47 protein-coding genes and 1 pseudogene (1 of these 48 running past the window's edge) are annotated in these 57,671 nt (G+C 65.0%); 32 read left to right on the forward strand and 16 right to left on the reverse strand.

Annotated elements, in window-relative coordinates; genetic code table 11:
* Positions 1-424 precede the first annotated feature (424 nt).
* The 5 genes and pseudogenes from QTH90_RS29180 to QTH90_RS31585 all read left to right on the forward strand — a co-directional run bounded on the left by QTH90_RS29180 (position 425) and on the right by QTH90_RS31585 (position 3,596).
* A complete protein-coding gene (locus QTH90_RS29180) occupies positions 425-1,399 on the forward strand; it encodes a Bug family tripartite tricarboxylate transporter substrate binding protein (RefSeq protein WP_286668071.1) in 975 nt (324 codons plus the stop codon).
* 306 nt (positions 1,400-1,705) lie between these two features.
* A complete protein-coding gene (locus QTH90_RS29185) occupies positions 1,706-1,855 on the forward strand; it encodes a hypothetical protein (RefSeq protein WP_286668072.1) in 150 nt (49 codons plus the stop codon).
* Positions 1,856-2,105: 250 nt separating this feature from the next.
* Positions 2,106-2,339 (forward strand): annotated as a pseudogene (locus tag QTH90_RS29190) (aldehyde dehydrogenase family protein); the annotation flags it as partial.
* A gap of 182 nt (positions 2,340-2,521) precedes the next feature.
* Complete coding sequence (locus tag QTH90_RS29195) at positions 2,522-2,872, forward strand: hypothetical protein (RefSeq protein WP_286668073.1); 351 nt, start codon at positions 2,522-2,524, stop codon at positions 2,870-2,872.
* A gap of 469 nt (positions 2,873-3,341) precedes the next feature.
* The gene (locus QTH90_RS31585) at positions 3,342-3,596 is read left to right on the forward strand and encodes a GNAT family N-acetyltransferase (RefSeq protein ID WP_353506648.1); all 255 of its coding nucleotides are present in this window, start codon (positions 3,342-3,344) and stop codon (positions 3,594-3,596) included.
* Between the two features lie 19 nt (positions 3,597-3,615).
* Here the strand turns inward: QTH90_RS31585 and QTH90_RS29205 are convergent, their stop codons facing one another.
* Positions 3,616-4,584, reverse strand: a complete 969-nt coding sequence (locus QTH90_RS29205; RefSeq protein ID WP_286668074.1) for an MFS transporter — start codon at positions 4,582-4,584, stop codon at positions 3,616-3,618.
* Positions 4,585-4,639: 55 nt separating this feature from the next.
* On the opposite strand from QTH90_RS29205, the gene QTH90_RS29210 reads away from it, so the two are divergent.
* The 11 genes from QTH90_RS29210 (at position 4,640) to QTH90_RS29260 (ending at position 15,061) form a co-directional block, all read left to right on the forward strand.
* Positions 4,640-5,542 carry a DUF1214 domain-containing protein gene (locus QTH90_RS29210; protein WP_286668075.1) on the forward strand — a complete coding sequence of 301 codons (903 nt, stop codon included), beginning with the start codon at positions 4,640-4,642 and terminating at the stop codon, positions 5,540-5,542.
* A gap of 241 nt (positions 5,543-5,783) precedes the next feature.
* Positions 5,784-6,917: an ABC transporter substrate-binding protein gene (locus tag QTH90_RS29215; protein ID WP_286668076.1), complete on the forward strand. Its 1,134-nt coding sequence runs from the start codon at positions 5,784-5,786 to the stop codon at positions 6,915-6,917.
* A 30-nt stretch (positions 6,918-6,947) separates the two neighbouring features.
* The gene (locus tag QTH90_RS29220; RefSeq protein ID WP_286668077.1) at positions 6,948-7,820 is read left to right on the forward strand and encodes a branched-chain amino acid ABC transporter permease; all 873 of its coding nucleotides are present in this window, start codon (positions 6,948-6,950) and stop codon (positions 7,818-7,820) included.
* Positions 7,817-8,809: a branched-chain amino acid ABC transporter permease gene (locus QTH90_RS29225; protein WP_286668078.1), complete on the forward strand. Its 993-nt coding sequence runs from the start codon at positions 7,817-7,819 to the stop codon at positions 8,807-8,809. The genes QTH90_RS29220 and QTH90_RS29225 overlap by 4 nt, the downstream gene beginning before the upstream one ends.
* Positions 8,806-9,606 (forward strand): ABC transporter ATP-binding protein, encoded by an 801-nt coding sequence (locus tag QTH90_RS29230; protein ID WP_286668079.1) that lies wholly within the window; start codon positions 8,806-8,808, stop codon positions 9,604-9,606. Before QTH90_RS29225 ends, QTH90_RS29230 begins: the two co-directional genes overlap by 4 nt.
* Positions 9,603-10,370 carry an ABC transporter ATP-binding protein gene (locus QTH90_RS29235; protein WP_286668080.1) on the forward strand — a complete coding sequence of 256 codons (768 nt, stop codon included), beginning with the start codon at positions 9,603-9,605 and terminating at the stop codon, positions 10,368-10,370. Before QTH90_RS29230 ends, QTH90_RS29235 begins: the two co-directional genes overlap by 4 nt.
* Before the next feature lie 116 nt (positions 10,371-10,486).
* Positions 10,487-11,722 carry an FAD-dependent monooxygenase gene (locus tag QTH90_RS29240; protein WP_286668081.1) on the forward strand — a complete coding sequence of 412 codons (1,236 nt, stop codon included), beginning with the start codon at positions 10,487-10,489 and terminating at the stop codon, positions 11,720-11,722.
* Positions 11,723-11,735: 13 nt separating this feature from the next.
* A complete protein-coding gene (locus QTH90_RS29245) occupies positions 11,736-12,515 on the forward strand; it encodes a maleate cis-trans isomerase family protein (RefSeq protein WP_286668082.1) in 780 nt (259 codons plus the stop codon).
* Entirely contained in the window at positions 12,512-13,339 is an 828-nt protein-coding gene (locus tag QTH90_RS29250; RefSeq protein WP_286668083.1) for an alpha/beta fold hydrolase, read from the forward strand. The genes QTH90_RS29245 and QTH90_RS29250 overlap by 4 nt, the downstream gene beginning before the upstream one ends.
* Positions 13,340-13,362: 23 nt before the next feature.
* Positions 13,363-14,445, forward strand: a complete 1,083-nt coding sequence (locus tag QTH90_RS29255; RefSeq protein WP_286668084.1) for a 2,5-dihydroxypyridine 5,6-dioxygenase NicX family protein — start codon at positions 13,363-13,365, stop codon at positions 14,443-14,445.
* On the forward strand, positions 14,438-15,061 hold the full coding sequence (locus QTH90_RS29260; protein WP_286668085.1) for an isochorismatase family protein: 624 nt from the start codon (positions 14,438-14,440) through the stop codon (positions 15,059-15,061). Before QTH90_RS29255 ends, QTH90_RS29260 begins: the two co-directional genes overlap by 8 nt.
* A gap of 19 nt (positions 15,062-15,080) precedes the next feature.
* Here QTH90_RS29260 and QTH90_RS29265 read toward each other — a convergent pair whose 3' ends face one another.
* Positions 15,081-15,770, reverse strand: coding sequence for a TetR/AcrR family transcriptional regulator (locus QTH90_RS29265; RefSeq protein ID WP_286668086.1), 690 nt, complete (start codon positions 15,768-15,770; stop codon positions 15,081-15,083).
* A gap of 192 nt (positions 15,771-15,962) precedes the next feature.
* Here QTH90_RS29265 and QTH90_RS29270 point away from each other — a divergent pair, with 192 nt between their 5' ends.
* Positions 15,963-16,574 carry a YdeI/OmpD-associated family protein gene (locus QTH90_RS29270; protein WP_286668087.1) on the forward strand — a complete coding sequence of 204 codons (612 nt, stop codon included), beginning with the start codon at positions 15,963-15,965 and terminating at the stop codon, positions 16,572-16,574.
* Positions 16,575-16,914: 340 nt separating this feature from the next.
* Positions 16,915-17,439: an SMP-30/gluconolactonase/LRE family protein gene (locus QTH90_RS29275; RefSeq protein ID WP_286668088.1), complete on the forward strand. Its 525-nt coding sequence runs from the start codon at positions 16,915-16,917 to the stop codon at positions 17,437-17,439.
* A 92-nt stretch (positions 17,440-17,531) separates the two neighbouring features.
* On the opposite strand, the gene QTH90_RS29280 is transcribed toward QTH90_RS29275, so the two are convergent.
* From QTH90_RS29280 to QTH90_RS29290, 3 genes are all read right to left on the reverse strand, one after another.
* Positions 17,532-18,323 carry a hydroxyacylglutathione hydrolase gene (locus QTH90_RS29280; protein WP_286668089.1) on the reverse strand — a complete coding sequence of 264 codons (792 nt, stop codon included), beginning with the start codon at positions 18,321-18,323 and terminating at the stop codon, positions 17,532-17,534.
* 72 nt (positions 18,324-18,395) lie between these two features.
* Positions 18,396-18,881 (reverse strand): VOC family protein, encoded by a 486-nt coding sequence (locus tag QTH90_RS29285; RefSeq protein WP_286668090.1) that lies wholly within the window; start codon positions 18,879-18,881, stop codon positions 18,396-18,398.
* 503 nt (positions 18,882-19,384) lie between these two features.
* The gene (locus tag QTH90_RS29290; protein ID WP_286668091.1) at positions 19,385-20,437 is read right to left on the reverse strand and encodes a YeiH family protein; all 1,053 of its coding nucleotides are present in this window, start codon (positions 20,435-20,437) and stop codon (positions 19,385-19,387) included.
* Positions 20,438-20,506: 69 nt separating this feature from the next.
* On the opposite strand from QTH90_RS29290, the gene QTH90_RS29295 reads away from it, so the two are divergent.
* Positions 20,507-21,409, forward strand: a complete 903-nt coding sequence (locus QTH90_RS29295) for a LysR substrate-binding domain-containing protein (protein WP_286668092.1) — start codon at positions 20,507-20,509, stop codon at positions 21,407-21,409.
* Here the strand turns inward: QTH90_RS29295 and QTH90_RS29300 are convergent.
* Complete coding sequence (locus tag QTH90_RS29300; RefSeq protein WP_286668093.1) at positions 21,406-22,296, reverse strand: LysR family transcriptional regulator; 891 nt, start codon at positions 22,294-22,296, stop codon at positions 21,406-21,408. The genes QTH90_RS29295 and QTH90_RS29300 overlap by 4 nt on opposite strands.
* A gap of 95 nt (positions 22,297-22,391) precedes the next feature.
* On the opposite strand from QTH90_RS29300, the gene QTH90_RS29305 reads away from it, so the two are divergent.
* From QTH90_RS29305 to metC, 8 genes are all read left to right on the forward strand, one after another.
* Positions 22,392-24,056, forward strand: a complete 1,665-nt coding sequence (locus QTH90_RS29305; protein WP_286668094.1) for a rhodanese-like domain-containing protein — start codon at positions 22,392-22,394, stop codon at positions 24,054-24,056.
* Positions 24,057-24,069: 13 nt separating this feature from the next.
* Positions 24,070-24,690, forward strand: coding sequence for a glutathione S-transferase family protein (locus QTH90_RS29310; RefSeq protein WP_286668095.1), 621 nt, complete (start codon positions 24,070-24,072; stop codon positions 24,688-24,690).
* A 46-nt stretch (positions 24,691-24,736) separates the two neighbouring features.
* Positions 24,737-25,366, forward strand: coding sequence for a cysteine dioxygenase family protein (locus QTH90_RS29315; protein WP_286668096.1), 630 nt, complete (start codon positions 24,737-24,739; stop codon positions 25,364-25,366).
* A gap of 34 nt (positions 25,367-25,400) precedes the next feature.
* Complete coding sequence (locus tag QTH90_RS29320; protein WP_286668097.1) at positions 25,401-26,234, forward strand: ABC transporter substrate-binding protein; 834 nt, start codon at positions 25,401-25,403, stop codon at positions 26,232-26,234.
* Positions 26,235-26,337: 103 nt separating this feature from the next.
* Entirely contained in the window at positions 26,338-27,033 is a 696-nt protein-coding gene (locus QTH90_RS29325) for an amino acid ABC transporter permease (protein ID WP_286668098.1), read from the forward strand.
* On the forward strand, positions 27,026-27,769 hold the full coding sequence (locus tag QTH90_RS29330; RefSeq protein WP_286668099.1) for an amino acid ABC transporter permease: 744 nt from the start codon (positions 27,026-27,028) through the stop codon (positions 27,767-27,769). The genes QTH90_RS29325 and QTH90_RS29330 overlap by 8 nt, the downstream gene beginning before the upstream one ends.
* Positions 27,766-28,494, forward strand: a complete 729-nt coding sequence (locus tag QTH90_RS29335; protein ID WP_286668100.1) for an amino acid ABC transporter ATP-binding protein — start codon at positions 27,766-27,768, stop codon at positions 28,492-28,494. The genes QTH90_RS29330 and QTH90_RS29335 overlap by 4 nt, the downstream gene beginning before the upstream one ends.
* A gap of 34 nt (positions 28,495-28,528) precedes the next feature.
* A complete protein-coding gene (gene metC, locus QTH90_RS29340) occupies positions 28,529-29,710 on the forward strand; it encodes a cystathionine beta-lyase (protein ID WP_286668151.1) in 1,182 nt (393 codons plus the stop codon).
* Positions 29,711-29,861: 151 nt separating this feature from the next.
* Here the strand turns inward: metC and QTH90_RS29345 are convergent, their stop codons facing one another.
* Entirely contained in the window at positions 29,862-30,356 is a 495-nt protein-coding gene (locus tag QTH90_RS29345; RefSeq protein WP_286668101.1) for a methyltransferase family protein, read from the reverse strand.
* A 58-nt stretch (positions 30,357-30,414) separates the two neighbouring features.
* Positions 30,415-31,182: a bestrophin-like domain gene (locus tag QTH90_RS29350; protein ID WP_286668102.1), complete on the reverse strand. Its 768-nt coding sequence runs from the start codon at positions 31,180-31,182 to the stop codon at positions 30,415-30,417.
* 346 nt (positions 31,183-31,528) lie between these two features.
* Between QTH90_RS29350 and QTH90_RS29355 the strand changes: the two genes are divergently transcribed.
* Positions 31,529-34,096 (forward strand): DUF6351 family protein, encoded by a 2,568-nt coding sequence (locus tag QTH90_RS29355; protein ID WP_286668103.1) that lies wholly within the window; start codon positions 31,529-31,531, stop codon positions 34,094-34,096.
* 135 nt (positions 34,097-34,231) lie between these two features.
* On the opposite strand, the gene QTH90_RS29360 is transcribed toward QTH90_RS29355, so the two are convergent.
* The 4 genes from QTH90_RS29360 to QTH90_RS29375 form a co-directional block, all read right to left on the reverse strand.
* A complete protein-coding gene (locus tag QTH90_RS29360) occupies positions 34,232-35,512 on the reverse strand; it encodes a porin (protein WP_286668104.1) in 1,281 nt (426 codons plus the stop codon).
* A 148-nt stretch (positions 35,513-35,660) separates the two neighbouring features.
* Positions 35,661-36,905: a complex I 51 kDa subunit family protein gene (locus QTH90_RS29365; protein ID WP_286668105.1), complete on the reverse strand. Its 1,245-nt coding sequence runs from the start codon at positions 36,903-36,905 to the stop codon at positions 35,661-35,663.
* A 20-nt stretch (positions 36,906-36,925) separates the two neighbouring features.
* On the reverse strand, positions 36,926-38,575 hold the full coding sequence (locus tag QTH90_RS29370) for an FAD-binding protein (protein WP_286668106.1): 1,650 nt from the start codon (positions 38,573-38,575) through the stop codon (positions 36,926-36,928).
* Positions 38,576-38,595: 20 nt separating this feature from the next.
* Positions 38,596-39,234, reverse strand: a complete 639-nt coding sequence (locus QTH90_RS29375) for a 2Fe-2S iron-sulfur cluster-binding protein (RefSeq protein WP_286668107.1) — start codon at positions 39,232-39,234, stop codon at positions 38,596-38,598.
* Between the two features lie 88 nt (positions 39,235-39,322).
* Between QTH90_RS29375 and QTH90_RS29380 the strand changes: the two genes are divergently transcribed.
* Positions 39,323-40,768 (forward strand): anion permease, encoded by a 1,446-nt coding sequence (locus QTH90_RS29380; RefSeq protein WP_286668152.1) that lies wholly within the window; start codon positions 39,323-39,325, stop codon positions 40,766-40,768.
* Between the two features lie 107 nt (positions 40,769-40,875).
* Here the strand turns inward: QTH90_RS29380 and QTH90_RS29385 are convergent, their stop codons facing one another.
* Positions 40,876-42,381 carry a DASS family sodium-coupled anion symporter gene (locus tag QTH90_RS29385; RefSeq protein WP_286668108.1) on the reverse strand — a complete coding sequence of 502 codons (1,506 nt, stop codon included), beginning with the start codon at positions 42,379-42,381 and terminating at the stop codon, positions 40,876-40,878.
* Positions 42,382-42,556: 175 nt separating this feature from the next.
* Entirely contained in the window at positions 42,557-44,113 is a 1,557-nt protein-coding gene (locus QTH90_RS29390; RefSeq protein WP_286668109.1) for a long-chain-fatty-acid--CoA ligase, read from the reverse strand.
* A 263-nt stretch (positions 44,114-44,376) separates the two neighbouring features.
* Here QTH90_RS29390 and QTH90_RS29395 point away from each other — a divergent pair, with 263 nt between their 5' ends.
* From QTH90_RS29395 to QTH90_RS29405, 3 genes are all read left to right on the forward strand, one after another.
* Complete coding sequence (locus QTH90_RS29395; protein WP_286668110.1) at positions 44,377-45,312, forward strand: polyphosphate kinase 2 family protein; 936 nt, start codon at positions 44,377-44,379, stop codon at positions 45,310-45,312.
* Positions 45,313-45,384: 72 nt separating this feature from the next.
* The gene (locus QTH90_RS29400) at positions 45,385-48,138 is read left to right on the forward strand and encodes an HAD-IC family P-type ATPase (RefSeq protein ID WP_286668111.1); all 2,754 of its coding nucleotides are present in this window, start codon (positions 45,385-45,387) and stop codon (positions 48,136-48,138) included.
* A 23-nt stretch (positions 48,139-48,161) separates the two neighbouring features.
* A complete protein-coding gene (locus QTH90_RS29405) occupies positions 48,162-49,748 on the forward strand; it encodes a Na/Pi cotransporter family protein (protein WP_286668112.1) in 1,587 nt (528 codons plus the stop codon).
* 316 nt (positions 49,749-50,064) lie between these two features.
* On the opposite strand, the gene QTH90_RS29410 is transcribed toward QTH90_RS29405, so the two are convergent.
* Together QTH90_RS29410 and lipP1 are read right to left on the reverse strand one after the other, a co-directional pair.
* On the reverse strand, positions 50,065-56,385 hold the full coding sequence (locus QTH90_RS29410) for an autotransporter outer membrane beta-barrel domain-containing protein (RefSeq protein WP_286668113.1): 6,321 nt from the start codon (positions 56,383-56,385) through the stop codon (positions 50,065-50,067).
* Between the two features lie 634 nt (positions 56,386-57,019).
* Positions 57,020-57,671, reverse strand: partial view of a LipP1 family hormone-sensitive lipase gene (lipP1, locus tag QTH90_RS29415; RefSeq protein WP_286668114.1) — the 3' portion only. The gene runs 287 nt beyond the window's last position; only the last 652 of its 939 coding nucleotides appear in the window; the start codon falls outside the window, past its right edge — the gene reads right to left on this strand; the stop codon is at positions 57,020-57,022.

Consider the following 57,671-nt stretch of genomic DNA (forward strand, 5'->3'; position numbering starts at 1 on the left):
CCTCAGCGCCGATGATAGTGCGGGTTCCCGTGTGAAAGTAGGTCATCGTCAGGCTCTTACAGCCCAGAAAAGCCCAGCCCCACAAAGGCTGGGCTTTTTTGCGTTCTGCGCCACTTTGGCTCAAAGAGTAAAGAGCACGCAATCGCTGTTGCCTATCTGGGCTGCCTGTGTGTTATCACCCCGCTTGCCAGCAAAACTCGCCCGAGCGGCCCGAACTGGTGCAGGGGAGATCCGCTCGACGACCTCGCACAGGCGCTCACGCGGATCCGACGCAGACTCGCGCCGCTCCCACGCCGACGAGTTATACGTTTTGCCGGCTAACCATTTCACTAATCCGTCTTTGCCTGTGAGGTTGCATTGCCGCAGAATGCGCCCGCCACCCGCCGCGGGTCTTCGCCCAGCGCTTTCGATCACCAAGGTTCCGATGCACGTTTCCACCTTTTTCCACCTTGGCGTGGCGCTCCTGTTCGGTACGACGCATGCCGCTTGGGCGCAGACGCCGACCTGGCCGGCCCACCCTGTCCACATGCTCGTGGCAAACACCGCAGGCAGTTCGCCCGATGTCCTGGCACGCTTCCTTGCACCGCGCCTGTCCGACGTCTGGAAGCAGCCGGTCGTGGTCGACAACCGGGCCGGCGCCGGCGGCATCGTGGCCGCGGAGGCGCTGGCCAAGGCACCCGCCGAAGGCTACACGCTGCTCGTGGGTGCCGATGGCCCGACCACGATCCTGCCGAACTTGCTGCCCAGCCTCCCCTATGACGCGCGCACCGACCTCGTTCCGGTCGTGTCGCTCGGAGCGATCGACTTCGTCCTCGTGGCCAACCCCCGGACCGGCTTCAGGACGCTGCGCGATTTCACCAGCGCCGCGAAGGCCAAGCCGGGCCACTACAACTACGCGTCCGCCGGCAATGGAAGCCCGCAGCAGCTCGGCATGGAACTGCTCAAGCAGCGCGCGGGCATCCATGTCACGCACATTCCTTACCGCGGGGGCCCGCTGGGTATGCAGGATGTGATCGCCGGCCAAGTCGACCTGATGTTCATTGCCGTCGGTCCGGCGCTGCCGCACATCCGCAGCGGCCGCCTGACTGCCCTGGCGGTTGGGGGCGAGGGGCGCCACGCGTTGCTGCCCGACGTGCCGACCGTGGCGGAAAGCTATGCGGGCTTCAAGTCGGGCACTTGGTTCGGCTTGTTCGCGCCTGCAAAGACGCCGCAGGCCGTCGTTGATACGATCGGCGCGGCAGTGGCGCCGATTCTCCGCACGCCGGCGGTGCGCGCCGAACTCGCCGCGCAGGGCATCGAGAGCACCGGCGACCTGCAACCCAAATTCGCTCGCCAGGTGGCAGCCGAGTATGAGCGCTATGCGCAGATCGTCAACGCCAGCGGTATCAAGGCGGACTGAGTGTGAAGCCTCACAACTAGGCTAGTGCGTCGTCCACCTCGACCCCGGGACCGGCCGTCGATACGACGGCTCCCCGGCGCCGGGACGAAGTGCAACTTCGCCTGCCACGGTTGCGCGTCGCCCCACGCGACCTCACCGTGAGCTGCGTGTGTTCACGAGCTCGCGAATCGAACCTGCCCGGATGTCAGTCGCTGGGCATTCCAACTCGCCAGCCTCTTGTTCGACAGGAGGAGGGGGCAAGCGGTGTGGCTGCAAAAGCGGCACCCGAAGGACGTCGTCGCGCAGTTGCAGCCTTAGCTGGCCAAGGTGCTGAATTCGCCCGAGCTGCGCGAGAAGCTCGCCACGCTCGGTTGCGAACCCTCAGCGGGCACTCCCGAGCAATTTGCCGCAAGGATCAGGAGCAACCTGCCGCGCTGGGCCAGCGTCGTCAAGGAAGCCGGGGTCGGCGTGGACTGAACAGGACCGCCCGAGGGACCGGGCTTCGTGCGCGCTTTGAGCGATCCAGGCGGCTGATTCAATTTGCATCATCTGCTCCGTTTCGACACAGCGTGCGCACGATGACTGTCACGCGATGTCGGCGCACACCGGCTGTAAATCCTTTTGGTGACAAGCACTTGCGCGTGCTGGCACGCGGAGGCACGGATTGGCCCACCGATTGCGAACCAGTCCATGCGATTCCTTCCTCAACTTCAACGGAGATGAATTCATGGACATGGCTGAAATGCGCAACCTCGGCGTTGCGAACCCCTTCAAGAAGCAGTACGGAAACTACATCGGCGGCCAGTGGGTCGCGCCGATCGACGGGCAGTACTTCGACAACCTGACGCCGGTCACGGGCCAGGCCTTCACGAGCATCCCGCGCTCCAACGCGAAAGACATCGAGGCCGCCCTCGATGCCGCGCACAAGGCCAGGGCCGCATGGGGCCGCACTTCGACCACCGGCCTAACTTTGACGGCGGCGCGCGCAAGTTGTTGATTCGATGAGAAATCGGCCCCCGCTAGTTGCTTGAGAGCCGATCTGGAGTCACCGGCTTGGACAGGGGAAAGGGCAGGGCGCTCGCTCACCACGTCGAAGCGCGTGCGCACTCTCCAGACAGTAGACCAGAACGAGCGGACGGCCGGTTGCGCAAAACCCGCCATTCACCATCACCTCCCAGCGACGATGCGCCGCGTGACCCCTCCGTCTCGCTCGTTGGCGATGTTCGCCGGATTACGAACCTAGGTGTGCTCGAGGTGCGTCGTCGTCTGTTGGAGGGCGAGCCATTGTTTGACCAAGAGCTTTTCGGAAACCGAGCCGAAGACGTTTTCGCGAAGGCGCGGGCACTCCTATCGGCCATCGAGGACGGCGGGCATCAACCACTTCTCGCCGAGGCTGGCAGACCCATCACGCCGCAGACCCTGCGGAACATCTTCCAAGCGTCCGAGGACGAGGGCGAGGAGCTTCGTCGGCTCGACGACTTGGGACATGCGTAGGCGACAGCAGAATGCGGCCAAGACCGGACCTTCGCTGCAGGCGCCCAGTTCGTGGACACCTACCCTGGGCGAGAGCTTGCCGGCCTGCTGTATTCGGTAGGTCCGGGCGTGTGTGCATCGCGCCGCCTCCACAGCTTTGGTGAGTCGGCGCCGTTCAGCAAACCGAGGAGGATCAGCGGTCAAAATGCTACCAAGGGCCGACTGACGACCGCCCCAGTTGCTAGGCTGACTGCGACTCGGAAGGCGTTATCGTCGGTCACCGAGAGGCCGTCATGAACCTTGTCTATGGAAAAGCTGTTCCCGAAGACACGCCCGCCTGCTTTACTTTGCGAGGCTTGACACGGGAAAACGCCTTTTCTCCGGAACAGCTGAGTGCAATCGGTGTGACGCCTCAAAGCTGGGAGGCGGACGTCCGCGAGGGTCTGTTGTTCGGATTCGTTGGCCTCGTCGACAAAGAGCTCGTCGGCTACTGCTTTGGGATTCGGGGAACTGGCGAAATCGGCGTGTTGGCATTGCTACCGGCATCGAAGGCCTCGGCATCGGCAAGGCTCTTCTCGGTCTGGTTGTTGATGAGTTCAGAGCCACGGACATCCCGCGTCTTTTCCTTGGTTGCTCAACCGACCCGAGAGCTCGCTCTCATGGCTTCTACAGACATCTCGGTTGGGTTCCCACAGGAGTCATCGATGCCTTGAATGATGAGGTACTCGAGTACCATTTCAGATGAAGTTGAGTTGGATCCTTGCTCAGCCTTGGGGACTTGCTCGCAACCGTGCATTTGTGAACAAGAGATAAACGAACGCCAAGGCAGCCAGGGCGGCGCCGCACGTCAGAGGCACGCTCGCGCCATGTCCGATGAGCTGGCCGCCGATAGCCGTGCCGATCGACATCCCCAGATAGATGCAGGACGAATTCAGGGCCACGACCAGTGACGACTCTTCGGGCGCGCTAGCGATGAGCCGGTGCTGCTGCGCCGGGGATTGCGCCCAGCTACTGGCTCCCCAGCACGCCATCATGAAGGCGAGGAGTAGCGAGGTCTCGGGCGGCTGGGCGATGCCGAACCAGGCCAGGATTCCCAGGGAGGCAGTCATGAGCCCGTAAGTGCCGGCCAGGATTGGCACGGGACCGACGCCGTCCGTCCCTCGACCGGACAGGTAGTTGCCAATGAAAGCGCCCGCGCCGTAGGCAAAGAGCATGAAAGTCAACGCGGAATCGGGCACCCGCAAGGCATCCAGGAGATCCGACGTAAACGCATACGGCGTGTAGCAAGCGGCCATTCCAAGAACCGTCAACGGAAGGATCAGCAGTACCCGTGGGCGCCTGAGCGCCGCAAGCCTTTGGAGCAGCGTGACCTTGGTTCCGCCTGGGACGGATGGCATCAGGAAGAACACTCCTGTCGCGGCCACGAGCGACAAGACGCCCACGAGCGCCAGGGAAGCGCGCCAACTCAACGCGGCGCTGACGGCGTGTCCGATAGGGACCCCCAGCGCGGTCGCCAAGGTCAGGCCACCAATGACCACGGCAAGTGCCCGCGCGCGCGTTTGGGGACCTGCCAGTGCGGCCGCCACCGCCCCGGCATTGGGCGTGTAGGCGGCGGCACACGCCGCCGCCGCAACGCGTGTGACAACGAGCATGCCGAGGCTCCAGGACAACGCAGAAGCGAAGTTGGCGATACCAAGTAGCACCAGGGAGCAGACCAGAAGCCGTCGGCGCATCTACTGCACCGGCACCCCGGAAGACTATGCCGAAGTCCATGCGCTGCAGGACCACATGTCGGCGGTGCCCCTGTCGTCCTACGGCAAGCCGTACACGCCGCCGGCCGGTCAGGTCGACCCGGCGTTCGACGCCAAGACGGCCGTGCGCGACCTGGTCGATGGCATGGATGCCACGGCCTTCTTCACCCTATTTGCGCAGCTGCTCAAGACCAATCCCCCGGCCGCGGCCGATGCGCCGATGGTCGCCAAGCTGGCGAAGATCGGCATCGTGCCGGGCCAGGATTTCGATGTCTCCAAGCTCGATCCTTCGGTTAGCAAGGGACTGGCCGAAGCACCGAAGCCGGCGCAAGCCAAGATCATGGGTTGGATGAAGAAGGGCGTCCTGGCCGGCGACCTGAAGCTCAAGAACGGCTGGACCTTCACCACCAAGACCGGCATCTACGGCACCAACTACATCCAGCGCGCATTGATCACGGCCATTGGCCTGGGCGCCAACAGGCCGCAGGATGCGGTCTACCCGACCTCGACCGGGCCGGACGTGCTGCAGAAGTACCACGGCTCCAAGAAGTACGTGATGCATTTCCCCAAGGGCCAGTTGCCGCCGGTCAACGGATTCTGGTCGCTGACGATGTATGACACGGGCTACTTCTTCGTGCCGAACTCGATCAACCGCTACACCGTCAGCCAGCGCAACAAGCTCAAGCCCAACCCCGCTGGCTCCATCGACTTGTACGTCCAGCATGAGTCACCGGGGGCCGACAAGGAGGAGAACTGGCTGCCCGCGGCCAAGGACGGATTCATCCTCATGATGCGGCTGTACTGGCCCAAGGACAAGGCGCCATCTCTTCTCGACGGCTCCTGGTTCCGCCGCGGGCCAAGGAAGTGGGCTGAGCCCGCACGCGAACGGACCGGACGAATGCGCTCAAGGGGGCTCTGCGGAAGGAGCCCCCATTTATAGGCGCAACGCCACTCCGTGGTGCATGTGCCGCGGTTCCTTGGCTATGGATCGCCATCTCCAGCTGGCATCAAGCTTGCTAATCAGGTGTTCAATTAATTGCGCGGGTTAACCCCAACACGGGATCAATGTGCTGGGTCTATTCTTCGGTCCACAATTAATTGATCGTTTAATTTAATAGCACCGGTGCGAAGGCTTGGTCGGCCAGCGTGTCGGGTTGGTTTGTCCTCACCTGGAGAATGAAATGAACAAGTGGTCTCAACTGCTGTCCCTCACGGGCCTCGTCGCTGTGTCGGTGCTGGCCAGCGCCCAGGAGACGGTGAAGATCGGCGTGATCGAGCCGCTGACCGGCTCGGTCGCCTACAACGGGCTGGCTTCGGTCAACGGTGCAAAGCTCGCCGTCGAGCAGCGCAATGCCGCTGGTGGCGTGCTCGGCCGCAAGGTCGAGCTGGTCGTTGAGGACGGCCAGTGCCGCCCCGCCAACTCGGTCAATGCCGCCGAGAAGCTGGTGCAGCGCGACAAAGTAGTGGCGCTGCAAGGCGCCTTCTGCAGTTCGGCGACCGCCGCAGTGATGCCGGTGGCCGAGAAGTACAAGGTCCCGTTCCTTACCGGCGTGTCGTCCAAGGCCGACCTGACGGAGAAGGGCATGCAGTACTTCTTCCGCTCGGCCGAGACCGACCGCCTCATGTCCAAGACCTTCAGCAAGATCCTGGCGGACAAGCTGCAGCTCAAGACCGTGGCCTATATCGGCGTGAACGACGACTGGGGCCGTGGCGGCGTGGAGGACTTCTCCAAGGACCTGGAAGCCCTGGGCGTGAAGACCGTGATGAAGGAGTACTTCGACCACGGTGCGACCGACTTCTACACGCTGCTGACCAAGCTGCGCGCCAGCAAGGCCGACGGCGTGTTCGTGGCCGCCGAGACGCAGGACGGCTCCATCCTTGTGAAGCAGTTCAAGGAGTTCGGAATCAAGACCAGGATCTTCGGTGTGGGCTCCTGGGCCACGGCGGACTTCATTGGCCTCACGGGCGACGCGTCGGAAGGCATCTATGCCGCCGTGCCATATGCATCGAGCCTCTCGAACGAACGCAACAAGGCCTTCGTCGAGCAATACAGCAAGGCCTACAAGGAAAAGCCGGGCAAGTACGGCGCCGCCGGCTACAACGCGATGAACATCATGCTCGACGCGGTTGCGCGCGCCGGCAAGGCGGAGCCCGAGGCGATCCGCGACGCGCTGCGCAAGACCGACTACGCAGCGCCCAACGGCCGCTACCGCTTCACCGACAAGGGCGAAGGTTATGGCTTCGACGTGGTGCTGGTGCAAATCAGCCAGCGTGAGCCGCACGTGGTCGCGCAGTCGGCCACCGAGAAGCCCTGAGGCCGCGACGCAGACGGAGGACTTCCGACGATGGAACTACTTTCCCAGTACCTTGCCAACGGCCTGGTGACGGGTTCGTTCTATGCGCTCTCGGCGCTGGGACTGACCCTGATCCTCGGTCTCATGCGCGTGGTCAATTTCGCCCACGGCGAGCTCTACATGCTCGGCGGTGTCATGGGCTGGTGGGCGACCACCCGCCTGGGCCTGGACTTCTTCAGCGGGCTGGTGCTGGTGGCGGTCGCCATGGGCGCCTTCGGCTGGCTGGTCGATCGCTTCCTGATCGAGCGCATCCGCAACCAGGGCGAGGAGCCCGGAATCTTGCTGACCATCGGCTTGTCGATCTTCCTGGCCAACACCGCCTTGCTCGCGGTGGGCACGGCACCGTTGAAGGTCGAGGCGCCAATCTCCGCCGGTCCCTTGTTCCTCGGCACGGTGGTGCTTACCAAGCTGCGAGTGTTTGCGGTAGTGGTGTGCGCGCTGCTGATCGTGGCCGCGTGGCTGGTGATCCACAAGACGCGCCTGGGCCGCGCGATGCGCGCAACCTTCCAGGACCCGATGGCCGCCCAACTCGTGGGCGTGCGCACGGCCAATGTCTACGCAGCCACCTTCGCAATGGGCACGGTGATCGCCTCCATGGCCGGCATGCTGCTCGGCTCGATCTACTCGGCGCAGGTGGCCGTTGGCGGCCTGGTCAGCATGAAGGCCTTCGTTGTGGTGATCCTGGGCGGCATGGGCAGCTTCGCGGGCGCCATCGCCGGCGGTCTTCTGCTGGGCGTGGTGGAAGCCTTGTGGGGCGGCTACGTGGCCACCGGCTGGGTAGACATCGTCGGCTTCGCGCTGGTGATCCTCACCTTGCTCTTCCGGCCCTACGGCCTCTTTTCCAAACGGGCGGAGCGCGCATGAAATTCGAGAAGCATTGTCTCCTTGCGTTGATGGCGCTGGCCGCGTTGCTGCCCTTTGTGTTGCGCGACCAGTACGTGCTGCACATCGCGATCATGGTGCTGTTCTACGCGGTGCTGGCCAGCAGCCTCAACCTGGTGGTGGGCTACGTGGGCGAGTTCTCGCTCGGCCACACCGCGTTCCTCGGCACCGGCGCCTACACAGCGGCCATCCTGTCGACGCAGTACGGCTGGCCGATGTGGGCCACCGTGCCGGCGGCCGGCCTGCTGGCCGCGGTGGTGGGCGTGGTCATTGGCGGCATCACGCTGCGGTTGCAGGGGCCATTCTTCGTGATCGTGACGCTGTCCTTCGCCGAGGTGTTGCGCCTGGTGGCCGACAACTGGATCGCGTTGACCAATGGCCCGATGGGCATTGCCGGCGTTCCGCAGCCCGAGTGGCTGGCCGAGGCAGGCAACCTGGGCGCCAAGCAGTTCTACTACGGCATCGCCTGGGTGCTGCTCGCACTCACGCTCTACCTGAGCTTCCGCTTCGTGCATTCGAACGCGGGCCGCGCCGCGGTGGCGGTCCGCGAGAACCGCTATGTGGCGCAGTCCATCGGTATCCGCCCGTTGAGCTACTCGATGCTGGCGCTGGTGCTGGGCGCGCTGCTGTCGGGCATGGCGGGTGGCTTCTATGCTCACTACATCTCCTTCGTGGGGCCCGAGGTGTTCCGGTTTGCGTTCATGGTGAGCATGATCATCATGGTGCTCATTGGCGGCAAGGGCACGCTGGTCGGGCCGCTGATCGGCGCGCTCCTGGTGACCTTCCTCGAGGAGTATCTGCGCGAGGCCAAGGAGCTGCGCCTGTCGATCTTCGGCCTGGCAGTGATCGCGATCGTGCTCTTCCTGCCGCGCGGCCTGATGGGCTTCGTCGTGCAATGGCGCGAATCGCGCAAGGCCGCGTCGCCGAAGAATGCAACAGTTTCGCCCACGGCAGAGAGGAGGGCGGCATGAGCGCGACCTACGCCATGAACGCGCCACGCGCGCTGGAGGTGCGGGGCCTGGGCAAGTCCTTCGGCGGCATCCATGCCGTCAAGGACATCAGCTTTGACGTGCACCCCGGCGAGATCGTCGGCCTGATCGGCCCCAACGGCGCCGGCAAGACCACCTGCTTCAACCTGATCACGGGCTTCTACACGCCCAGCGCAGGCCAGGTGCGCTTCGCAGGCAACGACGTGACCGGACGGAAGCCCTATCACATGGCCCGCATGGGCATCGTGCGCAGCTTCCAGAAGACCAACATCCTCAAGTCGCTCACGGTGTTCGAGAATGTGCTGACCGGCCACTACATGGAAGCGCGCCAGCCGCTGTGGCGCACCTTCTTCCCAGGCCGTGCGGTGCGTGCCACCGAGGCGGCTGCGCGCGACAGCGCGCAGCGCATCGTCCACACCATGGGCTTGGGCCATCGCATGAACACGCCGGCCGCTGTGCTGTCCTGTGGCGAGCTGCGGCTTCTCGAAGTGGCCCTGGCCCTCGCGGCCAAGCCGAAGATCTTGATGCTGGACGAACCCGCGGCCGGCCTCAACAGTCAGGAGGCCCGCCAGTTCGGCGAGATCCTCAAGACGCTGCGCGGCACGCTCGTCCAATCGATCCTGATCGTGGAGCACAACATGAGCCTGGTGATGGGTGTCTCGGACCGGGTGGTGGTGATGCATTTCGGCCAGAAGCTGATCGAGGGAACGCCTGCCCAGGTTCAGGCCGACAGCCGGGTGGTCGAGGCCTACCTGGGCGGTGGAGGAAAGAAGGCATGAGCGCAGTGATGACCCACGAGATGCACGCAAGCACGTTGGCCGATGCCGCCGCTTCGCCTGTGCTGGAGCTGCGCGACCTGCACGTGAGCTACGGCAAGACAGCAGCCCTGCACGGCGTGAACCTGCGCGTGATGCCGGGCGAGGTGGTGGCGCTCATCGGCGCCAACGGCGCGGGCAAGAGCACCACGCTGCGCGCCATCTCCGGCTTGCTCAAGCCCACGCGTGGCGAGATCCTCTTCCAGGGCCGGAGCATCGGCGGCCTCCCGGCCGACCGCGTGGTGGCGCAGGGCATCGCACAGTCGCCGGAGGAGCGCCATGTGTGGCCGACCATGACGGTTGACGAGAACCTTTCGATGGGTGCCTACCTGTGCAAGTCCAAGGGTGAGATCGAGCGGCGCATCGGCCGGGTCTACGAGCGCTTTCCGCGCCTCAAGGAACGGCACAAGCAACTGGCCGGCACGCTCAGCGGCGGCGAGCAACAGATGCTGGCCATCGGCCGTGCGCTGATGTCCGAGCCGCGCCTGCTCTTGCTCGACGAGCCCAGCCTGGGCCTGAGCCCGCGCATGGCCGAGGAAGTGTTCGAGTTCGTGCGCGAGATCAACGCCCACGGCGTGACGGTGATGCTGGTCGAGCAGAACGTGCACAACGCGCTGTCGGTGGCCAAGCGCGCCTACGTCTACGAAACCGGGCGTGTGGTGGCCGAACGCGACGCGGCCGGCCTGCTCGACGACCCGGGATTGCTCAGCGCCTACCTGGGCGGCTGATTCCGGCAGGGAGGGTGCCCGAGCACCCTCTTTTTGTCTCTTTCAATTAATTGAACAACTGTTTAACAACGGGGCCTGGCCCAACGCCGGCCATCAGATCAAGGAGTAGCGAAGACATGAACAAGACATTGCGAGTGGGCATCGTCGGCGGCGGCATCGGCGGCGTGGCCCTGGCGCGCGCGCTGCGGCTGCGTGGCATCGATGCGCACGTGTTCGAGCGCGCGAGCGCGTTCGGCGAAATCGGCGCGGGCGTGCAGATGACACCCAATGCGGCCAAGGTACTTCGCGCGCTGGGCCTGGGCGACGCGCTGGCGCGCATCGGTTTCCTGCCCAACGCCATGGTCGGTCGCAATTGGGACGACGCGCGCGAACTCTTCCACACGCCACTGAGGGAGGTGTGCCCGCGCCTCTTCGGCGCCGACTTCTGGCATGTGCACCGCGCTGACCTGCACGCCATCCTGTGCGAAGGCATCCCCGCGGACCATGTGCGTTTCAACGTCTCGTGCACCGGGGTGACCCAGCGCGATGACGGGGCCGTGGCCCATTTCAGCGATGGCACCCAATTCGAAGCCGACCTGATCGTGGGCGCCGACGGCATCCATTCGGCGGTGCGCGACTCGCTGTGGGGCAAGACGGCCTCGCAATACACCGGCCACATGTGCTGGCGCGCGCTGGTGCCCGTGGAGCATCACCCCTTGCCCTTCGTGAGCCCGGACGCCTCCTTCTGGATGGGCCCGAAGGCGCACATCGTCACCTACTACGTCAAGGGCGGGGCGGCGGTGAACATCGTTGCCGTCAACGAGAGCGCCGACTGGGTGACCGAATCGTGGACCGAACCGAGCACCCGCGAGGAACTGCTGGGCGCCTACGAAGGCTGGCACGAGAACATCATCCGCCTGTTCGAGAAGACCGACGCGCAGCAGATCTTCAAGTGGGGCTTGTTCGACCGCGACCCGATGGAGCAGTGGTCGCAGGGCCGCGTGACGCTGCTGGGCGACGCGGCGCATCCGATGCTCCCCTTCCTCTCGCAGGGCGCGGCGATGGCCATCGAGGACGCCTACGTGCTGGCCGCCGCGCTGTCGCACTTCGATGGCGACCTGGACGGCGCCCTGCGTGCCTACGAGGCCGAGCGTCGCCCGCGCACCGCCCGCGTGCAACTGGAGGCACGAGAGCGCGGCCGCACCTACCACCTGGCAACGCCGGAAGAGCAGAAGAAGCGCGACGAGGAATTCCAGAAGGCCCAGGCCAAGGACCCGAACGCTGTCGGCATCAAGGCCGAATGGGTCTATTCGTATGACGCCACCGCATGCGTCGAGCGCTTCGACGAAAACACCGAAGCAGCCGCGGCCTGAAGAAGGATCAGAGATGACGAGCAAGACCCAATTCCGCATCGGGCAGATCGTGCCCAGCTCCAACACCACGATGGAGACCGAGATTCCCGCCATGCTGCGCCTGCGCGAACAGGTGCGGCCCGAGCGCTTCACCTTTCATTCCGCGCGCATGCGGATGAAGCACGTCAACAAGGAAGAACTCGCCGCGATGGACGCCGAGTCCGACCGCTGCGCCCTGGAGCTGAGCGATGCGCGGGTCGACGTGCTGGGCTACGCCTGCCTGGTGGCCATCATGGCCATGGGCCGCGGCTACCACCGGCAGTCGCAGTCCCGCCTGAGCGCCGCCACCGCCGGCAATCAGGGCGAGGCGCCGGTGATCACCAGCGCTGGCGCACTGGTCGATGCGCTCAAGGTGATGGGCGTCAAGCGCATCGCGCTGGTAGCGCCCTACATGGTGCCGCTGACGAAGCTGGTGATCGACTACATCGAGCACGAGGGCTTCGAGGTGGCCGACTGGCGCGCGCTGGAGATTCCGGACAACCTGGCGGTCGGCCGTCACGACCCGGCAAAGCTGCCGGCCATCGTGGCCGGCATGAAGACCGATGACGTGGATGCGATCGTGCTCTCGGCCTGCGTGCAGATGCCTTCGCTGCCGGCCATCGCACAGGTCGAGGCGGCTACGGGCAAGCCGGTGGTGACGGCCGCGGTCGCCACGACCTATGCGATGCTGGGCGCCCTGGGCCTGGACCAGGTGGTGCCGGGCGCGGGTGCGCTGCTGTCCGGGGCTTATTCGAAGAAGGGAGCTTGCCAATGAGCAGCACCTTCCTCTACGGCGCGCAGGTGCATGCCAATGGCATCCGCCAGCACTACCTGCGTTACGGCGGCGACACGGGCGCGCGCGCCGGTCGCGATGCAGTGGTCATCATCCCGGGCATCACCAGCCCGGCCGTGACCTGGGGCTTCGTGGCTGAGCGCTTCGGGCGCCACTTCGACACCTATGTGCTCGATGTGCGGGGGCGAGGCCTGAGCGAGGCTTCGGATGCACTCGACTACAGCCTCGATGCACAGGCGGCTGACCTGAACGCCTTTGCTGCCGCGCTGGGCCTTTTGCGGTATGCCTTTGTCGGCCACTCGATGGGCGGCCGCATCGCCATTCGCGCGGCTTCGAAGCAGGCCGCCCGCCTTACGCGCGTGGTGGCAGTCGACCCGCCAGTCTCCGGCCCGGGCCGCCGCGCCTATCCGGCAAAGCTGCCCTGGTATGTGGATTCCATCCGCATGGCACGCCATGGCATCAGCCTGGAGCAGATGCGCGAGTTCTGCCCCACTTGGACCGAAGAGCAACTGCGCCTGCGCGCCCAATGGCTGCACACCTGCGACGAGCGCGCGATCGTCACCAGCTTCGAGGCGTTCCAGACCGACGACATCCACGCCGACCTGCCGCGCATCGCGGTGCCGTTGATGCTGATGAGCGCCGAGCGTGGCCATGTGATTCGCGAGGAGGACGTGGCCGAGATCCGCACCCTGGTGCCCGGCCTGCGTGAGCACCGCGTGGCCGGCGCCGGCCACATGATTCCCTGGGACAACGAGGAAGGATTTCATCGCGCCTTCGGCGACTTCCTTGGCCAGGCGCTGGACTGAACCCATTCGACACGGAGATTTGCATGGCAATCAGCGACACCGAACTCATTCGCGCCTGGACCCAGGTGCTCACCCTTTCCAGGCTCAAGAGCGGCGATGCCGTCACCGTACTGACGAGCGACCACACGCATCCGCAAACGCTGCGCTGCGCGATCACCGCCGCCACCATGATGGGCGCATGTGTCAGCCGGCTGGACCTGCCACCGGTCAACGGCGAGAAGGCACTCAGCCGCGACACGCTCGCCTACCTGGGCACCACGCCGCTCACTGGTAACCGGGCCGCCATTGCCGCGCTCAAGGCCAGCGACCTGGTGCTGGATCTGATGACGCTGCTGTTCTCGCCCGAGCAGCATGAGATCCTGGCTTCGGGCACCAGGATCCTGCTCGCGGTGGAGCCGCCCGAGGTGCTGGCGCGCTTGGTGCCCACCGAGGAGGACTACCACCGGGTGCAGGCCGGCGTCGCCTTGCTCAGCGGCAAGCGTGAGATGCACGTGACCTCCGCCGCCGGTACCGACCTGCGCCTGCCGTTGGGCGACTACCCGGTGACGGCCGAGTACGGCTTCGTCGACCAGCCCGGTCGCTGGGACCACTGGCCCAGCGGCTTCGCGTTCACCTGGCCGAACGAAGGCGGAGCGCAGGGCCGCATCGTGCTGGCCAAGGGAGATGTGCTGCTGCCGATGAAGAACTACGTGGGGGAGCCCATCACGCTCACGGTGAAGAACGGCTTCGTCACCGCCATCGAGGGCGATGCCGAGGCTGAACTGCTGCGCGAGTACATCGAGTCCTTCGACGACCCCGAGGCCTACGCCATCTCGCACGTCGGCTGGGGGCTGCAAAAGCGCGCCTTCTGGTCGACCCTCGGCCTGTACGACCGCGAGGCCACCTTGGGCATGGATGCGCGCGCCGTCAGCGGCAACTTCCTGTTCTCGCTCGGCCCGAACAACGAGGCAGGCGGCAGCCGCACCACCGCCTGCCACATCGACATCCCGATGCGGCACTGCAACGTATTTGTCGATGGGCTGCAGGTGGTGAATGACGGCAAGGTGGTGGAGTCGCTGACGAATCCTGCGAAGACCGTCGAACAGAAGGAGGTCGCGCATGCGTGACGAGTCGCAGGTCTACCATCGCCAGGGTTTCGGCGCCGGGCTGGGCGTGCTACCGCCCCTCGGCCTCCTTATCGTGGACTTCGTGAACGGCTTCGCCGATCCCGGGACTTTCGGCGGTGGCAACATCCCGGGCGCGATCGACCGTACCGCGGGCCTGCTGGCCACCGCGCGCGATCGCGGGTGGCCGGTGGCGCACAGCCGAATCGTCTACGCGGACGACGACAGCGACGCCAACATCTTCAGCACCAAGGTGCCTGGCATGCTGGGGCTGAAGGAGCATTCGCCTGAGAGTGCGATCGTGGATGTGCTCGCGCCCCTGGCCGGCGAGCGGCTGGTGCGCAAGAACGTCCCCTCGGCCTTCTTCGGCACCGACCTGGCGCCCTGGCTGACGCAGCGCGGCGTGCGCACGCTGCTGGTGGCCGGTTGCGTCACCAGCGGCTGCGTGCGCGCCAGCGTGGTCGACGCCATGTGCTGGGGCTTCCGGCCAGTCGTGGTCGAAGACTGCGTGGGCGACCGCGCCATCGGCCCGCACGAGGCGAGCCTGTTCGACATGCGGCAGAAGTATGCGGACGTGATGAGCCTGGAAGCGCTGTACGCGCGGCTTCCCTTGGCCTGAAGCGAGCGGCGAGGGCGCCTCAGCGCGCCTGGAAGCCGCCAACCACGAAGCGCGTCACCTGGTCGATCAGCGCTTCGGTGTCCTCCGGGTCGTACAGGCCCTCGGGCGTCATCTCTTCCAAGCGGTGCGTGTCCGAGAACGCGTAGAGGTAGGTGCCGACCATCAGCGTTACGCGCCAGTAGGCGTCAAGCTCGCCCAGTTGCGGCAGGGCCAGGCGAAAGGCTTCCACATAGCGCTGCGTGGACGAACCATAGGCATCCGTGCGCACCTTGTACGAGATCTCGGGCGGCTCGGTGTGCAGGCGGGCCTGCAGCCGCAGGAAGGACCGGCCCTGCGGTGTGGAGCGCAGGGCCAGCGTGGGCGACAGAAAGGCATGCACGATCTCACGCACCGTGGGCTTGCCCTTGCCCAGCAGCGTTTCGAGAAGGTCCACGCGTTGCTTCGAGATGACCTGCCCGCGGCGCAGGAAGGTCTCCTCGAACAACCCGTACTTCGACCCGAAGTAGTAGCTGATCAGCGCCTGCGTCACGTTGGTGGCGGCGGCGATCTCGCGCAGCGTGGCGCCGGCGTAGCCCAGTTTTGCGAACTGCGCTTCGGCGGCGTCCATGATCTCGTCGCGGACCGCGCTGGTTCCCTCCGGCCGGCCGGGTTTCTTCTGTTTAACCCGCTTGGTGGTCATGGTGCGGCTGGCGGTACCCGTGGTCTTCATGTAATTAATCGCTTGGCCAATAAGTGAGTATAGGGGCAGCGCTCCCAATCGAGATGCAAAGAGGCATTCCCGATGTGGCGCCTCAACTACGACCCGATTCAGCCGACGCGGCGATCGCCACATCGTGGATGTTCGCTGATCCCGTTCTGATCGCGGACGGAAAATGCGAGACCGATCCCTCGAAGCGATGACATGCCCGGCACGAAATCCGACACCGCTGCGACCCTCTTCAAGTCCGCGAAGGCCTTCGACGCATGGCTGAAAAAGCACCACGCCACGTCGGACGGGTTGTGGTTGAAGATCGCGAAGAAAGGCGCGGGCGAGCCCAGTGTTACCTACCCCGAGGCTGTCGAGATCGCGCTTTGCTGGGGCTGGATAGACGGCCAGAAGAAAGGGCTCGACGACCAGCACTTCCTGCAACGCTTCACGCCGCGGCGCGCGCGCAGCATCTGGTCCAGGATCAATGTGGACAAGGTCGCCGCGCTGGTCGAGGCCGGACGCATCCAGCCCCCGGGGCAGGCCCAGATCGATGCCGCGAAGACTGACGGCCGCTGGGGCAAGGCCTACGACAGCGCGCGCACGTCCAGCGTGCCCGACGACCTGCAGGCCGCGCTGGATGCAAGCCCAAAGGCGAAGGCCTTCTTCGCAACGATCAGTGCGTCCAACCGCTACGCTGTTCTTTGGCGCGTGCAGACGGCGGTCAAGCCGGAGACGCGTGCCAGGCGCATCGCCAGGCTGGTGCAGATGCTCGGGCATGGTGAGGTCGTGCACATCTTCAAGCCCAAGGCCAAGGCCTCAGACTAAAGATCACGCGCGGACAATGGAACGATTCGTGAGAGGCCAACATGACGCAACCACCTTCCAGGCTCATGCATCTAGCTGGCGATCGGGGTCTGGTGGAGTCGCCCCGGTGGCACAACGGACGATGGTGGTTCGCCGACTGGACTGCCGGCGAGATCATGTCACTTGGCAATGACGACGGTGCGCCCAAAACCATCGTACAAGCACCCGCGCCACCCCTCTCGTTCGACTTCCTGCCTGACGGCAGTTTGCTGTTCGTCTCGTCGCGCGCCGGCAAACTCGTCCGCAGACCTCGGATGGCGCGCTGGCAACCTACGCCGACCTCGCATCCTTCTCGAAGGGCTTGTGGAATGAGATCGTCGTGGACGGCCGTGGCAATGCCTATGTGAACGGAGAATGCCTGGTGGTCGTGACGCCCGATGGCCAGGTGCGGTCCCTCGCGGAGGGATTTGCTTTCCCGAACGGAATGGCGGTTACCCTGGACAACAGGACCTTGATCCTTGCGGAGTCGCACGGCCGACGCCTGACTGCCTTCGACATTGCGCCCGACGGCGTGTTGTCAGGACGTCGGGTTTGGGCGGACCTTGGTGAGGGAACGCCAGACGGCATTTGCATCGATGCGCAAGACTGTGTCTGGTACGCCGACGTGCCTCACAAATGCTGTGTTCGAGTCCGTGAAGGCGGAACAGTCCAGCAACGCATCGAACTCGATCGCGGCGCATTCGCTTGCATGCTCGGCGGTCCTGATCGCAAGACCCTCTTGATCGCCGCCGCTCGCTGGTTCGGTATGGATCGCATGGATGACATGGCCGGTACCGGCCAGTTGCTCGCGGCGACGGTGGACATCCCCGGTGTCGGCTGGCCGTGACTGAAGCGCCATTTGGGCGCCGCAGTCACGTAATCCAGTAAGGCGGTTCGACGTTAGAGAGGCCAACACGGCAAAGCCCTTGATCGCCAGGCTCACCACTTGTTGCGCAGCTCGCGAAGCTTGAGGAACACGGTCTTCGGATCCGGGTTCTCGGGCAGGTCGGAAAAGACTTCGCGAAGCGCCGCAATGACGCTCGGGCTGGACAGGCGCAAGAAGGTGTTGATCTGCATCTCTTCCTGCAGCGTCGTGACGCGGCCACGCGCCGGGTCTTGCCCCGCCACGTCGGGCAACAAGGCCCTGGCGGCGACGTTATCGGGCTCGCGCGCGAGAGTGAAGCGCAGGTTGTTCTCGATGTAGTCGTGACCTGGATAGACGCGCGTGTCGGCAGGCAGTCTCGCGAGTTGCTCGACGAAGGTGGTGTACAGGTCTTCCGGATTGCCGCCGTTGTGGCAGTTGCCCGCCCCTGCATTGAACAGCGTGTCGCCGGAGAACAGGGCCGGGTTGTCCGTGTGGGAGCGCAGGCAGATGTGGCACATCGTGTGGCCGGGCGTGTCCATGCACTCGAGCTCGACGGTCTTGCCGACCTTGATCACGTCGCCGGCCTCGACGCCTCGATCCACGCCGGAGATGCGAGCGCCCGACTTGTAGTGCGCGATCACCTTGGCGCCGGTCGCTGCGACGACGGCCGCATTGCCGCCGGTGTGATCGTGGTGCTCGTGCGTGTTGAGGATCTGCGTGATCTCCCAGCCCTTGGCCTTGGCGGCGGCCAGGCACTTCTGGTGGTCCAGCGGATCGATTGCGAGCGCCTCGCCGCTCTCGGGGCAAACGATCAGGTAGTTGAAGTTGCGGTATGCGTTGCCGGTCCAGATGCGCTCGACGATCATGGGTGGCTCCAGGTGCCAGGGTCGAGCGGGAAGCATAGCGCCCGCGGCTCAGGCATGCATCGGCTGAGCGCCTCACCCCTTTGCCTTGGCGGCCGTCCAACGCTGCAGCGCGTCCCGCGCGCCATTGGTCGCCGGGTCCATCAAGGCATCGTGGCCGGCACGCTTGGCGCACAACTCGATCACGTAGCCGTTGGGATCGCGGAAGTAGATGGAGTCGATGAAGCCGTGGTTCGAAACACCGCGCGTCTCGATGCCCTGGGACTTGCCCTTTGCCAACATGTCGGCCAGCACCGGCGCATCGACCTCCAGTGCGATGTGCAGATCGAAGTCATGCTGGGGCTTGAAGTCGAAGGGCATGTCGGGCGCCTCGAAAAATGCCAGGTGAGAGCCGTCATCGAGCCGATAGAACGTATGCAGCACGTTGGTCGCGCGGCCGGTCTTGGTCTCGCGGATCTCCAGGGAGCCGACCAGGGGCAAGCCCAGGAAGTTCTCATAGAAGGCGCGAGTCTGTTCGGAGTTGCGGCAGCGGTAGGCGCTGTGGTGCAGTTTGCGGATCATGGCAAGCGCTCCTCTGGTCTGGGCTTCTCGTCGGCGGAAAACCTGCGGCAGCGGGCGGACACGATGAGCCTTGGGCCCGCCACCTACAAGAGGGTCAACCCGGCCCAGTGAACCTGATTGGCGAACTCGAGGCCGCGACGAAGGCGATCAACCAGGACCACGCGGCGTTCGAACGTCTGCTTCCCAATGTCGCGAACTGGCGTTCAGGGCCCGAACTCCCATTTCCATGGCCAACCGAGCGGTCGTTCGATACTTTGAGGGCTCGGTCGCCGGAGGGCAACCAGGGGCAATACCTTGGGACCGGCAGTTGACCCCAAGGTGACCTTCGACTTCAGTTCGCAGCCAAGACCGGCCGGTCACCGAAGCCGCTCAATTCGGACGCAAGCGGACCATCGTGGCGTGGCTCGCGCGGACTGAATCGGCGGGGTGGTACGGGTCATTGTCGCGAGGCGCCCTCTACACCGTGTAGCCGTGGATGGCCGAACGACGTTCCCGATGCCTTTTCAGAACATCAAGAACACCGCCGCATTCACGAGGTATCCACCGCCCATAAGGAATATGAACAGCAGCGCCCCCAGCTTCAGGGGCTGGACGCCTGCCCGCCGCAGGCTTGCGGCACTGGTGCGCAGCCCCATCGCGGCCATCGCAGTGGAGAGCAGCAGCGTGTCGAGCTGCACGAATCTGGCAATCAGGTCAGAAGGAATCACGCCGAGCGAATGCACCGCGCTCGTCAGGATGAAAAGTACCGCAAACCATGGAATGCGCACCTGCTTCCAGCAGGCCTTGAGGCCCGTCGCTTCCTTGTTGTCGGAGGCCGATCGAAAGGATAGCCACATCAGGAACGGCGCGAGCATCATCACCCGCAGCATCTTCTCGACCACCGCGCCGTTGGCTGCGGCGGTCCCGATCGTTTGGCCGACTGCGACCACTTGAGCGACCTCGTGGATGGTCGAGCCGGCGAACAGTCCGAACGCATGTTCTGACAAACCCATATACGGATAGAGCAACGGGTACAGCAGCATCGACAAGGTGCCGAAAACCACCACTGTCGCGACTGCTATGGACACCTTGTGTTCCTCGCCGCGCACCACGGGTTGAGTGGCCATCACGGCGGCCGCTCCGCAGATGGCGCTGCCCGCGCCGATCAGCGCCGCGGTTTGCCGGTCGAGTCCGAGCCATCGGGTGCCGACCCACAGCGCGAGGCTGAAGGTCAACGCCACCATCGCCACGGCAATCAGCAAGCCGGGCCAGCCGACCGCGCCGATGTCGTGCAGCGAAATGCGAAAGCCATACAGCACGATCCCGGCGCGCAGCAACATGCTGCGCGCCAAGTCGACACCCGCGCCGGTGCGGGAGGACAGCCGAGGGAACACTGTGTTGCCGACGAGCATGCCCAGCGCGATCGCCAGCGTCATCGCGCTCAGGCCGAGTTGCGCCAGCGGGCCCCATTGCGCCAGCAGCGCGGCAAGGGCCGCCAGAAGAGCCGCGAACAGCAGGCCGGGCGCCTGAATGCGCAAGAAGGAAAAGCCGGGCAAGGCGGTGACGATGGAGTGCATCGCCCGAGATTAGGAAGCGTCAGGTCATGAGTCAAAGAGATAATATTCACCGATGCATGAACTGAAGTTATGGGGCTGAATCTCCATTTGCTGCGGCTCTTCGTGGCGGTAGCCGACACGGGCAGCTTCTCGCGCGCGGCGGAGACGCTCTGGATCAGCCAGCCCGCTGTGTCTAAGGGCATCCGCGAACTCGAGCATCAGCTCGACCTGACACTGATCGAGCGCGGCGCCGGCAAGGGCTTTCGGCTGACCGAGGCGGGTGCCTCGTTGCTTACCCACGCGCACGGCATCTTCTCGATGGAACGTGCGGCGCTCGACGACGTGCGGGCCCGGGTGGGCGTGCAGCGCGGAAGCCTGACCATCGGCGCGAGCACCACGGTTGCGAGCTATTGGTTGCCGCCCTATGTCGCCGCTTTCTGCGTGGCCTATCCCGCGGTGGTGCCGCGCGTGACCGTGGGCAACACGCAATGGGTCTGCGAGCAATTGCTCGAATGCCGCATCGACCTCGCCCTCGTGGAAGGCCGCGTGGACGATGAACGCATCGAGGTGAGCGAATGGAGGGCCGATGCGCTGGCCATCGTGGTCGCCCCCACTGCTGATCTGCCGCGGCGCACGGTCACGCCAGAGGCGCTGGCACAGCGGCAGTGGATTCTGCGCGAACCCGGCTCGGGTACTCGCCAGGCGACCGAGGCACTCTGCAATGCCCACGGCATCGCGGCGGAGCCTTGGATGGAGATGGCGAGCAACGAGGCCATCGCACGCACTGTGGCCAGCGGGGTCGGAATTTCGATGCTGCCGCGCGTGGTGATCGCCGACATGGTGGCGCTCGGCACTCTGCGCGAACTGAAGCTGGCCGGCACCGCGCTGTCACGGCCCTTGTACCGGCTGCGCCTGGAGAACCGTCCGCTGGCGCCGGCCGCGCTCAAAATGGTCGAGTTGCTCGAGCGCAAGGGCGCCGCGCCGCGCGTCTAGCCGCGGCGCTGCCTGCTCGACTGGGTGATCTCCTTCAGCCCGCGCAGCAGCGCGTCGATCAGCGGCTGTTTGGGATTGCCCGGGCTCTCTGCGAGGCCGATGTTGCGCGTCAGCGGCGGCTTGCCGAGAGGCACCTCGCGCAGTCCATAGAGCTTGCTGAGCGGGGGATCGCTCTCCGGCACGATCGAGACGCCGAGGCCATGCCGCACCATGAGCGCGATGGCCTCGCGCGAGTCGACTTCCATGATCTGGTTCGGCACGATGCCGCGCGCGGCCAGATGCGCCGCGATGGTGTCGCCGACCCAGAAGCGCTTGCCGAATCGGATGTACGGATATTCGGCCAGCAGCGCTTCGTCGGTGCGTCCCTTGGCTTCGGGAGGCGCGATGACCATCACGGGTTCGCGGGCGAACGATGTCCATTTCGTGTCGCCGATGGCGCCCTGGGGCTGGCTGATGATCAGCGCGTCGATCTCGCCGTGCTGCAGGTCTTTCAACAAGCTCCAAGCGCGGCCGTATCGCATGCGGACCTGAATTCGTGGGTGCGCGGCGCGCAGCGCGACCAGCGTCTTCGGGATCACGTTGGTCAGCACTGTAGGCGAAGCGCCGACGGTCAGCATGCCGGCCAGATCGGCGCTGTCCGAGACCGTCTCGTAGAACTGCCTGTAGGCGCTGAGCACGCCGCGCGCGCGCTCGCAAAGCAGCGTGCCAGCCGAATTCAGGCGCGCTGGTTTGCGTCGCCGGTCGAGCAGCTGCGTGTTCAACGCGACCTCCAGGCTGGTGATGTGCGCGCTGACCGCCGGGACGCTGAGAAACAGCCGCTCGGCGGCGGCGGTGATGCTTCCGCGGTCGGCGACAGCCACCAGGCTTTCGAGTTCTCGAATCGACATAACTTCAGAAATATGGAAGTTGAAGTTGCAAAAATACAGAAATACTAAGTTTATCGCGATGGTAGCCTTCGCCGCATTCCGATTTGGGCGAACCCATGACACAACCTCAAACCACCTCTTTTTCGAAGGCGAACGGCGGCATCGCCGAAGCGCCGATCACCCACCGCCTCGTGACTGCCGTCCAACTCCAGGCGATGCTGGCCGACGGCGCGGAGCTGGCACTTCTCGACGTCCGCGATGCCGGCGTCTTCTCTGCCGGCCATATCTTTTCCGCCGCCTCCATGCCGCTGAACCGCCTGGAGTTTCTTGCCGACGCGATGGTGCCGCGCCGCGCCACGCGGATGGTGCTGGTCGACGACAACGACGGCATGGCGGCGACCGCCGCACGCCGGCTGGCGTCATGGGGCTACTCGGACATCGGCTTGCTCGACGGCGGCCTCCAGGCGTGGAAGGCGGTCGGCTTGCAGGTCTTCTCCGGGGTGTACGTGCCGAGCAAGGCGTTTGGCGAGTTCGTCGAACATGCATGCGGAACGCCGCATGTCACCGCCGCGACGCTGAGCGACTGGCAGCGATCCGGCAAGGATATGCTCATGCTGGACAGCCGTCCCTATGAAGAGTTCCATCGCTACAGCCTGCCGGGAGGCATCGCCTGCCCGGGCGCCGAACTGGTCCATCGCGTGTTTGGGCTGATCAGCAACGACGAGACGACGATCGTCGTCAACTGCGCCGGCCGGACCCGCGGAATCATTGGTGCGCAGGCGCTGATCAATGCCGGCATCCCCAATCCGGTCGTCGTGGTCGAGAACGGCACCGCCGGTTGGCACCTCAGCGGCGCCATCATGGCCGAGGGTCGGACCGAGGTGGCCCCGCCCCCGACGCCGGAAGCGCTTCAAAAGGCGATCGCGGCGTCGCAGCGCATCGCGCAGCGCTTCGGTGTGAACGAGATCGACGCGGACCAGCTCGCCGTGCTGCGCCAGCGCAGCGAGCGCAACCTGTACCTGCTGGACGTTCGGACGCCCGAGGAATTCAAGGCGGGCCATCTTGCTGGATCGCGCAGTGCGCCGGGCGGGCAGTTGGTCCAGTCAACCGACCACTACGTGGGGGTGCGCAATGCCTGCCTGGTATTGGTCGACGACAACGGCGTGCGCGCGCGCGTGACCGCTTCGTGGCTCGCGCAGATGGGCTGGAAGGACGTGCACGTTCTGCGCGACGGATTGCATGCCACTGGCGCGGTGCTCAGCCGCGGGCCGGAAGAGCAGAAAGTTCTCGGGGGCGAGCACCTGGCGCAAGTCGACTGGATCTCGGTCTTCGAACTCAAGGGCCTGCTGGAGCAGGATGAGGCGGTGGTCGTCGACCTGGACACCAGCCTGGGCTACGCAGCGGGCCATATACCCGGCGCCTGGTTCGCGGTCCGGTCGCGCCTGCGCCAGAGTCTGGCCAAGTTGCCGGATCACCGCCTGCTGGTGCTGACTTCTCAGGACGGAGAGTTCGCCGCGATGGCAGCAGCCGATGCACAGGCCGCCTCCAGCGCGCCGGTTCGCGTCCTGCGGGGTGGCACCAAGGCCTGGCGCGCGGTGGGATTGCGTTGCTCTACCGGCTTCCAGAACATGGCCGACCAGAACAACGACATCTGGTACAGCCCCTACGACTACGAGGATCGCAACGCATCGATGAAGGCGTATTTGCAGTGGGAGGTCGATCTGCTCGAGCAGATCCGCAACGAAAGCGGCGTCGATTTCGACTGCGCAGCTGCTCGGTAAGGGCCGCGCGGACATGAAGCTCTACTACGCACCCGGCGCCTGCTCGATGGGCGTCCACCTGCTGCTCGAGGAGGCTGGCTGTTCCTTCGAGGCGATTCGGCTCTCGTTCGCCAAGGGCGATCAGCGCAGCGATGGTTTCCGGGCCGTCAATCCCAAGGGCAAGGTGCCGGTGCTCGATGCCGGCAAGGACGGCGTGATCACCGAATTCCCTGCGATCGCTTTCTATGTTGCGACGCTGGACCCTGCGTCGCGGCTTCTGCCGGGCGATCGGATGTCCCAGGTCCGGGCGCTCGAGCTGATCGACTACGCGATCGCGACAGTGCACATGCGTGGCTTCACGCGCCTGTCCAAGCCCGAGATCTTCAGTCCCGATGGCGATCCTGAAATGGTGAAGCTCGACGGCCGCACGATCGTTCTCGAAGGCCTGACATGGATGGATGCGCGTCTGGGCGATGCGCCGTACGTGCTGGGCGAGTTCTCCATCGCGGACGCCGCCCTGTTCATCCTGGAATGGTGGGCGCGACGGATCGGGCTGACCTTGCCGGAGCGCCTGTCGGCACATCTCGACCGGATGCTGCGCCGCCCGGCGGTGCAAAGAATGCTCGCCACCGAAGGCCTGGCGCCGGCCGCTTGAGGCGCGCCGAAACGAAACACAGTTTGCAACCCAAGGAGAATCTGCAATGAATGAGCTTTCGGTGCCAGAGCGCCGTGACTTGGCCGCCAAGGCGCTGATGCAGGCGGTGCGCCGCCACCTCGAACCCGAAGGCGCGACGCGCTCCGCCTTGTCGAAGGTCGGGGCCGAACTGGAGAAGCTGGCAACGGAGCACGCCGAGTTGTTCTCGACGGCGAGCTTCCCTGCGCCGGGCCCGCAGGACGCGGGCGGTGGAGTGCGCTACTTCATCTACACCGATCCGCAGACCGACTTCTCGCTCTACCTGAATGCCATCGATCCGGGCAAGAGCACGCCACCTCACAACCACATGACGTGGGCCGCCATCGTCGCAATCGAGGGCGAGGAACTCAACCGGATCTACCGGCGACTCGACGACGGCGCCGACTCGGCGCACTCGAAGCTGGAGCTGGAGCGCGAGTACACGGTGCGCCGCGGAGCTGGAATCCAGTTCCTTCCCGAGGACATCCACAGCATCCATATCCAGGGCGAAGCCGGCACCCGCCACTTCCATCTGTATGGGAAGCCGCTGGAGGTCCTGGAAAACCGGCTCGGCTTCAACCTGAAGACCGGCGAGGTGACGCGCTTCAACCTCAAGAACCTTCCCCCGGCGAAGCTGGCCGTCGATACGACCACCTGAATCGCCACGACCTCACTACAGGAGACACGAAACCATGAAGAAGAACTCGACAACCCTTTTGGCCGCAGCCGCCTTGCTCGCGCTCTCGGCCAGCTTTGCCGGTGCTGCAAGTGCGGACGAGGTCGACACCATCAAGGCGCGCGGAACGCTGATCTGTGGCACCGGCAGCAACTACGTTCCCTTTTCCTATATCGAAGATCAGCAGACGCGCAAGAACGTCGGCTATGACGTGGACTTGTGCGAGGCAGTCGCCAAGGCCCTCGGCGTGAAGCCCGAACTGAAATTCGTCACCACCGCTACCCGGATTCCCGAAGTGCAGCAAGGCCGGGTCGACCTCGCGCTCGCATCAGTCACGATCACCCCCGAGCGCAAGGAATTGATCAGCTTCAGCTATCCCCATCTGGTGTCCGGCACCGCGATCATCACTCCGGCCAGCAATCCGATGAAGGCCTTCTCCGACCTGGAGAACAAGCGGGTGTCGGTGATGGAGGGCGGCAGCACCGGACCGGCGGTGAGTCGCAAGATACCGAGCGCCAAGCCGATCGGCTTTCCAACTCCGGCCACTGCATTCATGGCGCTCGAGCAAGGCAAGGTGCAAGCCATGGCCGGCGACGAGACGGCACTCCTGGGCCTGATGCGCTCCACGCCGGGCAAGTACGTGATGTTCAGCGACTATCTGGTGACCGAGAAGATGGGCATCGGCGTGCGAAAGGACGAGCCCAAGCTGCTGGCGATCGTCAACCAGACCTTGCTCGACATGGAGAAGTCGGGCCAGGCCCAGGAGAGCTACGACCGCTGGTTCGGCGCCAACTCCCCGCTCAAGCGCAAGCGCAATTTCACCTTCGGCCCTGCTACGGAAGCGAACTGACCTTCCGTGCGGACTGTGAGGCAACGCTCGTCCGGCGGGTGAACCTGCTCGGACGCGTCGCCGATTGGCCCGGAACTTTCATCCGCCAGATATGAATGCCCTCATGACTTTGAACGGGACCGCCGCGCTGTGGGGCCAATACGGCGCCTCGCTGCTTGCCGGCCTCGCGATGACGCTGGAACTGGCCGCGGTGGCCATCACCGGCAGCTTGCTGCTCGGCACGCTGGTGTCGGTCGCCAGGCTGTCGAGTTTCGGGCCGATTCGCGGGCTCGCAGCCGCGTACGTCGACTTCGTCCGTTGCGTGCCGCTGCTGGTTCACGCGATGTTCTGGTACTTCGGCGCCACCGAACTGCTGCCGGCAGCGGCCAAGGAATGGCTCTACGACCGAGACGCCAGCATGATCGCGGGATCGATCGCCCTGATCGTGTATTCGGCGGCTTTCGTCTCCGAAGACATCCGAAGCGGCATCCGCTCGATCTCCAGGGGACAGATCGAGGCCGCGCGCGCTCTCGGCTTCGGCTTCTTCCGGACCTTCGTGCTGGTGATCCTTCCGCAAGCCATCAAGGCGGTGATCCCGCCACTGATCGGCCAGACCATGACCATCACCAAGAACACCAGCATCACGCTGATGATCGGCGTGGTTGAACTGATCAGCGCGGCGCGACGGGTCCAGGACACGACCTTCAGGATCGTCGAGCCGTATGCATTCGCAACGCTCTCCTATCTGATCGTGTGCTCGCTTCTGACTTTGCTTGCCATGCGCTACGAGCGCTGGTCGAAGGGAGGCGCACGTGCTTGAAATCCTCCATGAATACTGGCTGCAGATTCTCATAGGCAACTACCCGAACGGCCCGCTCGGAGGCGTCGCGCTCACCCTGCTGCTGGCCATCGCCGGGCTGCTGCTGGCCTTGCCCGCCGGCGTGATCCTGGCGCTGGGCCTGACATCGACTTGGCGATCGGTGGGGGCCGCGTCGACCGGCCTGGTCTTCTACATGCGCAGCGTGCCGCTCCTCATGCACCTGCTGTGGATCCACTACCTCGTGCTGCCGCTGCTGCTCGGCCATGCGTTGTCGGGATTCACATCGGTGCTGGTGACGCTGGTGATCTTCAATGGCGCCTATCTGTCGCAGACGATTCGCGCCGGCATGGATGCGCTGCCCAAGGGGCAGTATGAAGCCGCCCGCGCCATGGGCTTCGGCCACCTGGCCGCATTGCGGCGCGTCGTCGGGCCGCAGGCATTGCGCAACGTGACGCCCAGCATCGTCGGCCAGCTCGTGATCCTGATCAAGGAAACCTCGCTTGGCTCGCTGATCGGCCTGGCCGAGACCACGCAGCAGTTCCTCGACCTGAACGACCGACTCGGCAACCGGTCGCTGGAGGTCTTCGCCTTGCTGGCACTGACCTTCTTTGCGCTGTGCTACCCCTTGACGCTGTTCGGCCGCTGGCTCGAGAGGCGCTATGCACGAACCCCCGCGGCTGTGCCCGCGGCCCCACTTCCGGCACTGATGCCTGTGCTCGAAAGGAAGAAAGCATGATTCACTTCGCAAACGTCCACAAGAACTATGGCAGCCTGCATGTCCTCAAGAACATCAACCTCGTGCTGAAACACGGCGAGGTCGTGGTGATCTGCGGGCCGTCGGGATCGGGAAAATCGACCCTGCTGCGCACCATCAATCGGCTCGAGAAGATCGACAGGGGTGTGATCTCGGTCGACGGCGTGCCGCTCCCGACTCGGGAGCGGGACATCAATCGGTATCGGCAGGGTGTCGGCTTCGTGTTCCAAAGCTTCAACCTCTTTCCGCACCTGACCGCACTGGAGAACGTTACGCTGGCTCTGCGTCATCTGCTTGGTCAGTCGGACGAAGAAGCCCGCGCCTGCGGAATCCGGCTGCTGGCACGCGTGGGTCTTCAGGAAAAAGCCCACGTTCGCCCGGACCATCTCTCCGGCGGCCAGCAGCAACGCGTGGCCATCGCACGTGCGCTGGCAATGAAGCCTCCGCTTATCCTCTTCGACGAGCCCACCAGCGCTCTGGACCCCGAGATGGTCGGAGAGGTGCTGGCCGTGATGCGCGAGCTGGCAAGCGACGGCATGACGATGGTCTGCGTGACCCATGAGATGGGTTTCGCTCGCGAGGTGGCGGACCGCGTCATCTTCATGGCTGATGGGGCAATCGTGGAGGATGCACCGCCGGACCAATTCTTCACCCGCCCCAGCAATCCGCGCCTGCAGACCTTTCTCTCCGAAGTGCGTCGTGCCTGAAGACGCCGGAATCTTCCATCTGAAAAGCCTTCCCATGTCGCTTCATCTCGATACCCGCCTGGCCCATTGCGGTCGTCCAGCCATGAATGGTGAAAGCGGGCCGGTCAACGTGCCCATCGTTCGAACCAGCACTGTGCGCTTCAAGAGCATCGAGGCCATGCATGCACAAGTCAGGAAGCGGGCTGGCGGTTTGCCCGTCAGCACCTATGGCCGGCAGGGGATGGATACGCATCGCGCGCTGGAGGAGGCGATGTGCGAACTGGAAGGCGGGTCGCGCGCGTACCTGACGCCGTCCGGGCTCGCGGCGATTTCGCTGACGCTGCTGGCCTTGACATCCCCGGGTGACCATGTGCTCGTCACCGACAGCGTCTATCAGCCGGTTCGCAAGCTCGACGCTGGCCATCTGGCCCGGACCGGCGTGGAAGTTGGCTACTTCGACCCATTCACAGAGAGCGTCGAAGAGAGGCTGCAGCCCAATACGCGTGTTGTCTACGTCGAGACTCCCGGCTCCTTGCTGTTCGAGATGATCGACCTGGCGCCAATTGTTGCAGCCTGCAAAGCGCGCGGGATCAGCGTCGTAGTGGACAACACCTGGGCATCAGGCTACCTGTTCAATCCGTTGGCGATGGGAGCCGACATCTCCTTGATGGCGGGGACCAAGTACGTGTCCGGCCACTCCGACCTGATGCTGGGTGTGATCGTCGCTAATGATGCATCTCATGCGTCCCGACTGACCACGACCTACGAAGCCCTGGGTGTCGCTGTGAGCCCGGACGACGTCTATCTCGCACTGCGCGGGCTTCGCACGATGGCGGTGCGGATGCAGCAGCACGAACACAATGCGATGGCCGTGGCACGGTGGCTGGCGGACCACGCGAGTGTTGACAGGGTCTACTACCCAGCCCTGGAAACCGATCCCGGCCATGCCCTGTGGCGGCGCGATTTCCGCGGCGCCAACGGCTTGTTGTCCGTGGGATTTCGCGGAATCACCGAAGCCCAGCTGTTTGCGATTGTCGATGCACTCATGCTGTTTGACATCGGTGCCTCGTGGGGGGGCTACGAAAGCCTGGTGCTGCCGGCGACTTCCGAAAAGTTGTTGTCGCACCGCAGCTGGCGCGGTTCGACTGGTGTCTTGCGGCTGCATATCGGCCTGGAGAATGCGGCCGACCTTGTCAACGATCTGAGCCAAGCTGTTGGGGCGGCGCTGAAATCCTGATTCTGGTTCGGCCGTTCATTCCTGGACTGATTGCAGCCGTCCGCTTCCGAACCGTGGATGACGCAGATAAGTCCATACGGGCGTTGGCCATGTGGCGCATGAACGTCTGCAATGCAGCGATGAGCTGACTCACGATCAGCGTTCTTACCACCTACCCGCGCCAAGGGGTGACGCGCGGTAACCATCGCCTCACGTTCGCCCGATAGCGCTTGTACTCGTCGCCGAACTGCTCGCCCAGCGCAGGCTCTTCGTAGGCGACAACGAACAAGAAGAATCCGGCCCACAGGATCGCGCCGTACTCCAGCACCGTGACGCTCCCGAACAGGAGGCCCTGGCCGGCGATCAACGCGGTGACTGCGACATACATCGGATTCCGGACGTAGCGATAGAAACCGGTGACGACGAGGCGCTTGGGAGGCATCACGGGCGCTGGGGTGCCGAGGCCCTGCAACGCGAAGCGAGCGAACGAATCGAGCAAGATGGGCAACCCGGCGACGATCAGGGCCACGCCCAGCACGCGCGCGATCGGGAATAGCGGAGGCGTGAAGTGCCAGTGCGTGAGGTACCAAGGGACGTACACGGCGAGCGTGCCCGGAGCAATGACCAGGAAAATCGCGGAACCGATGATCGCGGCGGCGCGCTGCACGATGGGATCATGAACTCGAACACGGGCGACTTGCAAGTCGCGAGCAGCGCACCGTCTGTCAACGCGGACGCACTGTCTCGGCGATGCTCAGCAGGTTGAGCGGCTGCACGAGAATGGCTCCGCTGCGCGGACTATCGATGTCCGCGATGAGCATGAACGCGATCGACATAACCAGCGGCAGCACCAGCAGCAGCGCGCGCTCCTCCTTCGGATCCTTCACGCCGTAGCCGACCAGCATGTGGCAGCAGATCCCGATGGCCAGCATGAGGATCCATGCCGCGCGGGGAATCCGGTTCCACCAGGCGGCCTGGGTGTAGCCCTGCGCGTTCAGGACATCGTTCATGCCCATCGCCACCAGGGCCATCGTCGGCGAGGGCGCGGCCGCGGCCGGCCCAGCGACCGCGGACCACAGTTCAGTCTGCAACTGCGTGGTGCGAACGTTGATCTTCTTGAGTTCCTGCTCGTCGCGGGTCGTGTAGTACAGCACGCGCTGATCGAAGTAGTCGGCCAGCAGGGCGCGAACCTTGGCGGCATCGGGCCCGGGCAGCAGATCGGCCCGCAAGAATTCGGTGCCGATTGCGTTGGCTTCGGCTTCCTCGAGGTTCTTGCGCTGGTCGTAGCGGTTGACAGCCATCGAGAACGAGAAGGCGATGATGAGGCCCAGCAGCGTCAGCGCGGCGGCCTGGATGACGCCGAAGTCATCCCGGGTGCTGTCCTTGGGCGGCCACCACCTTCTGAGCAGGAGCGCCCCCGTCCAAACCGAGATCAGCAGAATCACGAAGGACAGCCCGAACACGGCCAGCGGGTAGTCCGTCACCCTTGGCATGGACTCTCCGCCGAAGTCCGATCCCTCGCACCTGCGGGCGCGTCGTCGGCATTGCGAGTGCCGGGTCTTCGATGATTTTCAGGTCGCGCGACGTGGGCAATCCAGTAGCCTCCGAGCATGTCCTACTCCTGGAGTGGTTCCGGTGCGATCCTAGCGGAACCGAGCGTGTGGCGGTCTTCAGAGCTCGTAGCGGAAGACCAGGTCGACGGCCAAGCCCTATGGTCATGAAAACAAAAAAGGTCTAGTCTTCGCGCCGCGGCGTCCGCGCGCGGTCGATCCGCAGCTCAGGGCCGGCGAGTCCGGCTCCTGCAACGACAACAAGGGCCTGCGTGCCCGAGGAGACACGATGACATCCAAAGGTCTGGCGGCCGCATGGGCCGCGTGTGTAGTGCTGTTGGCGTCCTGCGGCGGGGGCGGCAACGGAGAACCCTCCGGATTGGGCGGCAGCGCCGCCACGAGCAGTGCGAAAACCAGTGTCGGGAGTGACACTGCGCAGCAGGCGAAGCCGTCGAACGACAGGGAGAACGACAAGGACAACGACAACAGCGTGCGTCTGCGCGTGCTCTCGAGCGCCCCCGAATACGTCTCAGGTGGCGATGCGCGCATAGAAGTGCGCGCATCGCGGGGCCTGCGCGACAAGCTGGAGCTGTGGCTCAACGGCTCGCGCCTCAACGTGACACTCGCCGAGACAGAGGCCGGTCTCGAAGGCGTGATCAGCGGCCTGAAACTCGGCGCCAACACGCTGGAGGTACGCCATCGCAGCGGCAATGGCCAGCCGCGCGACCGACTCACGCTGACCAACTACCCGATCACGGGACCGATCTTCACCGGGCCGCAGCAGACGCCCTTCGTCTGCACCACGATCCAGGGGGCGGTGAACAAGCAACCGCTGGTGGATAGCGCCACGCCGCCCGGCTACCCGGTGCTCGACGGCCAGGGCGCGCTGCTGGGCTACAGCCGCGACTGCTCGATCAACACCTTCGTCAGCTACCAGTACCGCAGCACCACGGGCGCGCTCGTACCGCTGCCGAGCGACGGCTCGCGACCGCCCGACATGGCGCAGGCGACTCTGGCAGACGGACGCAAGGTGGACTTCGTCGTGCGGCGCGAGATCGGCAGCATCAACCGCTTCCTCTACAGCATCGCGATGCTCGCGCCCATGCCTGGGGCGGACAACGGAACGCAGTCCGACACCTCGCTGTGGAATGGCAAGCTGCTGTACTGGTTCCAGGGCGGCGTCGCCATCGGCCATAGCCAGGGCACGGTGCACGGCGGCTCGTTGAATCTCGACGTGCTCGGCCGCGGCTGGGCCATCGTGCACTCCAGCGGCAACAACACGGGCACGCACTACAACATGAACCTGGCCGGCGAGACCGCGATGATGACCAAGGAGCGCTTCATCGAGCGATACGGCGTCCCGATCTACACGGTAGGTCTGGGGGGCTCGGGCGGCGCGATCCAGCAGTACATGATCGCGCAGAACAATCCGGGCGTGCTCGACGGCCTGCTGCCCGTGCAGAGCTACCCCGACATGGTCACGCAGACCATCCACGTGGGCGACTGCGAACTGCTGGAGCACTACATGGACGCGACCGATCGCGCCAACGGCAAGTGGCGCGTGACCAAGAACCGCACGTGGCTGGTTGGCATGAACGCCGAGGAGAACCCCGACGGCGGGCCGAACCCGCGTGTCAACGATGCTCTCGCGCCGCTCAAAATCGCGCTGGGCTACAGCACCGCCAAGGGGTCGACCGAATGCGTGCCAGCTTGGCGCGGTCTCACGCCGCTGGCGATGAACCCCTGGTACGGTCAGGCGCCCAATCAGCAGCTCTACGTGCCGCAGAGCGACATCGCGGCCATCCGCTGGACCCACTACGACGACCTGCGCAACGTCTACGGCGTGGACGCAACCGGCGCGGCGCGGCCGACCTGGGACAACGTGGGCGTGCAGTACGGTCTCAAGTCCTTGCGGGCGGGCAACATCACCATGGATGAGTTCGTGCGCCTGAACTGGTACGTGGGTGGCTGGAAGCATCCGAGCGACATGGTGCAGGAAGGCTTCCCCTTCTTCGGCACGACACAGGCCGAGATCAACAAGGCGCTGAGCCAGCCCGGCTACTTCGACCCCTGGAGCGTGCGCAATATGCGACTGGCCACGTCCGACGCACCGGCGCCGCGCACGGCCGGGGACCCGATCGCGATGCGGGCGGCCTACACCTCGGGCCATGTGTTCACGGGGCGTCTGGACGTACCGGCCATCGATCACCGCCAGTACATGGAGCGCGAACTGGACATGCACAACAGCCACCAGTCCTTCGCCGTGCGCAAGCGGGTGCTGCAGAAGATGGGCAACAGCGACAACCTGGTCGTGTGGTTCACTGACACCACGCCCGGCACGCCCAAGGCCAGTCAGTCCATGCAGGCGCTCGATGTGATGGACCAGTGGCTCTCCAACATCCGCCGGCACCCCGAGCGCAGCATCGCAGGCAACAAGCCGGTCGATGCGGTCGACGCCTGCTTTGACCTGCAGGGCCAGCGGATGAGTGCGGGGGACGGCGTGTGGGGCGGGATCCTGGACACCCGGCCGGCCGGCGCGTGTACGCAGGCCTTCCCGCTCTACGGCACATCGCGCACCGTGGCCGGCGCACCCATCGAGGGCGGCATCTACCGCTGTACTCTCAAGCCGGTGGACAAGGCCCTGGCTGACGGCACCTATGGCAATTCGGCGCCCAGCCCGCAGCAAGTCGAGCAGCTCAAGCGCATCTTCCCCGGCGGCGTGTGCGACTACACGCGGCCGGACCAGGCGCGGCCCGCTGCCGAGTGCTCAGAACACGGGAAGGATCACGAAGTCGTAGCCATGGACCCGCGCGACAGCCGGCGGCCTGATTCGACAGGTCGGCGATGCTCGGGTTGACATCGTCGACATTGCCGTGAGGGCGGCGGGGGTCTGGCGGGATGGCGGCGAAGCGTCTTGCTGGTCTCTGCGCGCCAGGCGGCGAGTCTCGCCTTCGCGCCTGACGAGCATGGCCAGCGCGAGGCAGCCGACAGATCAGAAAGAGAGACGCATCCCTAGATCGTAGCCGTACGATTTGTCCGGAACCGGCGCGAAGCCGGCAATTGGCGCGGTGTAGAAGGCCGGGCCGCCGACCGTCAGGCCGGCGCCGTTCTTGTTGTTCAGATAGGCGAAGGTCGCGTACACGGCCGTGCGCTTGGAGAAGTTGTACACGTACCCGATCGCGAACTTGTCGGCTTCCGGCTGGTTGTTGAAGCCGAAGAAGTTTGTCGTCGTGCCGAGCACGTTGGTGCTGGTGTTGTTGTACCTGACCGCGGAATACGAGACGCGGATCAGGTCATATCCGGCGACGGGTATCGTCGCGCCGATCAGCACCCCGTTGAATCCCGGCCTGGTGACGCCGAAGGGATTGAAGGTGTTGGTCGCAAAGCTGGTGTCCATCTTGTTGTTCGAGTACTCGGCAAACAGCTTGACCACGCCGAAGTCGTAGGTCCCGCCAATGCTCCAGATATCGATGGTGGACGTCGTACCGAGGTAGAAATTGGACCCGACGGTGCTTTCGCCGTACGCCAGCGCCACATCTATCGGGCCGCTGCTGTAGCCGACGCGGCCGCCGATGTATCGGCCAGCCCGAGCGTTGTCGGCGACGGATGCCAGCGACGGGTCGGCGACGATCGCGGCGACGCCGGGAGGCGTCAGGCCGCCCGGGTCGTAGCTGGTCGATTCGTTGAAGGCATACATGACCTGCCCGTAGAAACCGCCGAGCTTCGGCAGGAAGTAGCCGATCGAGTTGCTGGAGCGCGAATACTGGCCGTTCGTCCAACCGCTCCTGACGCTTCCCGGCGAAGTCTGCCCGCTGGCGGTGCTGATGAGGCTCGTGCCGACGCCGTTCACGCCGAACGGATCGAAGAGGTTGTCGTTCCAGTAGGTCGGGGTGTAGTCCCGGCCCAGGCGAATCTCGCCGAAGCCGCCGTCGAGACTGACGGTGGAGCGGCGGTTGAATTCCAGACCTCCATTGGAGCCAACGCCTGAGCCGTCGTCCGAATCAAGGCCCACTTCCAGCCAGAAGCCAGCCCGCAATCCGCCGCCGAGGTCCTCCCAGCCCCTGAAGCCGAGCCGGCTGGAGTTGTAGGCGGAATTGGTGAGCATGGTCTGGCTGGTCGTGACGCTCGCGCCAAACGGGCCCTGAGCCTGGTTCCGGTAGCCGCTGACGCCGGTATCCACGATGCCGAACAGCGTGACATTGGTTTGGGCCGATGCTGTGCCGATGCCAATCCAAGCGGCCAGGGGCACCATCATCGCTAGGCATTTCTTCATCGCCAATCTCCTAAGGGCTATGTCCCCCCCGGCAGGACTACTTCTTGAGAAAGTAGCTCAGCGGTTAAGGATCGAAAATCCTACTTTGGTCGGATTCGGAGCAGGCCAACTGCACCGTCTCGAAGGCCGGCCCATGGTCCGCCGCATACTAAGCCATCAGCAGTGCTTCGTACTCATTACGGAAGTGGTGCAGAGAACTTTCCACCACGGTCACCGCACCGTCGATCAAGCCGCAACGACCACTGCCAGGAAGAAGGCGACACAAGTTCTCCAGCGACTCGAGATCGCTGCAAACGCCAAGTCCGGTATCGATGCGGTTGAGCACACGAGCAAGCTGAAACGTGCCGCCCTTGCAAGGCGGGCACTGGCCGCATGATCCTTGCGCGAAGAAGTTCACGTATTCCGCCACCTTGCGGACAATGCTCGTGCCTTCGGATACGACGATCATTGCGCCGGTCCCCAAACGCGAGTGCCTCTGGCGCACCGAGTCGAAATCCAGTGACACAACAAGATCATGTTTGGTGAGCAGAGTGTTGGATGGGCCTCCAGTGAAGACCGCCTTGAACTCCTTGCCTTGCAGCATGCCCCCGCCATGAACGAAAACCAGTTCTTCAAGGCTGGTTCCCATGGGCAGTTCGTACAGTCCGGGTCGCAGGACGTCACCCGAGAGGGAATAGAGCTTGGTGCCTGACGCATTGCCGAGTCCCAGGCTTCGATACCAGAAGGCGCCATGTCGCAAGATGCCCGGCACATGGGCCAGAGTTTCGGTGTTGTTGACGATGGTCGGCGCTCCGTGCACACCCTTCTCGGCAGGAAACGGCGGCTTGCGGTGCGGGAACGGAAAGCCGCCTTCGACGGTTGCGATCACGGCCGTTTCCTCCCCGCCGATGTAAAGACCTGAACTCGGCACCACAAGCAGCGACAGCGGTCCGCCGAGCAGGGCCTCGATCGCCGTGAAATGGTCATGCGAACGCCACTGCTTCACGGCTTCGTGTGTCAAGGCAAGCGCGCGAGGCTGATGTGGATTGACATAGATGATGACGTGGTTGGCGCGCGTGGCCACGGCAGCGATCAGCGCACCTTCTATGACCTGATGCGGTGTGTGCTCGAGCAGGAATCGGTCTTTGAAGGTGCCAGGCTCATCCTCGTTTCCGTTGCAGACGACATACTTGTCGCCGCCAGCTGCAGCGGCCACGGGCGCCCATTTGCGATGGGTCGCAAAGCCGGCGCCGCCCATCCCCCTCAGGTCAGCCTGCTCGATCGCCGGGATCACCTCTGCAGGCGCTTGCAAGGCCTTTGCGAGACCTTGGCCCCCGCCGTGCGCAATCCATGCGGGCAGGTCGGCGCCCACGAGAATGTCGTCCTTCAGCAGTACTTGATTTGCTGCGTGCATCTTGTCCTTCCTGCGGCAACTCAACGTACGCCGGCCACCCGGCGACCTCGCGCCTGCTGGCGGATGCTTGCGTCCGCACGAAGGTCGAAATGCGCATAGTCGGGAAAAAGCTGAGGAGACCTCGATTCCAAAGGCAGTCCCGCCAGGGTGAGTTCGCGCTGCCAGGCATGGATGTGAGCGATGCCGGCCCGGCCTGTGATCACGCGACCCGCCGATTCGGCTGCCTTCGCGCCAGCGTGCCTTCCCATGCTCAGGATGTCGAGCAAGGCGTTTCCCATCAAGCGGTTGCGACCATGGATGCCTCCGCTCAGCTCGCCCACGCAATGCAGGCCTGCGACATTCGTTGAACCATCCTTGTCGATGGCGACCCCACCGTTCTGATAATGCAATGTCGGGTAGACGAGGAAAGGCTCTTGCGCCGGATCGTGGCCGCACTTGCCGGCCAGATGCCTCAACGTGACGAGCCGCTTTTCCAGGATGCCCGGCTGCTCCCTCTCGAGCGTCGGTGTGTCGAGGAAGACGCCGAGCTGGCCGTCACGCTCGATTCCCCGGCCCTCGCCGCATTCACGCAGGATCGCGGAGGCCACCACGTCGCGCGCCTTGAGCTCATCGACGAAGCGCTCGCCTTGGCCGTTGATCAGCTTCGCACCCGCGGAGCGGGCCGCCTCGGAGATCAGTCCGCCCGCCAGGTGCTGGGGATGGGCGATGCCGGTCGGGTGGTACTGGAATGAATCGAGTTCACGCAGCCTCGCGCCGATGCGGTACGCGAGCACGAGCCCGTCGGCGGTGGCGCCATAGTGATTGGAGGTGGGAAAGCGATTGAGGTGCAGCCGGCCCGCACCACCCGTCGCGAGAATCACTGACCGCGCCCGCACCATCACGAAGCTGCGCCATTCGAGGTTGTAGATCACAGCCCCAGCGCAGCGTCCGCGCTCATCGGACATCAGTTCCACCGTGGGACAACGATTCCATACCGCAATGCCGGGGTCGAGATCCACAGCCTCGCGCAGCACGCGCATCATCTCGAGCCCCGTGTAGTCGCGGTACGAATGAATCCGTGCCGCCGACGCACCGCCGGGCTTCTTGCGCAGCAGCGTGCCGCCCATGGGGCTGCCCTTGTCGAGGTCGAACATCATGCCCAGCTGGATGAGCCAGCGCAGGACATCCGGGCCGTCCATCACCATCTGAGCCACCAGGTGGGGCTCGCCACAGAAGTGGCCGGCGCGCAGGGTGTCCTCGAAATGAAGCTGAGGACTGTCATCTGCGCCCACTGCGGCCTGGATACCGCCCTCGGCCATCACCGTGTTGCTGTCGCCCAAGCGCAACTTGGTGGCGAGGATCACGTTCGCGCCGTGTTTCGCAGCGGTCAGCGCCGCAGCACACCCCCCGCCGCCGCCTCCGACCACCAGCACATCGGTCGTCACCAGTTGTGCGCCGGCAATGTCAATGTCGTCGATCAACGAGTTGGCCTGGAGCTGGCGCGCGAGTTCGGGCTGGCAGGGTTCACCTTGGTTAACCCCGACGGCAAGTGGAACGCGCGCGTTGGTCCCATGGTCGGGATGCCAATCCTTGAGCAGTTGCTCGACCCCTGTGGTGTCGCTGCGCAACGCGAGCGCCAGGCCCGGCTGATAGCGTCGACGCGCTTCTTCGTAAGGAATCGAGGCGGCCATGGTCTGCCACCCCGTCTTTGTCAGCTCTGCCGCCGCGCACCGGGCGCGGCGAAGTCGATAGACATCTCACCGCGCTCGATCTGCTCGATGCGGCGCATGACGTCGGCAGGCCGGAGCGAAAGACTGGCAATCATGCGCCGGACGAACAGGCCAAGGTGGTTCGGGTCGATGTGCTCGGGGCACGCCAAGGTGCACAGGTTGCACATGACACATTCGTCGAAGACCTGCCCGGACGCTCCCAGTTCGCCGTCCACCGCGAGGTTCACGCCGCGTTGCACGTCCAGGTGCTTCGGGCATGCACGGTCGCAGCCGCCGCAGTGACGGCAATGGGGCGCCTCGGGGAAGATCTCCAGCAGCTTGCGTGGCGCCTGCCAGCTGTCGGCCAGATCCTCGATCTTGTAGACATGGTGCGTCGAAGGCGTGAGGTAGTCGACGAACGAGACCTGCATGCCCTCCTCGACCACGGTTTCGCAGGCCAGTTCCGTCTCCACGTCCGGCTGGCCGGCGCGGCGCACCAGGACACGGCAGGAGCCGCATACGCCCTGTCCCATGCAGCCGACTCCCTCGACGAGCGTCTCCCCGGCCTGCACGAAGGCCTGCAGGATCGAGCTGGTGGCCGGGGCAGCAATGGACCGGCCTTCAACGATGAGGCGTACCATCTTGTCGGTCCTTCTCATCGGCCAGGTGGGCGCGGCGGCGTCCCTCGCGTGGCGGATGAGAGAAACAATAGCACAGCGAGGAGGTCCCATGAGCACCTGGTGGAAGGCTCTTGCGCCCGTGGCCGTGGCGATCGCTATCGCGATGGTCCCCGCACCGAACGGTCTGGGCCAGCATGCCTGGTTCTACTTCGCGATCTTCGCTGGCGTGATCGTCGGCCTCATGCTCGAGCCGCTCCCGGGCGCGGCCATCGGTCTCATCGCGGTCACGCTCGTCACCGTGCTATCTGAATGGGTATTCTTCAGTCCGGCGGAGCTGGCCCGGCCGGGCTTCAAGGCGGCCAATGCATCGCTAGCCTGGGCGTTGTCCGGCTTCGCCAACGGGACCGTGTGGCTGATTTTCGGCGCATTCATGTTTGCCCTGGGCTACGAGAAGACGGGCTTGGGAAAACGCATCGCGCTGCTTCTGGTGAGAGCCATGGGCCGCAGGACGCTCACCCTGGGCTATGCGATTGCAGCGGCGGACACCCTTCTGGCACCCTTCACGCCATCCAACACGGCGCGAAGTGGCGGCACCATCTTCCCCGTCATCCGGAATCTGCCGCCGCTCTACGACTCCAGGCCGAACGACCCGTCCGCGCGGCGCATCGGCTCGTACCTCATGTGGACGGCGATTGCCACCACCTGCGTGACGAGCTCGATGTTTCTGACCGCGCTGGCACCCAATCTGCTGGCGGTCGAGTTGGCAAGGAAGGCAGTCAACGTCGAGATCGGGTGGATGCGATGGTTTCTGGCATTTGCGCCCGCGGGCATCGTGATGCTGCTGGCCGTACCCCTGCTCACGTATTTCCTGTACCCACCCGAAGTGAAGGAGGGAAAGGAAGTTCCGGCGTGGGCAGCGCAGGAATTGGTCCAGATGGGCGGGCTGTCTTCGCGCGAAATCATCCTCGGTGTGCTGGTTCTGGTGGCCTTGGGCTTATGGATATTTGGCGGCGAGTTCATGAATGCGACGACGGCGGCGCTGGTCGTCATCTCGCTGATGCTGCTCGCGCGAGTCATCACTTGGGAGGACATGCTGGCGAACAAGCAGGCGTGGAACACCTTCGCCTGGTTTGCGACCTTGGTCGCCCTGGCGGACGGTCTTGGCCGCACGGGCTTCGTCAAATGGTTCGCCGACGTCATTGCCGTTCACATGGTCGGGTTCTCACCCACGGCCGCCGCCGTAATCCTGGTGCTGGTCTTCTTTTTCTCGCACTACCTTTTCGCCAGCGTCACCGCCCACACCACAGCCATGCTTCCTGTGATGCTGGCCGTGGGTTCGAGCGTTCCTGGCATGCCCATGGAGCCTTTCACACTGATGCTCGTGGTTACTCTGGGCATCATGGGGATCCTCACGCCCTATGGCACCGGACCCAGCCCGGTGTACTACGGCAGCGGCTACCTGCCCGCTGGCGACTACTGGAGGCTCGGGGCGCTTTTCGGCGTGATCTTTATCGTCTTGTTCTTGGCGATCAACGTGTTGCCACGTGTGCTGTAGTTGTAGCTTCTCTCCGCGTCCCACTCGAATCCGCAATGCGTCCCCATCGGCAGGCAATGTGAGGCAAGTTGTTCACGGCATCAGGACACGGTGTCCGTCCGGCCCGTTCACCAGAAGCCGAGAACCTTCCACCAGGCGCTGCCCACCACCGCGAAGATCAGCAGATTCACCACGCACATCACGAAACCGACCCGCCACCAGGTTCCCATCGAGACGAAGCCGCTGCCGAAGATGATCGGCGAGGTGCCCGTCGCGTAGTGCGTCAGCGTCATCATGATCGACGAGCCGGCTGCCATCATCAGCATGAAGGGCACGACGAACTCTGGCGGAATCAGGCGGACTCCGACCGTCAGGAAGGCGAACATCATCGCGCTGATGTGCGCCGTCGTGCTGGCGAACAGGTAGTGCGAAAAGACGAAGACCAGCACCAGGATCGCGGCGGTGCCGCCCCAGCCGACGCCGCTGGCCACGATGGCTTCACTCATGCCCACCGAGAACCACTTGATCACGCCTTGCTTGTTCAGTTGCTCGGCCAACATGATCAGTGCACCGAACCAGATCAGCGTGTCCCAGGCGCTCTTTTCTGACAGGACGTCGTCCCAGTCGATGGTGCCGGTGATGATCAGCACGAACAGGCCGACGAAGGCGACCACTGTCGGATCGAGCTTGAGCGCCGGACCGAACAACAAGGCCGGCACGTCGGCCCACAGCAACAGCAGCAGCAAGAAGGTCCCCAGCATGACCTTTTCCTTCGGCGACACGGGGCCCATCCTCGCCATTTCGTCGTGCGCGTACCGCACCGCATTCGGCGTTGCCTTCAGTTGCGGAGGTGCCAACAGATAAATGACCAGCGGCATCGCCAGCATGCATAGCAGGCCAGGCAGCAACATGACCAGTGCCCAGGTCGTCCAGGTCAGGTGCAGGCTCTGGTTCGTCGCCTTGGCGATGTAGTCCACCACCAGCGGATTCGGAGCGGTGGCGGTCACGAACATCGCCGAGGTGATCGGGTTGGAGTGGTAGTTGACCAGCGCCAGATAGGTGCCGACCTTGCCCTCGGTGCCCTTGGCCGGGTCCGAGTCGAAGGTGATGGCGATCGACTTCATGATCGGATGCACGATGCCGCCACCACGCGCGGTGTTGCTCGGCGTGAACGGCGCCAACACCAGTTCGCAGATGGCCAGCCCGTAGCCGACGCCGATCGTGCGTTTCCCCATCAGGGAGATGAACATCAAGCCGATACGGGTGCCCAGGCCGGTCTTCTTCAGGCCGCGGGAGATCAGGATGGCCACCACGATCAACCAGATGAGCGGACTGTCGAACGCGGTCAGCGCATCCTCGATCGCCCCCTTGGACGAGGTCGCCGTCACCTGCGAAAGCGAGAGGACCACGATGGCCATCAACGCCATCACGCCGATCGGCATGACCTTCAGGATGATCGCGACGATGGTTGTCAGGAAGATGGCCACCAGGCCCCAGGCCTTGGGCTGGAGCCCCTCTGGCACGGGCCAGAGCAGCAGGGTGACCAGGACGACCGTCGTGATCAGCGCTGGCCCCAGCCGGAACGGCACCACGCTGCTGAAGTAACGGAACGCCGCTTTCAGACTGGTGAGCATCCTGCGATCCTTTCGGGATGATTTGGCCGCATTCGCCGGGTCGCCTGGACAATCATGGTGAATGGTGCACGCCACGCAATGTGGTTCGGATGCGGGGCCTTGTCAATGAGACGCCGGTTGTTGCGCGGGGCCGAACAGAAGACTGTCCTGGAGCCGGTCGAGCCGTTTACCCAGCTCACACAATCTGCCGCTCCCGGCCAGTCCAATAGGGTTTGCGCAGGTCCTTCTTCAGGACCTTCCCGGTCGGGTTTCTGGGCAGTGCGTCGACGACGTCGATGGACTTCGGGCATTTGAATGACGCCAGCCGCCCGCGGCAGTAGGCCAGAACCTGCTCGATGTCGATGGCGGTGCCAGATTTGGCGACGACCACCGCCTTGGGCACCTCGCCCCACTTCTCATCCGGTACGCCAATCACGGCGACGTCGTCGATGGATGGATGCTCGGCCAGCACCCGTTCGATCTCGGCCGGATAGATGTTCTCGCCACCGCTGATGATCATGTCCTTGATGCGGTCGGTCACGTAGAGATAGCCGTCGGCATCCATGTGGCCGCCGTCGCCGGATCGCAGCCAGCCATCCGCCGTGAAAGCCGCGGCGGTGGCTTCCGGCTTTCTCCAATAGCCGCCCATGCGTTGCTCGCTTCGCACCCAGATTTCCCCAGGGTCGCCGGTCGGGACTGGCTCGCCCGTGCCGGGCTCGCAGATCTTGATCTCGACGCCATGGATCGGCTTTCCCGCCGACACCAGCCGGTGGGCCACTGACGGGTCGGTGTGGTCCGCCACCCCGAGCACACTGACCACGCCACATTCCTCCGTCATGCCATAGACCTGCTGCATCACGCCGGGGAAAAGCGCCAGGGAGGCACGCATCACGGGCAGCGGCATCGGCGAAGCCCCGTACGAAAGCGTCTTCAAAGCCGAATAGTCGCGATCGGCTGCGCCGGGCACCTTGGTCACCATGGCCATGAGTGCAGGCACCAGGAAGGTATGGGTGATCTTCTCCGCTTCGAGCATCTCCAGCACCGCAGCAGGATCCGGAAGTCGCAGCATGGAGATGCGGGACCCCTGGCTGATTGCCACCAGCGAGTAGCTGGTTCCGCCAACGTGGTACAGCGGCATCGCCACCTGAACCCTGGCGTCGGGACCCATGTCCTGGTCCACAGCGACATTGCGTGCGTGCGCGAGCATCCCTCGATGCGTCAGCATCGCGCCCTTGGGAAAGCCGGTCGTCCCTGAGGTGTACAGCTGTACGAAGCAGTCTTCGGGTTGAGCAGGACGAGCCTCGGCATCGGGCTCCTGGGCCGCAAGCCATGGCTCGTATTCGTCCTCGGGGCCGCCGATGCGGATCACTCGCTCGACGGTCGGCAACTGGCTGCGGATCTGTTCGATGGCGTTCGCGAACTCGGGCCCGACGAAAAGAAGACGGGCCTGGGCGTCGTTGATGACATAGACCATCTCGGGCGGCGCGAGCCGGAAGTTGACCACGGCATTTGCCGTCCCGATGCGGGCACAGGCCAACGTCAGTTCAAGGCACGATGGATGGTTGAAGTCGAGCACTGCGATGCGATCACCGACGCGCAGTCCTTCCGCGCGCTGGGCCGCGGCATTCCGTCGAACGCGCGTGGCCAGTTCAGCCCAGGTCCACTTCGACCCGCCGAAGGTCATCGCCACCTGATCAGGTCGTTGCGCCTCCCAAGCGGCGAGGACTGCGGTGAAGTCGGTCAGCGTGGACATGGAACCTCCTCATGGTTCTTGCAAGTCTGCTGCGCGTCTTGCGTCCATGCAAGGGCGCAGAGTGGTTGCGGCCGGGCCCATTGTGCGAGTCTCCATTCGCCTGGCAATTGAGAACGCTTGCAAACTTTGCTGCGGCGCGCAAATCTGGCGGCGTTGACATGGCGCCCAGCCTTCCCTATACCGTCACCTGAATGGCAATGACCGGGCGCACCTGTTGCGCCCTCCGTGCAGCGAAGAAGCATACGCACCCAGGAGGAATCACCATGCCAAGGAAGGAGATCCTCAAAACGACCCGCAGGCTGACCGAGCCTTTCATCGTCACCAAAGGCAAGGACTTCCGCCTGAAGGACTTTGACCCGACTGACACGCGCGGACTCATCGACAAGGGTGAGGCAGCGCAACTTCTCGAGCGCGGCGTCCAATGGCTCGCCGAAGAGCAGGACATGCTCTATGCGCAGGACCGCTGGTCGGTGCTGCTCGTCTTTCAGGCCATGGATGCGGCCGGCAAGGACAGCACGATCAAGCACGTGATGTCGGGCATCAATCCCCAGGGATGCCACGTGTCGTCGTTCAAGGTGCCTTCGAAGGAAGAACTCGAGCACGACTTCCTGTGGCGCTACATCAAGCGCCTGCCCGAACGCGGGTGCATCGGCATCTTCAACCGGTCGTACTACGAGGAGGTCCTGGTCGTGCGCGTGCACCAGGACATCCTCGCACGCCAGATGTTGCCGCCCGAACTGGTGAGCGAACGCATCTGGGACGAGCGCCTGACCGAGATCGCGAACTTCGAGAGTTACCTCACCCTCCAGGGGACGGTGGTGCTCAAGTTCTTCCTCTATGTATCGAAAGAGGAGCAGAAAAAGCGCTTTCTCGCGCGCCTCGATCGACCGGACAAGCACTGGAAGTTCTCCGCCTCCGACGTCCACGAACGGCAATATTGGAACGACTACATGGCCGCATTCGAGGAGACGATCCGGGCGACCGCTTCGAAGCGGGCGCCCTGGTTCGTGGTGCCCGCCGACAACAAGTGGTTCACGCGGCTGGTAGTGGCTGCAGCGATCGTCGAGGCGGTAGAGAGGCTCGACCTGCACTATCCCAAGGTCGATGCGCAGAAGAAGGCGGGCCTGGCCGCCGCGCGCAACGCGCTGATGCAGGAGAAGGAGAAAGCAGCGCCGCGTGCGCGTACCAAGAAGGCATGACGATTCAACCGCCGGCTGCTTTTGGCGGGCCACATTCAGCCGCAAGCCGTCCGACACGAAGGAGGCAGGAGCATGAACAACAAGGCAATAGCCGCGCCGGCCGCCGGCGATTCGGCACCCTGGCACGCACTCGCGGTCGATGACGTCACGAAACGCCTTGCGACCGATACCGTGCAAGGGCTGGCCGCGGGCGAAGCGACGGCCCGACTGCAGAAATACGGCCCCAACCGCCTCCCCGAGGGCAAGAAGCGCGGACCTGTCATGCGCTTCCTGTCGCAGTTGAACAACGTCCTGGTCTACGTGCTGCTCGGCGCGGGCTTCGTCAAGCTGCTGTTGGGTTTGTGGATCGATGCCTCGATCATCTTCGCCGTCGTTCTGCTCAACGCACTGCTCGGATTCATCCAGGAGGGCAAGGCGGAAAAGGCGCTCGACTCGATCCGCAACATGCTCTCGGCGGAAGCGCGCACGCTGCGCGGCGGAGAGCCCCGCCTGATCGCGGCCGAGGAACTCGTGCCCGGCGATGTGGTGCTGCTCGAATCGGGCGACAAGGTACCCGCGGACCTTCGGCTGGCCGATGCCAAGAATCTGCGCACCGAGGAAGCGGCACTCACCGGCGAATCGGTGCCGGCGGACAAGAACACCGCCCCGGTGGCCGAACTGTCGACGGTCGGCGACCGCGAGAGCATGGTGTTCTCGGGCACGATGGTCGTGTCGGGGCGGGCGACCGGCATCGTGGTGGCCACCGGCTCCGACACCGAACTCGGCCGCATCAACCAGCTGCTCGCCAGCGTCAGCGTGCTCGAAACGCCGCTCCTTCGTCAGATCAAGCAGTTCGGCTACAGCATCACCGCGGTCATCGGGGTCGTGAGCGTCCTCATCTTCGCCTACGGCAAGTGGATCGGAGGCATGGACTTCGTGTCGCTCTTCCAGGCCGTCATCGCGATCGCGGTGTCGGCGATCCCGGAAGGGCTACCGGCGCTCATCACGATCACGCTCGCGATCGGCGTGCAGCGCATGGCCCAGCGCAACGCGATCATCCGGCGCCTGCCTGCGGTGGAAACGCTGGGTTCGGTATCCCGCATCTGTTCGGACAAGACCGGCACGCTCACGCTGATGGAGATGATGGTGGTGTCGGCCGCCACCGCCGAATCCGAATACCAAGTCACAGGCAACGGCTACGCTCCTGAGGGCGAGGTGCGGCAGGAAGGAAAGCCCGCGGACACGACCGACCCCGTGCTCGCGCTGCTGGGCCGCGTATCGCTGCTGTGCAATGACGCAGTGGTGTTCCAGCAGGACGGCGTCTGGAAGGTCGAAGGCGATCCGACCGAAGGCGCGCTCTATCCCTTCGCGGGCAAGCTCGGGTTGGACCGCGAAGCCGAAACGAAGGCGTATCCGCGAATCGACGCCATCCCGTTCGAGTCGGAGCACAAGTTCATGGCGACGCTGCACGGGCACGCCGAGGGCGGCGAATTCCTGCTCGTCAAGGGCGCGCCGGAGGTCATCCTCGCGCATTGCGACCGCCAGCAGAACCGGGACGGGCAGGCGACGCCGCTCGACCGCGAGCACTTCGCCGTGGTGGCCGACAGGATCGCGGCCCAGGGCGAGCGCGTGCTCGGGCTCGCATGGCTCGACAACCCGCGCCTCGACGCGGGCAGCCTCGGGCCGGCCGACCTGCCGAAGAACCTCGTCCTGCTCGGACTGGTCGGGCTGCTGGACCCGCCGCGCAAGGAGGCGATCGAAGCGGTGAAGGAATGCCATGGCGGCGGCATCCGCGTCACGATGATCACCGGCGACCACAAGATCACCGCGGCCGCAATCGCGAAGATGCTCGGCATCGGCGACGGCAAGATCGCCCTCACCGGCAGCGAGGTCGAGGAGATGAACCAGGCCGAACTGCAGGAGAAGGTGCGCCACGTTGATGTGTTCGCGCGTGCGAGCCCGGAGCACAAGTTGCGCTTGGTGAAGGCGATCCAGGCCAATGGCGAGATCGTGGCGATGACCGGCGACGGCGTGAACGACGCGCCCTCGCTCAAGAAGGCCGACATCGGCGTCGCCATGGGCATCAAGGGCACCGACGTCACCAAGGAGGCGGCAGGAATGATCCTGGCCGACGATAACTTCGCCTCGATCGGCGCCGCGGTCAAGGAAGGACGCACGGTCTACAACAACATCGAGAAGGCGATCCTCTTCATGCTGCCCACCAATGTGGCGCAGGCGCTGGTGATCGCGGTGGCGATCTTCTTCGGCTTCACGATGCCGATCACCGCGCCGCAAGTGCTGTGGGTGAACATGGTGACCTCGGTCGCGCTCGGGCTGGTGATCTCCTTCGAGCCGCATGAACTCGACGTCATGAGCCGGCCGCCGCGCGCGGTGAACCGGCCGATCCTGACCGGCTTCGGCATCTGGCGCGCGGTGTTCGTCGGCCTGTCGCTGCTGGCGTTCACGCTCTGCGCCTTCTTCTGGATGAAGCGGTACGGCGCCTCCGACGCGCTCGCGCGCACCGTGGCGGTCAACGCGATCACGATCGGCCAGGCGTTCTACCTGCTCAACAGCCGCTACCTGATCGACAGCTCACTGTCGCCGAGTGCACACCTGGGCAACAAGTACCTGCCGCTGGGCATCGGCGCGGTGGTGGTGCTGCAGGCCCTGTTCACCTATGCGCCGCCGCTGCAGCGCCTGTTCGACAACGAGGCGATCCCGCTGGCGGTGTGGCCCTGGCTGATTCTGGGCGGGTTCGTGTTCTTCCTCGTGATGGAGTTGGAGAAGTTCGTCATCCGTTCCAGCGCATCGCTGCGCAGTGCGGTCACAGCAACGGAGGCCGGGTGATGACCGGCATGGAGGTCTAGCACATGGAGACAGCCGTCGCCCTGAAGGTCCTCGGCGGACTGGGCCTCTTTCTTCTGGGGATCCACCATCTCACCGAAGGCCTGAAGAGCTTCGCAGGCGACTCGCTTCGCCGGGCGCTCCAGACCGCGGTGTCCGGCCGCTTCAGCGCCGTCGTATCCGGCGCGTTGTTCACCGCGGCGATCCAGTCATCGACTGCGACGATCCTGACCGTCATCGGGTTCGTCAGCGCGGGTCTCATCACCTTCACGCAGGCCATCGGGGTCACGATCGGGGCCACCTTCGGGACCACCTCCACGCCATGGCTGATCGCGGTCTTCGGCTTTCGCGTCCGGATCGCCGACGGCGCCCTGCCGCTGCTGGGCGTAGGCGCGCTGCTGTGGCTGGTTGCCAGCGGCAGACTGCGATCGCTCGGGGCGATCCTCGCCGGCTTCGGGCTGCTTTTCACCGGGATCGACTTTCTCCAGAACGGCATGAAAGGCGTCACCTGGAATCTCGAATCGTTCGCGGGAACCGGCCTCGTCGCACGCTGGGTGCTCGCCGGGATCGGCATCGTCATGACGATTGTGATGCAGAGCTCGAGCGCCGCCGCGGCAACGACGCTGGTCGCACTCGACGCGGGCTCGCTCACCTTCGAGCAGGCGTGCGCGATGGTCGTCGGCCAGAGCATCGGCACGGCGGCGACGAGCGCCCTCGCCGCGCTCGGCGGCGGGCTGGCGGTGCGACGCACCGCGATCGCCCATGTCACCTTCAGCCTGGTCGTCGGCGTTCTGGGAGTCGTGTTTCTCGGGCCGCTGGTCCATGCGGCCGAGTGGCTCGGCGGGTGGCTTGGCGACCTCGATGGCGTGCTGGCGCTCGCGGCCTTCAGCAGCATCTTCAAGCTCGCGGGCGTTCTGGTGTTCTATCCATGGCTCGACCGCTTCGCGCAGTTCATCAGCCGGATCGCCGGCAGCGGCGAGGAGACTGCCGTGAGCCACCTCGAACCCGCCGTCGCGCGAACCGGCGGCACGATCGCGCTCGAAGCCGCGTGGCGCGCGATCCTCGAAGTCGCGCGCGGCGGGGTCGACACCGTCCGTGCCAGCCTGGCTGGCGAGCGGGTCGCCTATGACCCGCCGACCCAGGCGATCCGGCAGATCGAGCAGTTCCTCGAATCAGTGTCGCTCGACACCATCGACCCGAGCCTCGCGGAGTCCCGCCTGGTGCGCATCTGCCACGCGCTGGACGAGCTCTCGACGCTGCAACAGGAACTTGCGCGCGTTCCGGCGGCGGTCACCGACTGGCAGCCTCCGGCCGCATACGGGGCAGGCTCCCGGGCGCTGGCCACCTGGCTCGACGCGACGAAGAATCCCGAAATCGCAGCCAGTGCGGCGGTCGCCTCATCTGTCGAGGAGGCCCGGGGACAAATGGGCCGTGAACGAAAAGTCGAGCGCGAGCGACTTCTCGGCGATGTCGCCCTGCGTCGCATCCCGGCGGCGACGGCTGCGGCAGCACTCGAATCTCTGCGGTGGTCCGACAGCGCGCTTCAGGGAGCGGGGCAGTTGATCGAGTCGCTCCATGCGGCCAGAGGTGAGTGGGAACGCGACGTCGCGTGATGTCGAGCAGCTCACCCATCGCCTGCCCAGCTTGCGCAGTTGGTCCAACTTTCGGCCCGACCTCTTCCGGCATTTGAAGGTGATACGGCTGAAGGTCCGCAAGCGGTTGCTGTCCTTCCCACTTGCTCGACGAACTCACGCTATGAGGCCGATTCCGACCGTCCAGGTGCGACGCCGAACTCAGCATCGTCGACCAGTTTCGCGGCGGTGCCGACATTGCCGTGCCGCGGCTTGGAAGCTGTCAAAACAGGAACTCAAGGACGGTTGGCGATCGGTGATTGCCCATGTCGCATTGAAAGTTGGCGCCTTGCACCAACTACCACTTGAAGCGAACGCCTACACGGCCGCTCCAGCCGTGGCTGTCCCCGCTGTCCAGCGAGCGGTTGTAGTCCACCGAGCCGAACGCGCTCACGTTCCGCGCGATCTGGCCTGATAGCCCGACGCCGATCTGCGCCCAGGTCGACGCGCCAATCGGTGCACTCAGCGCCACCGGGTTGGTGCCCTGAAGGCTCGTGAAGGTGGTCGTCGCGTCGGAGTCGAAGGCATGCCAGATATTCAGGCGTGCCCAGGCCGTGAGGTCTTGTTGCCCCTCGCCCTGCGCGATGCGGCGCGTCAGTCGCGCGCCGATGCGGCCATAGAAGGTGCTGGTGTCATCGAACGAGATGTGGGCCATGCTGTCTGCGCTGTCATTGAGCTTCGTCCATTGATAGACGAGTTGGCCCTGCGGCTCGAGCGCCCAGCCCGGTCCGAGCACGAAGGGGTAGCCGGCCTCGAGCGAGGCCGCTACGCCCCAGCCATCGGTTGAAAACTTTTCGCCAAGGATCGACTGCGTCTTGACGTTGTCGTAGCGCGTGCCCTGCAGCACGCCATCGACGTACCAGCCCGAAGCGCCCTTGCGCGTCCAGTAGCCGCCCAGCGAGTAGCCGTACATCGAAGCCGTGCCGGCCTTGCCGCCGTAGATGGCGTCGACGTTGCTGTCGATGTGGCCGATGGCGATGTAGGTGCCAGCGACATCGCTTTGGCCCGAAGCATCGACACGACGAAGAAAGTCGATGCCGGTCTGCACGCCCGCTTCGTCGTAGTCGTAGGACGGGCCGTTTCGCGTGAAGTCGTCGAGGCGACCGAGGTTGGTGCTGCCACTGCCGTTGCGAGCTTCGCCGCTAGCGCCAAACACGCGCCCCCAGGCGCCCATGCGGCTGGGACCTTCGCTCGTCGCGGCGACGCTGTCCTCCCCGGCGCGGTCGTGGTACGTGCCGAGCATGGCGATGCCAAGCCGGTTCGCGAGCACGGGGACGGACATGTCGAGCGGGACTTCAACACGGTAGTTGGGCAACAGCACTGTTGGCGCGGCGGACGGCGGCGAGGCAAGGGGGGGTGCGGCTGCAGGGGGCGGTGCCTCGCCGGTGGAGGGCGCAGGTGCGGGAGGTGGTGGCGGCGATGCAATGGCCTGCCCTGTCGGCGACGGCGACGGCAAGGTTGAACGCAAATACCAGCTCTCGCCATTCGTCGTCCTGCTCCGGAACAGCAGGTATTCGTACGCCCCGGCGGCCGCCCGCGTGCCCAGCGCAAACGCCGAACCCGCAGTTGTCGCACCATTCGCCGCGTCGACCACCACGATCCCGTCCCCCGTCGTGAGCGCTCCGCCCCCGCCCGCGTTGGTGATCTGCAGCGTTGACGCGCCGCTCGCACTGCCGCCATTGATGACCAGCCTGTCGGACGGCGCGTTGTCGGCGCCGAGAAAGCTGTTGAGCGCCACACGGCTGCCGGGCGCTCCGACATAACTGTTCACGGTCAGCGTATTGCCGGGTGTTCCTTTGATGGCGCCGATCTGCGCCAGTCCCGCGTTGTGCAGCGTGCCGTTGATCGTGAAGCCGCCGTTGCCACCGGCCAGGATCGCCGGCTTGGCGAGGGTCTGCACGCTACCAGGCTTGCTGGACACGGCGGCGGCCAGGGGTGCCACGGTCGCGCTCGCGATCGCATCGGCGACCTTCAACACGCCGTTGTTCACCACGTCGCCGGTCACGCTGCCGTAGCCGCCCAGCGTCGCGCCCGCATTGACCATGACCGTCCCGCCACCACGCAGCGCGGCGCCGGGGCTGGCCGAGTCGCCGACAACGAGCGTTCCCGCGCTCACCGTCGTGCCGCCGCCAAAGGTGCTGGCGCCCTGCAGGATCAATGTTCCTGCGCCTGTCTTGGTCATGGCGCCCGTACCCGTCATTCCCTGCTCGACGATGGCCTCGAAGCCTTGCGTATCCAGCGTCGCCCCACCGGCTTCGATCGAAACCGGCCGGGTTGCAGCCAGCTCGAAGCTGCCGACCCATTGCAGCGTGCCGCCGTTGAAGGTCACGCCGCCCGACGGCGCGCCCAGCACGTTGTCGGCCGGCATGGCCAGCACGCCCTGCGCAAGCACGGTGCCGCCCGCGTAGGTGTTGCCGCCGGCCGCCGAGGGTGCGAGCGTCACCGTGCCCGTGCCCTGCTGGACGACCTTGCCGGCGCCGGAGATCAAGCCGCTGAACGTGAGCGCATCGGACCGGTTGAAGGCCAGCGTGCCGTCGTTCGCCACATCCCCGGAAATCCTGCCGGTCGTGCCGCCATTGCCAAATTGCAGCGTGGCGGGTGCCGCGATCGTTGTCGCACCCGCATAGGTGTTGTCGGCCATGAGGATCGTCGTGCCGGCCAGCGCGTTGACGGTGCCGGTGCCGCTTATCAGCGGTGCGAATTCGTACCCGGAGGAGCTGTGATTGAAGTTGATCGTGGCGGTGCCATCGACCATCGCCAAGGTGGGCGTGTTGAGCCGGCCTGGCGCAGCAGGCGCATTGCCGGTCGCCCCACCGACGTTCAGTATGCCCACCGAACCCGGAAAGTACGCCAAGTAGGTCACTGGCGCGCTGACCGTGGCCCCTTCGCTGATCGTCAGTGTTCCGGTCCCGCTATTGCCGACCGACAGGTCAGGCCCGGTGTTGATCCAGCTCGAACCGGCACCCGTGACGAGGGCGTTTCCCACGCCGCCGGCGACGCGCCCGACAAAGCCCAGCACGCTGGTCACGGTGGCCCCATCGGAAACCGTCAGCGAGCCTGTGCCGGAACGCGCCACTTCGAAGCTCGAATCGCTCGCCAACGTCGATCCTGCCCCCCTGACCACAGCCATGGCTTGCGCGCCTGCGTTCTCCCCGATCACCACACTGCCGGCGCGCACCAGGCCGGCCTGGTCGATGGTCATCGTGCTCGTGCCGGACAGCAGGCTGAGGAATCCGCTGGTGGTCCAGCGCGAGCCGCTGCCGCTCACGCGGATGGCGGACGTCGCGCCGCCCTGAAATGCGCTGAGCGCGAACTCGCCCTGGACGACCCCACCGTTCTCGACCGTGAGCGAGCCCGCACCGGCACCGCCGATCGTGAGGCCGCCGCTGGTGGTCCACGTGGAGCCGCTGCCCGTCACCAGCACGGCACCTTGCGAACCCGGGTTGGCGCCGACGACGCTCGTCGTGCCGGTGACCTGCCCGCCGTTCTCGATGCGCATCGTGGCGTTGCCCGAATTGCCGACCGTGACCGTGGCCGCCGGCGAGTTGATCGCGCCACCCCGCACGCTCAAGGTGCCGCCGTCGACGGTGGTGTTTCCCGTGTAGGTGTTGCTGCCGGTGAGAACGAGCGTTCCGGCGTCGGTCTTGGCTAGGCCGCCGGCACCCTGGATCGCTGCGCCGATGGTGGCAGTCATCGCGGCGCCTGCAGCGGTGCCGTCACCCACGCGGACGATGGTCTCGGCCGTTGTGGTCGTCAGCGGCTGGCCGGTGATCGTGTAGCCGTCCACTGCGAACTGCGCGCCGCTGAAGGTCACCGGGCCTGCGCTGTTGTCCACCGTCACCGTGCCGGGTGCGCCCTGGAAGATCGCAAAGCCATTCGTCTGCCACGGCGCGTTGACGGCGCCAGTGCTCTCGGTCCACGCATCATTTGCAGGCGAGGCGAGCCACGTGCCCGTTCCACCATTCACCGCGGCGTTGTTGAACAGCGCGCTGCCGTTTCCATCCCAGAAGGTCAGCGCGAGGCCCTGCGCGTTGACCAGGTTCACCTGGTTGGCCACAGAGGTCTGCACGAAGAACGGGCCGCTGCCCGGCAGCGTGCCCAGATTCAGCCCCTGGTTGTTCAAGGCGCCGCTGTAGTTGATGACCCGGTATACGCCGGGGCCGAAGGTGCCTCCGGCCGACTGCGTGACGTTCAGCGTGCCGTCGAGCAGCAGGTTGCCGCCCACCACCATCAAGTCATTGAGCGGCCCGCCCGGCACGTTGGCCTGGCCGAATTCGTAGTCGAGCACCGAGCCGGCGGACAGTGACAGGTCGCCACCTATGGTCAGCGTGCCGGGGCTGGCGCCCGGCGCGATGTGGCCGCCGTCCTGCACCGTCACCGAGCCGGCGATGCGGCCGGTGCCCCCTAGCGTCGCGCCGTTCTGGACGGTGGTCGCCGCACTGGCGAGCGAGCCGTTGACCTGCAGCGTGCCGCCGCTGATGGTCGTCGCGCCGGTGTAGGTGTTGTTGCCCGTCACCGTGAGCGTGCCGGCCCCGATCTTCGTCAGGGCGCCGCCTCCGCTCGCGACGCCGCGATACTCGTTTGAGAAGCCGTTGGTGTCCAGGGTCCCGCCACCTCCAAGCAAGGTAATCGACCGGCCGATGAAGCTCATGGCCGCCAGGTAGCGAAGGGTCCCGCCGTTGAACACGATCGGGTTTCCGAGCGTGCCCAGGTTGCTAGGGTTGCTGAAGGCCAAAACGCCCTGGTTGATGATGGTCGGGCCTGTGTAGGTATTGCTGGCCGTAAGGGTCAGCACGCCCGCGCCGTTCTTCGTGACCGACCCGGTGCCGCTGATGACGCCGCCGTAGCTCAGGTTGTCACTGCGATTGAAAACCACCTCGCCGTTGTCGGTGATGCTGCCCGTCACGGTGCCGCTCGTGCCGCCGGTGCCGATGTGCAGCTGGGTGGTTGGCCGCACGGTCACCGGGCTGGTCAGCGTGCCGCTGACGCGCAGCACCCCGCTCTCGACCTGCGTGTCGGTGAACGTGCCGCTGCCCGACAAAGTCCAGTCGGTCCCGGTCATCCGCAGCGTCTCGAAGTTGGCAAAGGCGTTGGAGGCGGTGCCGGCCCCTTCCAGGACGACGCCATCGGTGCCCGTGCCGCCATCGGCGAGCCCCGTGATCTGCGAGCCCGCTCGCAAGGTCAGCGTGTCGTTGCCGGCGCGCAGATCGATGGCGGTGCCGGCGTCGCTGCGGATCAGGCCGGAATTGAACAGCAACTCCTGGCCGTTCACGCCGCGTACCCCGAATCCGCGCTCGCTGATGATGGTGCCCGTGTTCTCGATCCTCGTGATGAAGCTGCCGGCCACCGTGTTGGACACGACCCCATCGGAATTGATGCCCGACGCCTGGATGGTGCCGGTGTTCAGCAGGCTGTTGTTGTTGCCCTGCATGAAGACACCGAAGGCGTCCCGCCCGCCAACCAGCAGTTGGCCGACGTTGGTGATGGTGGTGTCGCCGTCGTCCGAGCGCATGCCGTTGCCGCGCTGCCCGCTGACGTTGACCGTGCCGCGGTTTTCCAGGTTGTTGCGCGCGCCGGACAGCACGTACAGGCCGTGGGCGCCCGTGCCACTGACGTTCAGCGTTCCCTCGTTGAGCAGCCTGTTGTCGGTGCTCTCGACAACCTCCATCGCGCTAGAGCCCAGGCCGCTGGCGGTGATGACGCCGCTGGCCAGGTTCTGCAGGGTGTTGCCCTGGCCGCTGAACACGAATATGCCAAACGCGCGGTTCTCGGTTTCCGAGGCGCCGCCCGAGGTAGTGATCGACCCGGCATTGATCATCGACGAATTGGTCGCCTCGTTGAGGAACATGCCGTGCGAGGCCTGACCCCGCGTGACGATGGTGCCGTCGTTGCGCAGCGTGTGCCCGGTGCCGGTGAGGGCGGCGATCCCGAAGGCCTGGTCCAGATTCGACTCGATCACGCCAGTGGCGGTGTTCGTCAGTACCGACCGATTGCTGGCCTGCACGAACAGACCACTGCCCTGAAAGGTGTTCAGCGTGATGCGCCCCGCATTGATCAGGCTGTTGCCTTCGCTGTCGGAGGCAATCATGCCGGCCGCGAGGTCGCCCGAGATGATGATCGTCCCCCCGAGCTCATTGCGCAGGACGTTGTTGGTTCCGATGCTGGCGAAGCTCAGCGCGTTGAACCCGTTCGTCGCGAGCGTGCCGAAGTTGCGAAGCGTGCTGTTCTCGCCCAGTGCGACCACGCCGATGGTGCCGGCTGTTGGCTCGATGCGGCCGAAGTTGTTGAGCTGTGCGCCCGCCCCCAGCGTGATGAGGTTGCCGGTGCCGTTCCCCGTGATCACGGCATCCGCGTTGATGTTGACCGTCACGCCGGATGCCGCGGACGCATCGAGCGGCACGCTAGTGAGAGCAGGTCCGGTGCAGGTGACAGTCTGGCCGTTGGCTGGCGGGTTGGGCAGACAGTCTGCTTGCGCAGGGCCGGAAATCATCGATGCAAGGATGCCGGCGACGCTCCACGCCGACACGGCGGCGATCTCGCGCGTGGCGGTGGCGATGCGTTGGGGAGCCGGATGGACGCTGCACGTCCTCCACTCGGGCGCAACTGGGAGCAAAGACATGGTCGCTGGGTCTTCCTTGTCATACACCTGCGCAACCCCATCGGATTCTCGGATCGCTGCCCCGGCCTTTCTATCATCCCCCCTTGCGATTGCGCAAGCAAAGGTGCAGATTTCGTGGACCCCTTCCTCGCGCCTCAGCGGCGGTTTGGCTGCACCTTTACGGTCTTTCTGCTCGCCATGCTCGTAGGCAAGCGATCTTCGACGTTGGCGTCGCGATTACCCCTTGCGGGCAGGGGGGTGCGACGAGGCTCAGCGGAGTCCTACCGTTAATGGGTGGGATTTGCGCTGCCGCTTATTCCTAAGCTCGCAGGAATGAGCCGAATCACTTCCCCGACCACTCGTGCGTCCTTGCCGCCAGAGCCCTCCCTTGGCTTGCCGCGCATGCCGCGAGCCGCAGCGCCCGACCGCGACGCGCGCGCTTTCCTGCGCCTCTTCAACACGCTCTCGCGGCGCTGCTTCCAGGACTATCCGATCGAGCGACTGCGGCTGTTCTGGCGACGTCGGATCGCTCGCAAAAAACGTGCAGGTTCACACGCGCACAAACCCCCTGTGTGAAGGCCCTCCCGGGTGACCGCTCATCACATCCGAGTGGGCAGCAGTCGTCATTCAAAGTTCAACTTGGCGTCATGCACTCCTACCGCCCGCGGCGCCGAAGGACGTCACGAACGGCATGTCCTGTTTCCTGCAACGCTCGATGGCTCGCATCGAACGGCCACCTTAGGAACTCGTGGATCATTCCTTCACACCGCATCACGACCGTGTCGACGCCGGCGCGCTGCAGTTTGTGTCCGTAGGCCTCTCCTTCGTCGCGCAGGGCGTCATACTCCGCCGTGACAACAAGTGCCGGAGGCAAATGAGCGTGATCCTCGGCCAGCAGCGGTGATACCAGCGGTTCTAGCTTCTCCTCCTCGCTGTTCAGGTAGTGGTCCATGAACCAGTCCTGAGTTTCGCGACTGACATTGCCGTACTGGCCGGCGAAAGCCTGGATCGAGCCGTTCGAACGGCGGAAATCGAGATCGGGGTAGATCAGCAACTGAAAGCAGATTTCCGGCCCGCCCGAGTTGCGGGCCATCAAGGCAACGACGGCGGCAAGGTTGCCGCCCGCGCTATCGCCGGCCACCACCAGTTGTGACGGGTCACCGCCGAGCTCGGACGCATGCTGCGACACCCATTGTGTTGCCGCGTAGGCAGCGTTTCGCGCGGCAGGGTACTTGTTCTCCGGGGATAGGGGGTAGTCCACCGACACCACGATGCAGTCCGTGGCAAGAGCGAGCGAGCGCGCCAAG

Origin of the sequence: Variovorax flavidus (assembly GCF_030317145.1) — a bacterium.
In the GTDB taxonomy this organism is placed as follows: Bacteria; Pseudomonadota; Gammaproteobacteria; order Burkholderiales; family Burkholderiaceae_C; genus Variovorax; species Variovorax flavidus.

What these genes read in the sequence shown, in the direction of transcription:
- QTH90_RS29360 (WP_286668104.1), bottom strand. Translation starts at nt 35,512, where the DNA reads ATGAAGAAATGCCTAGCGATGATGGTGCCCCTGGCCGCTTGGATTGGC.
- QTH90_RS29265 (WP_286668086.1), bottom strand. Translation starts at nt 15,770, where the DNA reads ATGAAGACCACGGGTACCGCCAGCCGCACCATGACCACCAAGCGGGTT.
- QTH90_RS29385 (WP_286668108.1), bottom strand. Translation starts at nt 42,381, where the DNA reads ATGCTCACCAGTCTGAAAGCGGCGTTCCGTTACTTCAGCAGCGTGGTG.
- QTH90_RS29295 (WP_286668092.1), top strand. Translation starts at nt 20,507, where the DNA reads ATGGGGCTGAATCTCCATTTGCTGCGGCTCTTCGTGGCGGTAGCCGAC.
- QTH90_RS29305 (WP_286668094.1), top strand. Translation starts at nt 22,392, where the DNA reads ATGACACAACCTCAAACCACCTCTTTTTCGAAGGCGAACGGCGGCATC.
- metC (WP_286668151.1), top strand. Translation starts at nt 28,529, where the DNA reads ATGTCGCTTCATCTCGATACCCGCCTGGCCCATTGCGGTCGTCCAGCC.
- QTH90_RS29410 (WP_286668113.1), bottom strand. Translation starts at nt 56,385, where the DNA reads ATGTCTTTGCTCCCAGTTGCGCCCGAGTGGAGGACGTGCAGCGTCCAT.
- QTH90_RS29230 (WP_286668079.1), top strand. Translation starts at nt 8,806, where the DNA reads ATGAGCGCGACCTACGCCATGAACGCGCCACGCGCGCTGGAGGTGCGG.
- QTH90_RS29300 (WP_286668093.1), bottom strand. Translation starts at nt 22,296, where the DNA reads ATGTCGATTCGAGAACTCGAAAGCCTGGTGGCTGTCGCCGACCGCGGA.
- QTH90_RS29370 (WP_286668106.1), bottom strand. Translation starts at nt 38,575, where the DNA reads ATGGCCGCCTCGATTCCTTACGAAGAAGCGCGTCGACGCTATCAGCCG.
- QTH90_RS29285 (WP_286668090.1), bottom strand. Translation starts at nt 18,881, where the DNA reads ATGATCCGCAAACTGCACCACAGCGCCTACCGCTGCCGCAACTCCGAA.
- QTH90_RS29240 (WP_286668081.1), top strand. Translation starts at nt 10,487, where the DNA reads ATGAACAAGACATTGCGAGTGGGCATCGTCGGCGGCGGCATCGGCGGC.
- QTH90_RS29255 (WP_286668084.1), top strand. Translation starts at nt 13,363, where the DNA reads ATGGCAATCAGCGACACCGAACTCATTCGCGCCTGGACCCAGGTGCTC.
- QTH90_RS29215 (WP_286668076.1), top strand. Translation starts at nt 5,784, where the DNA reads ATGAACAAGTGGTCTCAACTGCTGTCCCTCACGGGCCTCGTCGCTGTG.
- QTH90_RS29250 (WP_286668083.1), top strand. Translation starts at nt 12,512, where the DNA reads ATGAGCAGCACCTTCCTCTACGGCGCGCAGGTGCATGCCAATGGCATC.
- QTH90_RS29390 (WP_286668109.1), bottom strand. Translation starts at nt 44,113, where the DNA reads ATGTCCACGCTGACCGACTTCACCGCAGTCCTCGCCGCTTGGGAGGCG.
- QTH90_RS29325 (WP_286668098.1), top strand. Translation starts at nt 26,338, where the DNA reads ATGACTTTGAACGGGACCGCCGCGCTGTGGGGCCAATACGGCGCCTCG.
- QTH90_RS29395 (WP_286668110.1), top strand. Translation starts at nt 44,377, where the DNA reads ATGCCAAGGAAGGAGATCCTCAAAACGACCCGCAGGCTGACCGAGCCT.
- QTH90_RS29315 (WP_286668096.1), top strand. Translation starts at nt 24,737, where the DNA reads ATGAATGAGCTTTCGGTGCCAGAGCGCCGTGACTTGGCCGCCAAGGCG.
- QTH90_RS29205 (WP_286668074.1), bottom strand. Translation starts at nt 4,584, where the DNA reads ATGCGCCGACGGCTTCTGGTCTGCTCCCTGGTGCTACTTGGTATCGCC.
- QTH90_RS29380 (WP_286668152.1), top strand. Translation starts at nt 39,323, where the DNA reads ATGAGCACCTGGTGGAAGGCTCTTGCGCCCGTGGCCGTGGCGATCGCT.
- QTH90_RS29280 (WP_286668089.1), bottom strand. Translation starts at nt 18,323, where the DNA reads ATGATCGTCGAGCGCATCTGGACCGGCAACGCATACCGCAACTTCAAC.
- QTH90_RS29210 (WP_286668075.1), top strand. Translation starts at nt 4,640, where the DNA reads ATGTCGGCGGTGCCCCTGTCGTCCTACGGCAAGCCGTACACGCCGCCG.
- QTH90_RS29270 (WP_286668087.1), top strand. Translation starts at nt 15,963, where the DNA reads ATGCCCGGCACGAAATCCGACACCGCTGCGACCCTCTTCAAGTCCGCG.
- QTH90_RS29290 (WP_286668091.1), bottom strand. Translation starts at nt 20,437, where the DNA reads ATGCACTCCATCGTCACCGCCTTGCCCGGCTTTTCCTTCTTGCGCATT.
- QTH90_RS29310 (WP_286668095.1), top strand. Translation starts at nt 24,070, where the DNA reads ATGAAGCTCTACTACGCACCCGGCGCCTGCTCGATGGGCGTCCACCTG.
- QTH90_RS29180 (WP_286668071.1), top strand. Translation starts at nt 425, where the DNA reads ATGCACGTTTCCACCTTTTTCCACCTTGGCGTGGCGCTCCTGTTCGGT.
- QTH90_RS29355 (WP_286668103.1), top strand. Translation starts at nt 31,529, where the DNA reads ATGACATCCAAAGGTCTGGCGGCCGCATGGGCCGCGTGTGTAGTGCTG.
- QTH90_RS29365 (WP_286668105.1), bottom strand. Translation starts at nt 36,905, where the DNA reads ATGCACGCAGCAAATCAAGTACTGCTGAAGGACGACATTCTCGTGGGC.
- QTH90_RS29375 (WP_286668107.1), bottom strand. Translation starts at nt 39,234, where the DNA reads ATGGTACGCCTCATCGTTGAAGGCCGGTCCATTGCTGCCCCGGCCACC.
- QTH90_RS29320 (WP_286668097.1), top strand. Translation starts at nt 25,401, where the DNA reads ATGAAGAAGAACTCGACAACCCTTTTGGCCGCAGCCGCCTTGCTCGCG.
- QTH90_RS29260 (WP_286668085.1), top strand. Translation starts at nt 14,438, where the DNA reads ATGCGTGACGAGTCGCAGGTCTACCATCGCCAGGGTTTCGGCGCCGGG.
- QTH90_RS29245 (WP_286668082.1), top strand. Translation starts at nt 11,736, where the DNA reads ATGACGAGCAAGACCCAATTCCGCATCGGGCAGATCGTGCCCAGCTCC.
- QTH90_RS29220 (WP_286668077.1), top strand. Translation starts at nt 6,948, where the DNA reads ATGGAACTACTTTCCCAGTACCTTGCCAACGGCCTGGTGACGGGTTCG.
- QTH90_RS29235 (WP_286668080.1), top strand. Translation starts at nt 9,603, where the DNA reads ATGAGCGCAGTGATGACCCACGAGATGCACGCAAGCACGTTGGCCGAT.
- QTH90_RS29225 (WP_286668078.1), top strand. Translation starts at nt 7,817, where the DNA reads ATGAAATTCGAGAAGCATTGTCTCCTTGCGTTGATGGCGCTGGCCGCG.
- QTH90_RS29400 (WP_286668111.1), top strand. Translation starts at nt 45,385, where the DNA reads ATGAACAACAAGGCAATAGCCGCGCCGGCCGCCGGCGATTCGGCACCC.
- QTH90_RS29350 (WP_286668102.1), bottom strand. Translation starts at nt 31,182, where the DNA reads ATGCCAAGGGTGACGGACTACCCGCTGGCCGTGTTCGGGCTGTCCTTC.
- QTH90_RS29405 (WP_286668112.1), top strand. Translation starts at nt 48,162, where the DNA reads ATGGAGACAGCCGTCGCCCTGAAGGTCCTCGGCGGACTGGGCCTCTTT.
- QTH90_RS29335 (WP_286668100.1), top strand. Translation starts at nt 27,766, where the DNA reads ATGATTCACTTCGCAAACGTCCACAAGAACTATGGCAGCCTGCATGTC.